Source organism: Exiguobacterium undae DSM 14481, assembly GCF_000620805.1.
Taxonomy (GTDB): Bacteria; Bacillota; Bacilli; order Exiguobacteriales; family Exiguobacteriaceae; genus Exiguobacterium_A; species Exiguobacterium_A undae.
In genome coordinates, this window is sequence record NZ_KK211187.1 from 168,236 (window position 1) to 225,906 (window position 57,671).

General features: G+C 46.7%; 59 protein-coding genes and 1 riboswitch (1 of these 60 cut by a window edge). Of the genes, 32 read left to right on the forward strand and 27 right to left on the reverse strand.

The window, feature by feature from the left end; translation table 11 throughout:
- Positions 1-13 precede the first annotated feature (13 nt).
- The 4 genes from P397_RS0101545 to P397_RS0101560 form a co-directional block, all read right to left on the reverse strand.
- Positions 14-649: a nitroreductase family protein gene (locus P397_RS0101545; protein ID WP_028105400.1), complete on the reverse strand. Its 636-nt coding sequence runs from the start codon at positions 647-649 to the stop codon at positions 14-16.
- 54 nt (positions 650-703) lie between these two features.
- A complete protein-coding gene (locus P397_RS0101550; protein WP_026831660.1) occupies positions 704-1,339 on the reverse strand; it encodes a nitroreductase family protein in 636 nt (211 codons plus the stop codon).
- A 15-nt stretch (positions 1,340-1,354) separates the two neighbouring features.
- Entirely contained in the window at positions 1,355-1,804 is a 450-nt protein-coding gene (locus tag P397_RS0101555) for a MarR family winged helix-turn-helix transcriptional regulator (RefSeq protein WP_028105401.1), read from the reverse strand.
- Between the two features lie 154 nt (positions 1,805-1,958).
- On the reverse strand, positions 1,959-2,627 hold the full coding sequence (locus P397_RS0101560; RefSeq protein ID WP_028105402.1) for a YczE/YyaS/YitT family protein: 669 nt from the start codon (positions 2,625-2,627) through the stop codon (positions 1,959-1,961).
- A 150-nt stretch (positions 2,628-2,777) separates the two neighbouring features.
- On the opposite strand from P397_RS0101560, the gene P397_RS17015 reads away from it, so the two are divergent.
- From P397_RS17015 to P397_RS0101590, 6 genes are all read left to right on the forward strand, one after another.
- Entirely contained in the window at positions 2,778-3,557 is a 780-nt protein-coding gene (locus P397_RS17015) for a DUF817 domain-containing protein (protein ID WP_035413997.1), read from the forward strand.
- Between the two features lie 90 nt (positions 3,558-3,647).
- Positions 3,648-4,919, forward strand: a complete 1,272-nt coding sequence (locus P397_RS0101570) for a DUF2325 domain-containing protein (protein ID WP_028105403.1) — start codon at positions 3,648-3,650, stop codon at positions 4,917-4,919.
- A 67-nt stretch (positions 4,920-4,986) separates the two neighbouring features.
- Positions 4,987-5,625: a DUF975 family protein gene (locus P397_RS0101575; RefSeq protein ID WP_028105404.1), complete on the forward strand. Its 639-nt coding sequence runs from the start codon at positions 4,987-4,989 to the stop codon at positions 5,623-5,625.
- 118 nt (positions 5,626-5,743) lie between these two features.
- Positions 5,744-5,851: riboswitch (SAM riboswitch) on the forward strand.
- A 72-nt stretch (positions 5,852-5,923) separates the two neighbouring features.
- Complete coding sequence (locus P397_RS0101580) at positions 5,924-6,982, forward strand: LLM class flavin-dependent oxidoreductase (RefSeq protein WP_028105405.1); 1,059 nt, start codon at positions 5,924-5,926, stop codon at positions 6,980-6,982.
- Positions 6,979-7,926 carry an ATP-grasp domain-containing protein gene (locus tag P397_RS0101585; protein ID WP_028105406.1) on the forward strand — a complete coding sequence of 316 codons (948 nt, stop codon included), beginning with the start codon at positions 6,979-6,981 and terminating at the stop codon, positions 7,924-7,926. Before P397_RS0101580 ends, P397_RS0101585 begins: the two co-directional genes overlap by 4 nt.
- Before the next feature lie 102 nt (positions 7,927-8,028).
- Positions 8,029-8,487, forward strand: coding sequence for an SRPBCC family protein (locus P397_RS0101590; RefSeq protein WP_028105407.1), 459 nt, complete (start codon positions 8,029-8,031; stop codon positions 8,485-8,487).
- A 66-nt stretch (positions 8,488-8,553) separates the two neighbouring features.
- Here the strand turns inward: P397_RS0101590 and P397_RS17530 are convergent, their stop codons facing one another.
- On the reverse strand, positions 8,554-8,934 hold the full coding sequence (locus tag P397_RS17530; protein WP_051523856.1) for an NUDIX domain-containing protein: 381 nt from the start codon (positions 8,932-8,934) through the stop codon (positions 8,554-8,556).
- 85 nt (positions 8,935-9,019) lie between these two features.
- Positions 9,020-10,645, reverse strand: a complete 1,626-nt coding sequence (locus P397_RS0101600; RefSeq protein WP_026831669.1) for an ABC-F family ATP-binding cassette domain-containing protein — start codon at positions 10,643-10,645, stop codon at positions 9,020-9,022.
- Between the two features lie 301 nt (positions 10,646-10,946).
- Between P397_RS0101600 and P397_RS0101610 the strand changes: the two genes are divergently transcribed.
- The 4 genes from P397_RS0101610 to P397_RS0101625 all read left to right on the forward strand — a co-directional run bounded on the left by P397_RS0101610 (position 10,947) and on the right by P397_RS0101625 (position 15,331).
- Positions 10,947-11,819 (forward strand): prohibitin family protein, encoded by an 873-nt coding sequence (locus P397_RS0101610; RefSeq protein WP_035414000.1) that lies wholly within the window; start codon positions 10,947-10,949, stop codon positions 11,817-11,819.
- Positions 11,820-12,068: 249 nt separating this feature from the next.
- Positions 12,069-13,574, forward strand: coding sequence for a hypothetical protein (locus tag P397_RS0101615; RefSeq protein ID WP_028105409.1), 1,506 nt, complete (start codon positions 12,069-12,071; stop codon positions 13,572-13,574).
- Between the two features lie 18 nt (positions 13,575-13,592).
- Positions 13,593-14,294, forward strand: a complete 702-nt coding sequence (locus P397_RS17535; RefSeq protein ID WP_051523858.1) for a WxL domain-containing protein — start codon at positions 13,593-13,595, stop codon at positions 14,292-14,294.
- A gap of 23 nt (positions 14,295-14,317) precedes the next feature.
- Positions 14,318-15,331, forward strand: coding sequence for a DUF916 and DUF3324 domain-containing protein (locus P397_RS0101625; protein WP_028105410.1), 1,014 nt, complete (start codon positions 14,318-14,320; stop codon positions 15,329-15,331).
- Between the two features lie 46 nt (positions 15,332-15,377).
- On the opposite strand, the gene pepT is transcribed toward P397_RS0101625, so the two are convergent.
- The 3 genes from pepT to tnpA form a co-directional block, all read right to left on the reverse strand.
- Positions 15,378-16,613: a peptidase T gene (gene pepT / locus P397_RS0101630; RefSeq protein WP_028105411.1), complete on the reverse strand. Its 1,236-nt coding sequence runs from the start codon at positions 16,611-16,613 to the stop codon at positions 15,378-15,380.
- A 197-nt stretch (positions 16,614-16,810) separates the two neighbouring features.
- A complete protein-coding gene (gene tnpB / locus P397_RS0101635) occupies positions 16,811-17,902 on the reverse strand; it encodes an IS200/IS605 family element RNA-guided endonuclease TnpB (RefSeq protein ID WP_028105412.1) in 1,092 nt (363 codons plus the stop codon).
- A 5-nt stretch (positions 17,903-17,907) separates the two neighbouring features.
- A complete protein-coding gene (gene tnpA, locus P397_RS0101640; RefSeq protein ID WP_028105413.1) occupies positions 17,908-18,306 on the reverse strand; it encodes an IS200/IS605 family transposase in 399 nt (132 codons plus the stop codon).
- Between the two features lie 172 nt (positions 18,307-18,478).
- Here tnpA and P397_RS0101645 point away from each other — a divergent pair, with 172 nt between their 5' ends.
- Entirely contained in the window at positions 18,479-19,465 is a 987-nt protein-coding gene (locus tag P397_RS0101645; RefSeq protein WP_028105414.1) for a zinc-binding dehydrogenase, read from the forward strand.
- Between the two features lie 110 nt (positions 19,466-19,575).
- On the opposite strand, the gene P397_RS0101650 is transcribed toward P397_RS0101645, so the two are convergent.
- Positions 19,576-20,763, reverse strand: a complete 1,188-nt coding sequence (locus P397_RS0101650) for a class I SAM-dependent rRNA methyltransferase (RefSeq protein ID WP_028105415.1) — start codon at positions 20,761-20,763, stop codon at positions 19,576-19,578.
- 252 nt (positions 20,764-21,015) lie between these two features.
- On the opposite strand from P397_RS0101650, the gene P397_RS17030 reads away from it, so the two are divergent.
- Entirely contained in the window at positions 21,016-22,272 is a 1,257-nt protein-coding gene (locus tag P397_RS17030; RefSeq protein ID WP_035414001.1) for a DNA cytosine methyltransferase, read from the forward strand.
- Positions 22,273-22,318: 46 nt separating this feature from the next.
- Here P397_RS17030 and P397_RS0101660 read toward each other — a convergent pair whose 3' ends face one another.
- Entirely contained in the window at positions 22,319-24,049 is a 1,731-nt protein-coding gene (locus tag P397_RS0101660; RefSeq protein ID WP_028105416.1) for a hypothetical protein, read from the reverse strand.
- Between the two features lie 44 nt (positions 24,050-24,093).
- On the opposite strand from P397_RS0101660, the gene P397_RS17540 reads away from it, so the two are divergent.
- Positions 24,094-24,918, forward strand: a complete 825-nt coding sequence (locus tag P397_RS17540) for an HNH endonuclease (protein WP_051523859.1) — start codon at positions 24,094-24,096, stop codon at positions 24,916-24,918.
- Between the two features lie 70 nt (positions 24,919-24,988).
- Here the strand turns inward: P397_RS17540 and P397_RS0101670 are convergent, their stop codons facing one another.
- The 4 genes from P397_RS0101670 to P397_RS0101685 form a co-directional block, all read right to left on the reverse strand.
- A complete protein-coding gene (locus P397_RS0101670) occupies positions 24,989-25,435 on the reverse strand; it encodes an OsmC family protein (protein ID WP_028105417.1) in 447 nt (148 codons plus the stop codon).
- A gap of 106 nt (positions 25,436-25,541) precedes the next feature.
- Positions 25,542-26,474, reverse strand: coding sequence for an aldo/keto reductase (locus P397_RS0101675; protein WP_028105418.1), 933 nt, complete (start codon positions 26,472-26,474; stop codon positions 25,542-25,544).
- Positions 26,475-26,487: 13 nt separating this feature from the next.
- Positions 26,488-27,378: an aldo/keto reductase gene (locus P397_RS0101680; RefSeq protein ID WP_028105419.1), complete on the reverse strand. Its 891-nt coding sequence runs from the start codon at positions 27,376-27,378 to the stop codon at positions 26,488-26,490.
- Positions 27,379-27,473: 95 nt separating this feature from the next.
- Entirely contained in the window at positions 27,474-27,959 is a 486-nt protein-coding gene (locus tag P397_RS0101685; protein WP_026831679.1) for a cupin domain-containing protein, read from the reverse strand.
- Positions 27,960-28,104: 145 nt separating this feature from the next.
- Between P397_RS0101685 and P397_RS0101690 the strand changes: the two genes are divergently transcribed.
- From P397_RS0101690 to P397_RS0101700, 3 genes are all read left to right on the forward strand, one after another.
- Complete coding sequence (locus P397_RS0101690; RefSeq protein ID WP_026830437.1) at positions 28,105-28,386, forward strand: putative quinol monooxygenase; 282 nt, start codon at positions 28,105-28,107, stop codon at positions 28,384-28,386.
- Between the two features lie 180 nt (positions 28,387-28,566).
- Positions 28,567-29,973: a YfcC family protein gene (locus P397_RS0101695; protein ID WP_028105420.1), complete on the forward strand. Its 1,407-nt coding sequence runs from the start codon at positions 28,567-28,569 to the stop codon at positions 29,971-29,973.
- Between the two features lie 104 nt (positions 29,974-30,077).
- Complete coding sequence (locus tag P397_RS0101700; protein WP_026831681.1) at positions 30,078-30,899, forward strand: DUF1028 domain-containing protein; 822 nt, start codon at positions 30,078-30,080, stop codon at positions 30,897-30,899.
- A gap of 69 nt (positions 30,900-30,968) precedes the next feature.
- Here P397_RS0101700 and P397_RS0101705 read toward each other — a convergent pair whose 3' ends face one another.
- Complete coding sequence (locus tag P397_RS0101705; RefSeq protein WP_028105421.1) at positions 30,969-32,600, reverse strand: glycosyl hydrolase family 28-related protein; 1,632 nt, start codon at positions 32,598-32,600, stop codon at positions 30,969-30,971.
- Positions 32,601-32,745: 145 nt separating this feature from the next.
- On the opposite strand from P397_RS0101705, the gene P397_RS0101710 reads away from it, so the two are divergent.
- The 4 genes from P397_RS0101710 (at position 32,746) to P397_RS0101725 (ending at position 36,298) form a co-directional block, all read left to right on the forward strand.
- On the forward strand, positions 32,746-33,507 hold the full coding sequence (locus tag P397_RS0101710; protein WP_028105422.1) for a hypothetical protein: 762 nt from the start codon (positions 32,746-32,748) through the stop codon (positions 33,505-33,507).
- 64 nt (positions 33,508-33,571) lie between these two features.
- Positions 33,572-34,078 (forward strand): hypothetical protein, encoded by a 507-nt coding sequence (locus P397_RS0101715; RefSeq protein ID WP_026831683.1) that lies wholly within the window; start codon positions 33,572-33,574, stop codon positions 34,076-34,078.
- A gap of 287 nt (positions 34,079-34,365) precedes the next feature.
- Complete coding sequence (locus P397_RS0101720) at positions 34,366-35,349, forward strand: YhdH/YhfP family quinone oxidoreductase (RefSeq protein ID WP_028105423.1); 984 nt, start codon at positions 34,366-34,368, stop codon at positions 35,347-35,349.
- Between the two features lie 70 nt (positions 35,350-35,419).
- A complete protein-coding gene (locus P397_RS0101725; protein WP_028105424.1) occupies positions 35,420-36,298 on the forward strand; it encodes a hypothetical protein in 879 nt (292 codons plus the stop codon).
- 97 nt (positions 36,299-36,395) lie between these two features.
- Here P397_RS0101725 and P397_RS0101730 read toward each other — a convergent pair whose 3' ends face one another.
- The 3 genes from P397_RS0101730 to P397_RS0101740 all read right to left on the reverse strand — a co-directional run bounded on the left by P397_RS0101730 (position 36,396) and on the right by P397_RS0101740 (position 40,017).
- Complete coding sequence (locus P397_RS0101730; RefSeq protein ID WP_026831686.1) at positions 36,396-37,892, reverse strand: M4 family metallopeptidase; 1,497 nt, start codon at positions 37,890-37,892, stop codon at positions 36,396-36,398.
- Between the two features lie 178 nt (positions 37,893-38,070).
- Positions 38,071-38,502, reverse strand: a complete 432-nt coding sequence (locus P397_RS0101735; RefSeq protein WP_026831687.1) for a GyrI-like domain-containing protein — start codon at positions 38,500-38,502, stop codon at positions 38,071-38,073.
- A 21-nt stretch (positions 38,503-38,523) separates the two neighbouring features.
- Entirely contained in the window at positions 38,524-40,017 is a 1,494-nt protein-coding gene (locus P397_RS0101740; RefSeq protein WP_028105425.1) for an HD-GYP domain-containing protein, read from the reverse strand.
- A gap of 266 nt (positions 40,018-40,283) precedes the next feature.
- Between P397_RS0101740 and P397_RS0101745 the strand changes: the two genes are divergently transcribed.
- From P397_RS0101745 to P397_RS0101765, 5 genes are all read left to right on the forward strand, one after another.
- Positions 40,284-42,674: an immune inhibitor A domain-containing protein gene (locus P397_RS0101745; protein WP_028105426.1), complete on the forward strand. Its 2,391-nt coding sequence runs from the start codon at positions 40,284-40,286 to the stop codon at positions 42,672-42,674.
- A gap of 264 nt (positions 42,675-42,938) precedes the next feature.
- Positions 42,939-43,139, forward strand: a complete 201-nt coding sequence (locus P397_RS0101750) for a cold-shock protein (protein ID WP_028105427.1) — start codon at positions 42,939-42,941, stop codon at positions 43,137-43,139.
- Between the two features lie 126 nt (positions 43,140-43,265).
- A complete protein-coding gene (locus P397_RS0101755) occupies positions 43,266-44,231 on the forward strand; it encodes a ring-cleaving dioxygenase (protein ID WP_028105428.1) in 966 nt (321 codons plus the stop codon).
- Positions 44,232-44,308: 77 nt separating this feature from the next.
- Positions 44,309-44,608 (forward strand): DUF3817 domain-containing protein, encoded by a 300-nt coding sequence (locus P397_RS0101760; protein WP_026831691.1) that lies wholly within the window; start codon positions 44,309-44,311, stop codon positions 44,606-44,608.
- A 102-nt stretch (positions 44,609-44,710) separates the two neighbouring features.
- Positions 44,711-45,943 (forward strand): DEAD/DEAH box helicase, encoded by a 1,233-nt coding sequence (locus tag P397_RS0101765; RefSeq protein ID WP_028105429.1) that lies wholly within the window; start codon positions 44,711-44,713, stop codon positions 45,941-45,943.
- Positions 45,944-46,000: 57 nt separating this feature from the next.
- Here P397_RS0101765 and P397_RS0101770 read toward each other — a convergent pair whose 3' ends face one another.
- The 3 genes from P397_RS0101770 to P397_RS0101780 form a co-directional block, all read right to left on the reverse strand.
- On the reverse strand, positions 46,001-46,414 hold the full coding sequence (locus P397_RS0101770; protein ID WP_028105430.1) for a DUF2231 domain-containing protein: 414 nt from the start codon (positions 46,412-46,414) through the stop codon (positions 46,001-46,003).
- A 76-nt stretch (positions 46,415-46,490) separates the two neighbouring features.
- Positions 46,491-47,660, reverse strand: a complete 1,170-nt coding sequence (locus P397_RS0101775) for a sensor histidine kinase (RefSeq protein WP_028105431.1) — start codon at positions 47,658-47,660, stop codon at positions 46,491-46,493.
- The gene (locus tag P397_RS0101780) at positions 47,653-48,330 is read right to left on the reverse strand and encodes a response regulator transcription factor (protein ID WP_028105432.1); all 678 of its coding nucleotides are present in this window, start codon (positions 48,328-48,330) and stop codon (positions 47,653-47,655) included. Before P397_RS0101780 ends, P397_RS0101775 begins: the two co-directional genes overlap by 8 nt.
- Before the next feature lie 111 nt (positions 48,331-48,441).
- Between P397_RS0101780 and P397_RS0101785 the strand changes: the two genes are divergently transcribed.
- Genes P397_RS0101785 through P397_RS0101795 form a run of 3 tightly spaced genes read left to right on the forward strand, consistent with a single transcriptional unit; the run spans position 48,442 to position 50,220 of the window.
- Complete coding sequence (locus P397_RS0101785; RefSeq protein ID WP_028105433.1) at positions 48,442-48,750, forward strand: hypothetical protein; 309 nt, start codon at positions 48,442-48,444, stop codon at positions 48,748-48,750.
- 13 nt (positions 48,751-48,763) lie between these two features.
- The gene (locus tag P397_RS0101790) at positions 48,764-49,657 is read left to right on the forward strand and encodes an FAD:protein FMN transferase (protein ID WP_028105434.1); all 894 of its coding nucleotides are present in this window, start codon (positions 48,764-48,766) and stop codon (positions 49,655-49,657) included.
- The gene (locus tag P397_RS0101795) at positions 49,645-50,220 is read left to right on the forward strand and encodes a ferric reductase-like transmembrane domain-containing protein (protein WP_028105435.1); all 576 of its coding nucleotides are present in this window, start codon (positions 49,645-49,647) and stop codon (positions 50,218-50,220) included. The genes P397_RS0101790 and P397_RS0101795 overlap by 13 nt, the downstream gene beginning before the upstream one ends.
- A 13-nt stretch (positions 50,221-50,233) precedes the next feature.
- Here the strand turns inward: P397_RS0101795 and P397_RS0101800 are convergent, their stop codons facing one another.
- The 4 genes from P397_RS0101800 to P397_RS0101815 all read right to left on the reverse strand — a co-directional run bounded on the left by P397_RS0101800 (position 50,234) and on the right by P397_RS0101815 (position 53,474).
- The gene (locus P397_RS0101800) at positions 50,234-51,019 is read right to left on the reverse strand and encodes an alpha/beta hydrolase (RefSeq protein WP_028105436.1); all 786 of its coding nucleotides are present in this window, start codon (positions 51,017-51,019) and stop codon (positions 50,234-50,236) included.
- A gap of 164 nt (positions 51,020-51,183) precedes the next feature.
- Positions 51,184-52,740 (reverse strand): ABC-F family ATP-binding cassette domain-containing protein, encoded by a 1,557-nt coding sequence (locus P397_RS0101805; RefSeq protein WP_026831699.1) that lies wholly within the window; start codon positions 52,738-52,740, stop codon positions 51,184-51,186.
- 27 nt (positions 52,741-52,767) lie between these two features.
- On the reverse strand, positions 52,768-52,941 hold the full coding sequence (locus P397_RS17940; RefSeq protein WP_012371785.1) for a hypothetical protein: 174 nt from the start codon (positions 52,939-52,941) through the stop codon (positions 52,768-52,770).
- Positions 52,942-53,027: 86 nt separating this feature from the next.
- Entirely contained in the window at positions 53,028-53,474 is a 447-nt protein-coding gene (locus P397_RS0101815) for a hypothetical protein (RefSeq protein ID WP_028105437.1), read from the reverse strand.
- 142 nt (positions 53,475-53,616) lie between these two features.
- Between P397_RS0101815 and P397_RS0101820 the strand changes: the two genes are divergently transcribed.
- The 4 genes from P397_RS0101820 (at position 53,617) to P397_RS0101835 (ending at position 57,530) form a co-directional block, all read left to right on the forward strand.
- On the forward strand, positions 53,617-53,946 hold the full coding sequence (locus P397_RS0101820) for a hypothetical protein (protein WP_028105438.1): 330 nt from the start codon (positions 53,617-53,619) through the stop codon (positions 53,944-53,946).
- A gap of 26 nt (positions 53,947-53,972) precedes the next feature.
- Positions 53,973-55,166 (forward strand): glutathionylspermidine synthase family protein, encoded by a 1,194-nt coding sequence (locus P397_RS0101825; protein ID WP_235183942.1) that lies wholly within the window; start codon positions 53,973-53,975, stop codon positions 55,164-55,166.
- Positions 55,166-55,801 (forward strand): Rossmann-fold NAD(P)-binding domain-containing protein, encoded by a 636-nt coding sequence (locus P397_RS0101830; RefSeq protein ID WP_035414005.1) that lies wholly within the window; start codon positions 55,166-55,168, stop codon positions 55,799-55,801. The genes P397_RS0101825 and P397_RS0101830 overlap by 1 nt, the downstream gene beginning before the upstream one ends.
- Positions 55,802-56,036: 235 nt before the next feature.
- Positions 56,037-57,530 (forward strand): peptide MFS transporter, encoded by a 1,494-nt coding sequence (locus P397_RS0101835; protein WP_028105441.1) that lies wholly within the window; start codon positions 56,037-56,039, stop codon positions 57,528-57,530.
- Positions 57,531-57,582: 52 nt separating this feature from the next.
- Here P397_RS0101835 and P397_RS0101840 read toward each other — a convergent pair whose 3' ends face one another.
- Positions 57,583-57,671, reverse strand: partial view of a purine/pyrimidine permease gene (locus P397_RS0101840; protein WP_026831705.1) — the final stretch only. 1,183 nt of this gene lie beyond the right edge of the window; the window shows 89 of its 1,272 coding nt (coding positions 1,184-1,272); its start codon lies off the right edge, out of view; it ends in the stop codon at positions 57,583-57,585.

Here is a 57,671-nt window from a genome sequence, read left to right on the forward strand (position 1 = left end):
CGGTTGTTTGTGATTATTTCCAGTCTGTGATGTCGTTGATCGGCAGACGAACGGATGGGTAACCAGCGTCAACTGCTTTTCCGATCGAAAGGAGCATGACAGGAAGGTAACGGTCTTTATCCATACCGAAGGCTTCAGCGATTTGATCTTTTTCGTAGCCGCCGATTGGGTTTGTATCATAACCGTGCGCACGTGCCACAAGCATCAATTGCATTGAGACGAGACCTGAATCGATCAAGATGCTGTCGCGAAGTGTCTCTGTATCTTCCGGGCTGTAGAAGCCTTTGATGGCAGGGACTTGGCGGTCACGGACTTCTTGCGGCATCAAGCCTTTTTCAACAGCCATATCATAGATTGTATCGATGCTGTCGACTGCATTCATATCACCGAAGACAGCGATGACAGCAGATGATGTCTCGACTTGCACTTGGTTGAATTTAGCGAGTGGTGCAAGTGTCGCTTTCCCTTCAGCGCTGTCGATGACGAGGAAACGCCACGGCTGCATGTTGACTGAAGAAGGAGCAAGTGTTGCTTCTTCAAGAATTTGTGTCATTTCTTCTTTAGAAATTTTGACGTTCGTGTCGTAGTTGCGGATTGAGCGGCGTCCTTTAACGATTTCCATAAAATCTGTAGTTGTTTGAGTTGTCATAGTAATAATCTCCCTTTTTGTTTGTTCTCTGTTTTTGGTTAGTACGGGTACTGCTTATTTCCAGTCTGTGATGTCGTTGATCGGCAGACGAACGGATGGGTATCCAGCGTCGACGGCTTTTCCGATTGATAGAAGCATGACCGGAACGTAACGGTCTTTCTCCATACCGAAGGCTTCGGCGATTTGATCTTTTTCATAGCCGCCGATTGGGTTAGTGTCATAGCCGTGCGCACGGGCAACGAGCATCAATTGCATCGAGACGAGACCTGAATCAATCAAGATGCTGTCTTTGAGAGCACTCGCCGGAACGCTTTCGTACATGCCTTGAATCGCAGGTACTTGACGATCGCGGACTTCTTGCGGCATGAGCCCTTGTGCAACTGCTGTATCATAAATGTTTTCGAGTTGATCGATCGCGTTCATGTCACCAAAGACAGCGATGACAGCGGATGATGTCTCAACTTGGACTTGGTTAAATTTAGCGAGCGGTGCAAGTGTCGCTTTTCCTTCAGCACTGTCGATGACGAGGAAACGCCATGGTTGCATGTTGACTGAAGAGGGAGCAAGTGTTGCTTCTTCAAGAATTTGTGTCATTTCTTCTTTAGAAATCTTGACGTTTGTGTCGTAGTTCCGGATCGAGCGGCGTCCTTTGACGATTTCCATGAAATCAGTTGTAGTTTGTGTAGTCATCTGACATTCTCCTTTTTAATTAACCGTTGTTTTAGGTAAAGTGAGGGCATTCGTTTCAATTCGTTGCATCATTTGAGCCAGCTGATGTTGTTCGTCTGCCGTGAATCCTTCAAGCAATTGCTCGAGGAATTCATCTTTTTGCTCACGTAGTCGTGCAATGCGGGTGGCACCTTCTTGCGTCAATGAAACGAGAATGACGCGGTTATCCGTTGCTGAACGGACACGTTCAATCATCCCGTTCGTTTCGAGATGCTTCAAGTGGCGTGTCACGGCAGCATTATCGACGTTGACGCGTTGTTGCAATTCTTTTTGGCTGATCGTCGTATCCACCTCGAGTTGAGCGAGCAGATCCATCCGGGTTTGGCTGAAACCGTCCGTACAAAGATCAAATTTTTGAGCGATTGTCTTATTGACGGAGACGAGCGCATAAATCAATCGTCCTTTTTCAGTACAAGAAATACTCAAGTCATCACATCCTTCCCTTCGTTCGAAAAATCCTTGACGTATCAAAGATTGATATGTAAACGAATATAACGTGTCTGTTTTCATGCTGCAACTAATATGCTTCATCCACAAAAAAAGATACCATTTCGGATGAAAAGGTATCGAGTCAAACGACTTAACTAATTTTCTGTTGTTTCCGGGGAATCGTTCCGGCATCGATGGCAGCAATCATCCGGCGGAAATGACCCAACCAAAACTGCAGGAACGGACCGATCAAGAAAATCGATAAAATCGTTCCGAAGAACACCGGTCCGCCGAGCAGCCAACCGATTCCGCAGGCGGTGATTTCCATGAATGTCCGCATCATCCGGATCGACGTTCCGAATCGTTCCGCCAGTGTCAGCGTTAGTCCATCACGTGGTCCGGCACCGTAACCGACGGCGACATAAAGGCCGGCGCCCATTCCGATGATAAAGATTCCTGCAATCAGCCACAGCGTGTTTTGCCAAACGGAAGAAAACGACGGCAGGAGACCTGAACCGAGGACGAGGTTCATGAACACCCCGACAAAAATCGCGTTGACGAGCGTACCGATCTGCGGTGTGATCCGGTCGAGCAAATACTTGACGAACACAAGCAATAATCCGACGAGGAGAATAATCGTCCCGACGGAAAAAGGCGTTTTGTTTTGGAGACCCAAATGAAGGACGTCCCATGTCGAGACGCCAAGCTGTGCCGTGATCATCATCGATGAACCGACAGCGAGTAAAAACAGACCAAATAAGAACAATGTCCATTTCAGGACGGAGCGTAACAGCCAGGACGTTTGAATTGTCTGTCTCATTTACGGAAGACACCTCGTTTCGGAGTAAAATTGATTCATTAACTGTACCATGTTTGATGGAGAAAATTGAAGTGAATCCGATATTTTCCATCTTGAGGTGGAGGGAATCACTTCTCCGGATGCGTATACTAATGAAAAGGAGGTCACCTCATGCAAAAAATCCGCCATTTCATCCGTTTTACATATCTCGAAGCCATCTGTTGTGTCTTTCCGGTTGCGATTTTTTTGGCGCTTGCGGTATCCCGGTACCTTCCATCTGAACCGATTGCGCGCTATGACTTGCTTTTAGTGTGGTGTCTTTTTGTTCAGATCGTGCTGCTTGTAACACGGTACGAAACAAAAGAAGAGTTCAAATTGATTTTAATCTTTCATGCGATTGGCTTGGGACTCGAGTTGTTTAAAGTCCAGGTTGGTTCCTGGAGTTATCCGGAAGACGCCTGGAGCAAGGTGTTTGGTGTGCCGCTTTATGCCGGTTTCATGTATGCGAGTGTCGCGAGCTACATCTGCCAGGCCTTTCGCCGGTTTGATCTCCGGATCACCGAATTTCCCCGTCCGCTTCTCGCCTCCTTGATCGGACTGTTAGTCTACTTAAACTTTTTTACCCATCACTGGTTATTTGATTTCCGCTGGCTGTTGATGGGACTTGTTGCCGTTGTTTTCTTAAGATCCTGGGTCTATTACCGGTTGGATGAGACCGTCTACCGGATGCCGCTGGTCCTGTCATTTGGTCTGATCGCCTGGTTCATCTGGCTCGCTGAAAATATCGTGACGTTTTTTAAAGGATGGGTCTATCCGAATCAAGAGGAGGGCTGGGAACTGGTCGACTTCGGAAAACTGTCGTCTTGGTTTTTGCTTGTGATCATCACGATTTTAATTGTGGCCGTCGAAAAATACCGGTTGGGCGACCCGTCAATCGAAATTAAAACCTAACCATAAACAAAAAAATACCTGGTTATTTTTAGACCAACCTACACGAAACCCCCTTGCTATAGTTGAAAAAAAGCAAAGGGGTTGTTTGAGATGATGCAACAAATCATGGAACGGGCGAAAGAATTGGTCGCCGGTAAATTACAGATTGTTGAAACGGCGGAAGATTGGGAATTGCTGCTTGAGGAAATCCGGGGAATCGATGAATGGGTCCAATTGTCGCGTTACTATACACCACGCGTACATCCGCAAGAGGTGCTTCAACCGACGAAAGAAGAGCAGCCGGCGTCACCCGGTCCGTTGACAGAACTGCCGAAATCGGACGAACCGATCGTTGAACAACGCTATGCGTATACGTTTGTCCGGGAATTAAAAGGCGGATCGTTGCGGGAATGGCCGAACAGCCATATCTCGGAAAAGGAAATCCGCCAATGGAATCTTGAGCACGGCATGGAAGTCCGCGTTCAGATTATTCATCAAGACCACCGGCGGACGTCACTGGAAGTGCTCGCCGTCGTCGCAACCGATCAAATGAAGACGCTGGAGCAACGAATCGTCTTTGAAAAATGTATCGTCAAAAATCACGGCATCATCGAGTCGACGGTCAACGGTCCGTTGAAGGATGAGACGGGAAAACCGTTTTACTACGCAACTCCGGTCGAAGATATGCGATTCTTTCAATTGAAGGAAGGACAACTTGTCGACTTGGTCATGTGGAAAGGTCATCCGGAAACACTGACGATTGCCTGGAAGTATCCCTTCCAATATGAAGAACCAATCGTTCAACCGTTTGATCCGTCAACAGAATCGAAACCGACAGACGTGACGGCAGAAATGGCCGTGACATCCGTATCAAAAAAATCGACCGGGCGATATGCCAAGCAGATGAAGCGAAAACCGACCGTGAAAAAGGTTCGGCAACCACGCCGGATTCGCGAAAAGAAACAACAACCGATGACGCCGCTCGTCACGACGTCGCTGCCGGGACAACCCATCGATTACGTCGACAAGGAACCGCTTGAGTTTGCAGCGTTTAAAGGAATGCGGCTCGTCATCGTCGGAAACGAACAGCAGGCACCCGTCTACCGGACATTTTTTGCTGAGACCGGAATCGAGCTCATTCATTTAGCGGGGGATGCCCAGTCGGCGAAGAAAATTGCCTGCCTCGCGCAAAAGACGGATGCCATCGTCGTCATCACGAGTCGTGTTTCGCATGCGGCGTCAGCCCATGTCATCGCACAAGCCAAAAAACATGCCATCCCATTTGCGATGGAACGCCTCGATGGTCGACGTTCGCTCTATACGGCCTGCCAACGTCAGCTCGAAAAAGCACGCCTGCACAAGCTAAAAACAGGAAAATCCTGAAAATAACTGAAACTCCTTACTGCTTAAGCCGTAAATAGGAGTAGAACTTATTTTAAGGAGGATCTTTATGATTAAAGAATTAAAACTATCGGCACGTGAGTCACTTAACGGTCGCTGGGTCTTCATGGCACTCATGTTTTTACTGTTTCTCATCATTCAAGGGATTCCCACTACGTTTTCTTCTGCTCCGAACGAAGACTTTCAGTTCATCGATTTGATTGGATTTGTGTTGAACATCCTGTTCCTGCCGCTTGCGATCGGTTGGGCATGGCTTGCGCTGTCTGTCGCCCGTAAAGAAGAAGCAAAAATCGTCGATTTATTCGAACCGTATAAGTTTTTCTTGAAAGCAGTTGGTCTGTCGCTTGTTCAAGGTATTCTTCTTGGATTATGGTTCTTGCTGTTGATCGTTCCGGGAATCATCAAGTCATTTTCGTATATGCTGACTTATTACATTTTACGTGATGAACCGTCGATCGGTATTTTGGATGCGATTACGCGTTCACGCCAAATGATGGATGGTCACAAGATGGAAGCCTTTATGCTTGTTCTCTCCTTCATTGGTTGGTTCCTGCTCGGTTTGATTACGATCGGAATTGCCTTCCTCTGGGTTGGACCTTACTTCAGCGTCACCCTCGCCAAGTTTTATGACCGCATCCGCGGTGAAGAAGCACCTGTCGAAGAGTCGGCATTTGTTGCCCCATATTAAGACAAGGAGGATGAGAGCCCAGCTCTCGTCCTTTTTTGATACTGTTTTTAATTCCGATTGGAAAACAAGGTTTAATGGTTGCTTTACTCTGCTAAAAAGTGTACGATAATTCCAATAATTCTTATCAAGAGAAGTCGAGGGAATGGCCCGAAGACACTTCAGCAACCCCGCATCATGCGCGGAAGGTGCTACTTCCTAAAGGGATCAATCCCTTTACAGATAAGAGCAGACACGATTAATCCGTCGCTCTTTTCGATTTTCGAGAAGAGCGATTTTTTTAATAAGGGGGATATAACGGATGGAGTATGGATTTTGGTTACCGATTTTTGGAGGGTGGTTACGAAACGTCGAGGACGAACAGATGCCGGCGACGTTCGATTATGCCAAACAGGTGGCGCAAACAGCAGAACAAATCGGATTTTCGACGACGCTGATTGCGGAATTGAACTTAAATGACATCAAAGGGCTGGAAGCACCAAGTCTTGAAGCCTGGACGACAGCAGCGGCGATTGCTGCGACGACAGAACGACTGGAAATCATGACAGCTGTCCGTCCGGGGTTCCATAATCCGGCGACGACCGCGAAGATGGCAGCAAACATCGATCAACTCAGCAACGGACGCTTTACACTGAACGTCGTCTCTGCCTGGTGGGAAGAAGAAGCGCGGCAATACAACGGGATCTTCACGGCGCATGACGAACGGTATGCGCGGACGGAAGAGTTTGTCACGATCATGAAAGGATTATGGGCAGACGCTTCACCGTACAGCTTCGACGGGAACTACTATACGCTCGAGAAGACACAGCTGCATCCGAAGCCCGTTCAACGACCGGGCATCAAGTTGTACGCAGGCGGGGAAAGTGAAGCCGGCAAACAAACCATCGTCAATCATTGTGATGCCTATGTCATGCACGGCGGAACGGTGGAAGAAGTATCCGTCAAGATTGAGGATATGAAGGCGCGTCGACAAGCGACCGGGCAACCGCCACTTGAAAGTTTTGGACTGGCTGCGTATATCATCTGCCGTGATACGGAAGAAGAGGCTGTTCAAGAGTGGCAGCGGATCACGGACGTCAAGGAAGACGGTGCCGGTTACGTCGGGTACGACGATTTCGTCAGCAAATCACAACTCGAACAGCAGGTAAAACGGAACGATTATTCGGTCTCCAACCGTGGACTCCGTCCTGATTTGATTGGAACACCGGAACAGATTGCCGAACGGATTCTTGCGTTTGAGCAGGTGGGTGTCTCCTTATTATTACTTCAATTTTCACCACAACTTGAAGAAATGGAACGCTTCGCGCGCGACGTCATGCCGCTTGTCGAAGAAAAACGAAAGGTAGGTCAAACCAAATGACAAAAATTCATATCTTACACGAAAACCAGGAATGGACGGACCATTTGATTAAACGACTCGAAGAACTGGAGTTGCCGTATGAACAGTGGCATCTCGATGAAGGACAGGTCCCGCTTGATGAAATCCCGCCAGAAGGCGTCTTCTACAGCCGGATGAGTGCGTCTTCGCATACGCGCGGGCACCGCTACGCGCCGGAACTGACGGAAGGGGTGCTCGCGTGGCTCGAGGAGCACGACCGGGCGGTCTTCAACGGAACACGTGCGTTGCGACTGGAAGTCAGTAAAATCAATCAATATACGGCTCTTCGAAAAGCCGGTATCCGTGTCCCGAAAACGACGGCTGCCGTCGGACGTGATCAGATTGTCGAAGCGGCGAAAAACATCGGGGTGTCGTCGTTCATCACGAAACACAACCGTGCCGGAAAAGGACTGGGGGTCCAGTTGTTCCATTCGATCGAAGCACTTGAAACGTATCTCGATGGCCCGACCTTTGATGAGCCGGTCGACGGCATCACCCTGATTCAAGAGTATATCCAAGCGCCTGAACCGTATATCACGCGTTGTGAATTCGTCGGCGGAAAATTCGTTTACGCCGTACAAGTTGATACGTCAGAAGGCTTTGAACTGTGCCCGGCGGACGCGTGTGTGATCGATGACTTGTTCTGCCCGGTCGGGGAAGAAGCACCACAAACTCCGATGAAGTTTAAAGTCGTTGATGGATTCGATGATCCGATTATCCAGCAATACGAAGCTTTCCTGCAAGCGAATCAGATTGCTGTCGCCGGGATTGAATTCATCAAGGATGCGGACGGGACGATCTATACGTATGATGTCAACACGAATACGAACTACAACTCGGATGCGGAAGCGGCTGCTGGTAAGTTCGGAATGCTGGAGCTCGCGAAGTTCCTTGGGAATGCCTTGGAGCGTCAAACTGTAAAATAAATCATGATTGCCGATTAAAATAAGCCAAATACCCTGTCTGTGTGTAGTCTGAAGTTAGAACTGCACACATCAGGGTATTTTTTAGTAAAGGGAGGTGTTCGGATGGTGACATGGCACGAAGAAAGAGTCCTCGACGTTCCAATCGAGCAGGCTTGGCATTTATTTGACCACGATCGGTTGCAACGGTTAATTCCGGGTGTCGTCCAGCACGAAGTGATTGAACGCAAACCGGGTGTCGTCGGTTCGACGTATCGGCAAACATACATGCAGGGGAACCGGTTAGAGACGTACATCGTGACGGACCTTGCGTATACAAGCGAACCGGACTTTAAGCAAAACACGATTGGCTTTACCCTTGCGAAAATCTTTCAGCTCGAGATGACGTTTACACTGAAACGGCTCGACGAAACGAGCTGTCAGCTGATTTATACCGGCAAAAATGAAGGCGCCAACTTTGTCGGCCGGAGCCTGTTGTCACTCGGAGGTGAACGGGAGACAGAAAAAATCGTGCAAGGGTTACTCCGTCGTGTGGAAGAAGAGGCGAGTCAACTGCGGACATGATCAACAAAGGCATCTACTCGACTGGAGCAGATGCCTTTCGTTTGGTTTTACAAAAAAAAGTATGTCTTATCCTAAAGCCGTTACAATTTTTGCGACTTGTCGATCGGCGGTCATCTCCGAAAGTGGCATCCATCTCACTCCGGTCAGAACTTGGTTTCCCTCCGGACGCTCTGGATCATATCCCAAAATCGGTTCGCGTGAATCGATCTGTCTGACTAAAAAGCAGATCTCTTGTCCGTTTGCGTGAGTTTCTGAGTAAAGCGGTTTGATGATGCGGATGGCGAGATTCACTTCCTCTTGCATCTCCCGGATGACCGCTTGTTCGAAGGTTTCATGTTCCTCGAGACCCCCTCCGGGTAATGTCCAGAAACTTCGATCGTTTGTTTCAAGACGAACCATCAAAATCCTACCGTTCTCAATTAAGGCTGCACAGGCACGATGGCGCAACGTTTTTCCTCCTCTGATGGGCATGATATCTTCAGTCTACAAAAAAGAGACCTCATCCGCTAGGACAGGTCTCTCGTTTCATTACTTAGTTCGTCGCATACAACGTTGATAATTGTTGTTGGACAGAGTCATTGTTGAGGTATTCATCATACGTCGTTTCTTTGTCGACGATACCGTTTGGCGTCAATTCGATGATCCGGTTTGCGATTGTTTCAACAAACTGATGGTCATGCGAGCTGAAGAGCATTGCGCCTTTATAAGCGATCAAGCCATCGTTGAGGGCTGTGATCGATTCAAGATCCAAGTGATTCGTCGGATCGTCGAGAACAAGCACGTTTGAGCCGCTGAGCATCGCTTTTGATAACATACAACGGACTTTCTCTCCCCCAGATAAAACAGACGCTTTTTTCATGACTTCTTCGCCTGAGAAGAGCATCCGACCGAGGAAACCACGGAGGAACGTGTCGCTCTCATCGGCTGGCGAATACTGACGTAACCAGTCGAGGATTGTTTTGTCCGATCCTTCGAAGAAGGCCGAGTTATCTTTTGGCAAGTACGATTGTGACGTCGTAACGCCCCATTTGAAAGTCCCGCTGTCTGCTTCGATTTCACCCATGAGGATTTTAAAGAGTGTCGTGATGGCAATGTCATTTTGGCTGATAAAGACGACTTTATCCGTTTTGTTTAATGAGAAACGAACATTATCCAGTACTTTGACGCCATCGATTGTCTTCGAAATGCCATCAACAATCAACAGATCGTTTCCGATTTCACGTTCCGGTGTGAAGCCGACGAACGGATAACGGCGTGAAGACGGACGGATGTCGTCGAGTGTGATCTTATCAAGCAATTTCTTCCGTGATGTCGCTTGTTTCGCTTTTGAGGCGTTCGAACTGAAACGGGCGATAAAGGCTTGAAGTTCTTTGATTTTCTCTTCTTTTTTCTTGTTTTGGTCGCCTGCCATACGTGAAGCGAGCTGACTTGACTCATACCAGAAATCATAGTTTCCGATGTAGAGTTGGATTTTTCCGTAGTCGAGATCGGCCATGTGCGTACAGACGTTGTTGAGGAAGTGACGGTCGTGGGAAATGACGATGACCGTGTTCTCAAATCCGATCAAGAATTCTTCGAGCCATTTAACGGCTTTCAAGTCAAGACCATTGGTCGGCTCATCGAGTAACAGGATATCCGGCTTACCGAACAAAGCTTGTGCAAGCAAGACTTTGACCTTTTCGCCACCCGTCAATTCAGCCATTGTTTTCGTATGCAGGTTTTCTTTGATTCCGAGACCTTGTAAAAGCATCGCCGCTTCCGACTCTGCTTCCCACCCGTTCATTTCCGCGAACTCACCTTCGAGTTCAGCGGCACGCATGCCGTCTTCATCCGAGAAGTTTTCTTTCATATAAATGGCATCTTTTTCTTTCATGACTTCATAAAGACGTTTATGTCCCATCATGACCGTTTCGATGACTTGGAACTCTTCGTATTCGTAATGGTTCTGACGCAGGACACCAAGACGTTCGCCCGGAGTGATGATGACGTCTCCTTGCTGCGCTTCGATATCGCCGGCAAGAATTTTAAGGAACGTTGATTTACCGGCACCGTTTGCACCGATGAGACCGTAGCAGTTACCTGGTGTGAACTTGATGTTGACGTCTTCGAATAATTTGCGGTCCGCAAAGCGGAGACCGACGTTTTGTACTGTAATCATATAGAGATGAACCCTCGTTTCTAGTGTGTGATGTGCTGTTACGAGTGTACCACAAAATGATACGCTTCGTTTCAAGGACAAAGTTCTTTACATCTTAGACCGGATTGCGAAAATTAGCAACCATGCTTTTAATCAAAATGAAACATTTTCCAGTCTGAAGCGTAAGATGAAGTAAGGAGTTGACAAAGGAGGAGGACGGCATGGCAGCACTTTTCACATTATTATTTTTTGCACTCATCGTCTTGCTAGCCATTGAACTGTACAAGTACATCCAAGACAAAATTGATAAAGGGGATTCTAAATGAGAGAAATCAAACCAAAAAAACGCATCCGCCCATCGATGATCATCGCAGGGGTGATCGTTGTTGCCCTTCTTGCGATGACACCATTCATCGTCGAACAAATCGAACCGGGTCAAGTCGGTGTCGTCTATAAGCCATCGAGTGGTGTGCAAGATGAGACGTTGTCACAAGGCTGGCATATCGTTTCACCGATTACGCGCGTAACCGAGTATCCGATCCGGACACAGACAAAATCACTCGACAACATGACACTGGCGACAAAAGACGGGAAAAATATCGTCGTCGACTTTACGTACAGCTTTTCGGTATCACCTGATCAAGTGACGGAAGTCTTTAATAAATTTGGTCCGATTGAAATCGATGAGATTGCTGCGGGTTATTTAAAGCAACGTCTCTATGATGCCTCGCGTGAGCAAATTTCAAAAGTCACGGTCCTTGAGCTGTTCGGAGAACAGTCCGGAAATGTCTCGACAAGCATTCAGACACAGTTCGCCCAGGATGTGAAAAAGATTGGATTCATCATCGAAGACGTCGCACTCGGAGCACCGAAACCAGATGCGAAGACGCAGGAAGCCATCGATGCACGGGTCAAGGCCTCACAAGAATTAGATAAAAAGAAAACAGACCTGGCAATCGCGAAAGCGGAAGCAGAACGGTTGCGGGTAGAAGCAAAAGGTGCGGCAGATGCCCGGTTGATTGAAGCACAAGGACTCGCCAAAGCCCAAAAAGAATTACAGAAGACGTTGACGGAAGAGATGATTCAGTACGAAGCCGTCAAGAAGTGGGACGGAAAATCACCGCTTGTCAGCGGATCAGGCAGCATGGTGCAATTGCCGCTTCCAGACCAACAAACAACAACAGAAGAAAAGTAAGGGAAGTATACGTCTTTCGATGGAAAGGCGTATTTTTCTTGCTGAAATTTTAATTCAAACTGTAATTCTGGAAAAGTAAAATAAAGTAAAAAAATGAGCAATCGATACGTAAAATCATATTTCAAGAAAAAAATCTCTAAAGTACATTTTTGGAATACCCATTAATTGGTTTAATTACCTGTTTTAAAGGAAATTATCGATAATATGAGTAGGTCTAATGAAATAGGTCAATGGGAGGGAAAGAGAGGCATGTATAAAAACCGTTCTCCGAATCTCATCATAATCATAATTTTTCTCTATTCTCTCGTGATGCCGGTCGACACAAGCCGGGCAATCACAAATCAGACTGAATCAGAAGAACCGTTAACGATTGAAGTCTGTAAAAAATTATTAGAAGAAATCGAGGTCGAGACGAACTCGCTCGATGATCCGGTTCTTTTGGAAAAAAAGAAAGCGTGCGAAATCTTGATCGAACAAACGGAACCGGAGATAACAAACGAAGAAGAGGAAGCGTCAACGCCCGATACGGAATCTCCGGAAGAACCAAATGAAAATGAAGTAATCTTACCACCTGATTCAAAAAAAGATGAACCGGTGGTCCCTTCCACACCTGAGAGCGACATCCCGATGACCCCAGAATCACCCACACCTGAGAGCGATATTCCAGCATCCAAGGAAGATATTCCAAAGCATTCTAATGAGTCTGATTTACCTGAACCTCCTGCTTCTGAAAATGAAGAATCTCCGATTGCTGAACCTTCGTCGTCAGAAGATCAATTGAACGAAGAGCAGAATCAACTTCCCTCAGAAGACACGGAATCGTCGCTGGAAGAACTACCAGTCGCGGAAGCACCTAAAAAAGAGACACCATCCCAGCGACCAGTTGTTTCGCCTCGTCTTGCAGGTGTCGCGTTATTAGGAAACTCGAGTTTAAGCGCTACGTACAATGCGACAACACAGACAATTGAACTCGTTAACACGGTGTCGAGTCTTTTAAATGTCAATCTAACCAGTGGCTATATGATCTTTCGATTGCCACCAGAAGTGATGCAAAGTATTGAGACGGACTCGATTCAACTCCAGTATCGATACAGCGGATTATTAGGAATCGGCACACGAACGGTCGATGTTGTACCGGTGATTGATCGGACAAACAATCAAATCTACGCTGACGTGAGCTCCTTACTAAAGCTGTCTGTATTAAGCAGCGATCGCTTCACATTATCGTTTAAAGTCGGCAAACTACCGGTTGGTCTGGATAAAATCTATACCTTCAACAGTGCATTGACCGATGGTTTGATTGATTTAAATGTATTAAGTGGTAACACAGCGACGGCAACACTCGGAATCGGACCAACGTTTCGCCTGACCGTACCGCCGACGCTTGATTTTGGCAGTCATGAGTTGACGGGGCGGGAAACCATCATCGCCCGCCTCGCACCAATGACCATTTCAATTGCACACGAAAATGCGACTGGGTACAACTGGCGATTGCAAGCGAGTCTGACGCGTCCGATGACCAGTACGGAAGGCGATATATTGGAGGATGTCTTGTATTTCAAGATATCCACTCAAAAACAGCTGTTGCAAGCAACAGAGATTGAAGTCGCAACCGGACAAATGACAGCGAACCAAAATCAATCACCACTCGTCTATGCCAAAGAGGAAGGAATTATTCTCGATCTGACAGGAAAACAGGCTACACCTTCAACGTACAGTGCAGATATTCAATGGAATTTGATCAATGCGCCTTAAAAAGAGGGGGAAACTGAGATGAGAAAAAAATTTGTTGTGACATCGGTATTGATGAGTGCTGCTTTACTGCTTGGGACAACTTCCGCGTTTGCGGCTACGACATCGACCGGAAACTCGCAGGCGACGATTACTTTCACGACCGATAAAGCTCCTGTCATCGTTGATCCGGAAACACCAGATCCGGCAGATCCATATGATCCAACTGGCGACGGAGGAAACGAGCCGACAGGTAATACGGGTCCTCTTACGCTTGACTATGCACCGGATTTCAATTTTGGTTCGCATGAAGCGCTTGCGACCAATTCAGCAGTGTATCAAGCACTGGATGAAAAACCATTTTTGCAAGTGACCGATCGACGCGCGATTCGTTCACAGTGGGATGTGAACGTAAAGCTTGGGGCATTTCAAAACTCCGAAACCTCTGAGGAATCATTGGCGGGGACGAAGCTGTCCATCAAAAACGGGATTGTTAAATCAGTCATTGGATTGACGGGTGTTCCGGCTCCGACAACCCAAGACATTGAATTAACCGCAGGTGCAACAGATGGAACCACGATTTTATCCTCAGCTGCCGGTACGTTCTCGACCTGGCTGGTGTACTGGCCAAAAGCATTGGAACAACAAGAACCTCGCATCTCATTAAACGTTCCGATTAATACACAAGTTAAAGGAACACACACGGCTACCCTTGAGTGGGTACTCTCTGACGTCGTGAATTGATGTGAGATGAAGGGGGGATAGAGATGAAGCAATGGGGAATCAGCGGTCTTGCCGTCATATTGTATCTGTTGTTCAGTGCAGGTAGTTCGTCTTTTGTCAAAGCAGATGCACCTGTTAATTTTTCGATTGAAGCGGTACCGAACGATTTTCAAGTCGACTCGGGTGTCACGTACTTTGATTTACGAATGGCGGGCAATCAAAAAACGGATGTCCGGGTTCGGATTTACAATCATGGTTCGGACGATCAAACATTTTTGACATCCGTTCGCAACGCGACGACGAATGGGAACGGATTAATCGTCTATGAGCAAAAAAAACCGCTTCCGCTTGCTCCTGTTTCCTTAACGGAAATGATTCGACCGGCTACGAAATCGACCTTCATCAAAGGTGGCGAATCGAAGATTGTTTCCTTACCCCTGCAAATTCCAAATGAATTGACGGGAACCGTTCTGGCAGGGATCCGAGTCGAAAAAAAATTCGACGAAAACGAAACAAAAGAAGATACAATTGGGATTCAAAACCGACATGCCTATATTATCGGATTGAAGGTCCGTTCCGAGATTAAAGACGTCTCTCCTGAATTGACGTATGAAGGGATTCAAACCAAATCCTACCTGACACGCCCCAACGTTTTGGTGAAGCTTGCGAACCAAGCCGCGACGATTACGAAACCGATGAAATTTGAAGCGGTCATTTCGAAAAATAAAAAGGTCGTCGTTCGAAAAGAAATGGACGTTCGCTTTGCACCGTCGACCTATATGACAGTGCCGATTGAGACAATGGGGATTTTAAAAGCCGGCACGTACCAAGTGGCGATTCGCGTCGAGGGAAAAGAACGGACATGGACATGGAACGATGAATTTAAGGTGACGGAAAAACAAGTTAAACAAATGGAAGAGAAGATGCCAAAAATCGAAAAGAATCCGAACTCCTTGATCGGAGAATGGTCAAAGGAATTAATGATTGCCTCGACCTTGATTATTTTTCTGCTACTCGGATACATTTATCGTTTAAAGAAGCAACAGCATTCTTCATGAAAAAAAGCAGGTTCTCATGTCGAGAATCTGCTTTTCTTGAGTGATCTTATTTCGAAGACTGAGCGAATCGTTCCGCAATCGCAACCACAACTTCGGTTGCCTTCACCATATTGTCGACGGAAATGAATTCAAACTTTCCGTGGTAGTTTTCACCGCCCGTGAAGATGTTCGGTGTCGGAAGTCCCATGTAAGAGAGCTGAGAGCCGTCTGTCCCGCCACGAATCGGTTTGATGATTGGTGTGACACCACGTGATTCCATCGCCGCATGGGCGATATCAACGATTTCCATGTGTGGTTCGATTTTTTCACGCATGTTGTAGTATTGATCATTTAGTTTGATTTCGACACTGCCTGTCCCGTATTTCTTGTTCCATTCTTCAACCAAAGCCGTCAGGAAGTGTTTCCGGGCTTCGAATTTAGAACGGTCAAAATCACGGACGATGTAATGGACCGTCGTTTTTTCGACCGATCCTTCAAACGAAATCAAATGGTAGAATCCTTCGAAACCATCCGTAAATTCAGGAGCTTCGTCACCCGGTAACCGGTTTTGGAAAGCCATCGCGTGTTTTTGCGAATTGATCATCTTGTCTTTCGCCGTCCCTGGGTGGACGTTCGTGCCATGGAAAACGATTTCTGCCGCAGCGGCGTTAAAGCTTTCATATTCGAGTTCGCCGAGTGGACCACCGTCAACTGTATACGCAAACTTTGCATCAAAGGCCGCGACATCAAAATGGTGCGGACCACGACCGATTTCTTCATCCGGTGTAAAAGCGACACGGATCCGACCGTGTTTGATTTCCGGATGGGTGATAAGGTGATGCATCGCGGTCATGATTTCGGCGATGCCGGCTTTATTATCTGCACCAAGCAAAGTTGTCCCGTCTGTCGTCATCAGTGTATGTCCGACATAGTTTTTCAGGGCCGGGAAATCCTTTGGTGACAGGATGACAGGGAGCGTCGCGTTGAGGACCAAGTCTTCGCCATCATAATCTTCGACGATTTGCGGATTGACGTTTGTTCCCGTAAAGTCAGTTGCCGTATCGAGATGGGCTAAAAATCCAATCGTTGGAACGTCGGCGTCCGTGTTTGAAGGGAGCGTCGCCATGACATATCCGTTGGCATCGACGGTCACATCACTCATCCCAATTTCCTTCAGCTCGTCAACGAGGAGTCGAGCAAGCGTCCATTGTCCTTCGGTGGTCGGGACGGTTGTGCTGGCGTAGTTCGACTGGGTATCGATTTTTGCATATGTAGTCAAACGACGAATCAAATCATGTTTCAAGAAAAAAACGTCCTTTCTGAGTTAAGGTAACTTCATCATATCATGAAGCGAGAATGTTAGAGTATTCTGAATCATGGTGAACTACTCACCACGTATTTGCTTCGCAAATTGAAGTGGGAGCTTCTTGGGAAGATCGTACTTTTACTAGCTACGGTTATTTACCAAGCTCATCGGGTGGTTCCCACCCTGAAGGGTTTTCAGTCTGCTAACAGCAACAAGTTGATACTCGCATTAATATCTCTGTCATGATGAGCGCCACAAGTACACGTCCATTCGCGTACATCGATCGTTTTCTTCTCACCTTTTACTCCACAAGAAGAACAGATTTGAGTAGAGGCGTACCATTGGTCCACTTTGATTAGTGTTCGTCCGTAGAATGTGCATTTGTATTCCAGCTGTCGGACGAACGCATACCAACTGACGTCTCCAATCGATTTGGCGATCTTATGGTTCTTCATCATGTTCTTCGACTTCAGTGTCTCGACGACGATGACTTGGTTATCGTCAACGATCCGTTTCGACAGCTTATGAAGAAAATCTTGACGTTGATGTGCAATCTTTTCATGCTTCTTGGCTAGGATCATCCTCGCCTTGGCTCGGTTCTTACTTCCGATTTTCTTGCGTGACAAGGCGCGTTGCGCCTTCTTGATTTTCTCTTCGGACTTTCGAAGAAAACGAGGATTGTCAACTTTCTCAGAAACACGCTCATCATTTGTCATGATGGCGAAGTGCTCCAGACCAAGGTCGATTCCTACTTTATTCTTGGCCGGAACCCATTGCTCTTCGGATTGATCGACAAGGATCGAGATGAAGAATTTCTTTGTCTTCGTCATCGAGACCGTCGCGGACTTGATGACACCATCAAACGGACGATGTTGTTTCAACTTCACAAAACCGATTTTAGGCAGTTTCACCTTCCGATCTTGGATGCGGATGCTTCCCTTCAGATTGTTGGTCGTGTAAGAGGCTCGGTCGTTATGCTTTGATTTGAATTTCGGAAATCCGACAGACTGATCCCGAAAAAAGTTTTGGTACGCCCTGTTCAAGTCCATCTGAGCGTTCGCAAGGGAAAGACTGTCGACTTCTTTGAGGAAAGGGAATTCAGGCTTGTACTTCGCTGGGGTTGGGAGCTTTTGCTTTGCGCCAGGGTTGAGCTTCGAGTCTTCATACAGTCGAATCCGCTCTTCGAGCATCTTATTGTAGACGAAACGGACACAACCGAACGTCTTCATAAAATATTCTCGTTGTGGTTTCGTCGGATAAAGTCGAAACTTATACGCCTTCAGCAAAGTGATCACTCCTTCCCTTGTTTTTCGATATAGTGTCTGATGACGTCGCTTGTCGCACCTCCGGTCGTCACTAGACAATAATTTCGAGACCAAAACATTTCTTTCCATAGTTGTTTCTTGACATGCGGAAAGTCTCGTTTGATCAGTCGGCTGCTTGCACTCTTGTAAGCGTTCAGAAACTTTGACATCTCCGTATTCGGGTGTGCTTTGAACAGCACATGGATATGATCGCCGTCATGAGTCCACTCGTTCAGCGTGATATGATACGACGCGCCGATTCGTTCGAATGTCTGTCTCGCGAACTCCGAGATGGCGTCATCGATCACTTTTCGTCTGTATTTCACGACGAGGACAAGATGATAATTCAGAAGGAAGACTGAATGTTTATTTGTATCCATTTTCATTAATATATCAGTCCTTTTGATGAGTTATACTGATTTTATCAAATAATTGCATTCTTACCAAGACGAGCGATTCATCTCCCACCTACGCTTGGCTTCGCCCCGGTATGCTTAGAGGTGGGAGAATTCTCGCTAAATTTAGTTAAACTGATGATGAAAAAAAGGGGGATTTAAAATGAAAGCATTTGTCGTCGAACAATACGGGAAAAACGCTGCGCTGACAGAAAAAGACGTCACACTCGATCAAACGGGGAACTACGATTTAAAGATCAAAGTTGAGGGGACGAGCCTGAATCCACTGGACACAAAAATGTTTTTTGGTCATGTGGCGGCAGCTCCGTCAACTGGAATTCTCCAGGGCGATGTTACGGGGATAGTCATTGAAACTGGAAAGAGTGTGACGTCTTTTTCCATCGGCGATCACGTCATTGCCTTTGGTGGTGGACTCGGAAACCGGTCCGGGGCATTGGCAGAGGAAATGCTGGTTCCAGAACAGATGGCGGTCCACAGACCGGAACATCTTGACGTTGCGACTGCAGGGTGTTTGCCGGTCATCAGTCTGACAGCGATGGAAGTATTGAAGGAACGGGCAGCCGTTTACCCGGGGATGCGATTGTATGTAGCTGGTGGAACAGGTGGTGTCGGACATCTTGTCGGACAACTCGCCAAACACTATGGGTGTGACGTGACGGCAAGTGCGGCAAATGATGAAAAAGCAACGTGGCTGGACGAGCATGGGATTCGTCCACACCGTTACCGGGAAGAATCGGCCGAACAACTTTTAAAACGTCTTGGTCATGACGGATTTGATGTCATCATCGATACGGTCGGAGGAGATCATTTGCAAGAGTCCTTCATCCTCGCAAAAGAACGCGGCAAAATCATCTCTATCGCGACGCGGACGACACAAGATTTGACGCCGATGCACAGTAAGGCACTAACGCTCGAAGCCGTCTTTGTTGCTCTTCCATTGCTGAAAGGGAAAGAGGAAGAGATGTTACAGCAAAAAAAGCACTTGGCAGAAGTCGCGCAACTCGTAGCGGATGGAGTCATTGATCTTGTGATCGAAGAGCACGTGCCTTGGCAGATCGATGCATTGAACGCTGCCTATCAAACTTTTGATTTACGGTCGCATTTTGGAAAAGTAAGTATCACTAAATGAGTAGTTATTTTTCCTAAAAGTAATGATTCGCTATTCAGTATGCTTTTCCTTTTAATCCCAAAAAAATTCTGCTGATGAAAAAACCATCAGCAGAATCGTTGGATTATTGATTATTTACGGCGGACTAAAACCGATTTTAACGTGACTTCTTTTAAAGAAGGGTGTTCCGGAAAATCAGGTAACGACGTACTTTCCCAAACGATGTCGTACGTTTGGCGAAGCTTTTTGAAGGCTTGGTCGACCATCTTCATAAACCGAACTTGATCAAACAGCGGACAATCCGTCGTCACGAGCAACAACCCGCCACGATGCGTCATATGAATCGTCTGTTGAATCAATGCCGTCAAATCAACTTCGGCCCGGAAATGACGTGCCTGTGTTTTGACGAGCGCCGGTGGATGAACGATGACAAAGTCAAAGCGTGTTTTTTTGTCCGCTTGATCGATGTAATCAAACGCATCTTGCACAAGAATCGTTTGTGTCGCCGGATCCAGTTGATGCAGCTCGAGTTGTTCGATTGTCTTATTGCGGCTCCGGGTCGAGAAATCGACACTCGTTGTTTCAGTCGCACCACCGAGCAACGCCGAGGCGGTCAACGTACCGGTATCCGAAAAGAGATTCAGGACACGTCGGTCTGCGGCATGTTCTTTGACGATCGAACGGAGCTCGCGTTGCTGGATATCGAGTCCGGTGCGCATACCGGCGTCCAAATGGTACAACAACGGTCGACCGTTTTCTTGCAGGACTTCCGGGAAGTCACCACGTTCACCGGCTAAGAAGTCATCCCCTTTGACAGGTTGACCGTCAATCTGGAAAGCCCGTTTTTCGTAGATACTTTTAAAATGAATGAGTGACTCAAGAGCCGAGACGATATCCTGCTTAAAGGAATAGATGCCTTCGTTCTCAAACGTGATTAAGTAATGATGATCAAAACAATCGATCGTCAGTCCACCGATGCCGTCGCCGGAACCGTTGAAGACCCGGAACGTATCAATCAAATCATTTTCAAAAAAATCATTTCGACGATCGAGGGCAACCTCGATTTTTTCTTTGAAGAAAGCTTCATCGATGTCTTGCAGTTCATCGGTTGAAAGTAACCAGCCAAGACCTTTTTCCTGCTTGCCAAAGTAACCGGTCGCAAGGTATTCTTTATCTTCTGTTGTCAGCCGGAGCAAGGCACCGGCTTCTTTTAGATGATTGCTCTTTTGAAACAGTTCTTTGTACAGAAGCGGTTGTCCGTTTGTAATTTGTTCGATGGCCGTCGTTTTAACGACGACCGGATAAATTTCACGTGGCACATAAGTTCCTCATTTCTAGTTGTGGATAAGTTCAGTTATTATACCATAGGCGAAGTTATCCACATGTGGATAATTTGTTTTTCAGTTAGCTTACGCTTTAAATGCTTTAACTGTTGATAACTTTATTTTAAATAGTTCATGAGTAAAAAAAGTTGAAATTATTTAAGCTACCTCTATCTAAAAACAGTGCTGGCCTTTTTTACAAAAGTCCTTTATAGTAAAGACAGGTACTCTAACCATGAGGTGAAAACAATGAAAATTAACAAGCGTGGAAGAGGAAAGTTCAAGCCTCTTAGTAATTACGAAAATAGTGATATAAAAAATATCTTATTCGAAAAAATTTATGAAGAAACAAATTTAATCATTGAAAATAATGAAGAAGAAAGTTTCTTTAATACAATTAAGCGTTCAACTGATTCACATAGTGTAATCAGTCTCTTTTCGGGAGCTGGCGGTCTCGACTTAGGTCTTGAATTAGCTAGTTTAGTAAGCCTTCACGGAGAAGAGGCAGTTACGAAATCATTTAATTCTAAGGAAGAATTTAAAAAACTTATTGATAAAGGAACAGTAACAGAAACGATTTATTCTAACGATATCTTTAGAGAGTCTGCTATTACCTATAAAACAAATTTCCCTAATCAAGTGATCCAAGATTCACGTGATATTAGAAATATTAAGTACTTTCCAGACTGTGATTTAATACTCGGAGGGTTTCCTTGCCCAGGTTTTAGTTCTGCCGGTCCACGTTTAATTGATGATGAACGAAACTTTTTATATATTCATTTCATTCGAGCAATTATTCAAGCAAGTCCTAAGGTATTTGTCGCAGAAAACGTGAAAGGATTATTAACGCTTGGAAAAGGTGAAGTTGCAAAACAAATTATGGAAGATTTTGCTTCCGCAGGTTATAAGATTAAGTATCAGTTAGTAAATGCACGAGACTACGGTGTACCGCAATTACGCGAGCGTGTTTTTATTGTAGGAGTTCGGCAAGATGTAGATTTTGACTACAAATTTCCTGAACCGACACACGGTCCTTCTAGAGAAAATGAATATGTTACATTAGAAAATGCTATTTCAGATTTACCTGTAAATCCTTTAGATGTGTATAGTGGAGGATTTTCTTCCATGTACTTGTCAAGAAATCGAAAAAAAGATTGGACCGATCAAGCTTTTACGATTCAAGCATCAGGTAGACAGGCTCAACTTTGGCCGGGCGGAGAAAAAATGCTGAAAGTCGGTATTGATGAATGGAAGTTGATTGGGGAGAATCGGAGATTAAGTGTTAGGGAATCTGCACGAATTCAGACATTCCCAGATTGGTGGGAATTTCACGATGGTGAAAATATGAACACACAATTGAACAATCGTTTAGATAAGCAGTATAAACAGATCGGAAATGCAGTTCCTGTATTACTCGCACTTCGTATCCTTCAACCAATCACTGACTGGTTAAAGACTGAAGAAGTTATTAAAAATAATACAGAAAAACAACTTGAGCTATTTTAAAAGACAGGTGATTACTTCAGTATACCAATGAAGTATCACCTGTTTTTTACTTTATCAATCGTTCGCAAGATAATTTTAAGGAAGACCAACCATGGGAAGCACCAGAACTAAACTTAACACGAAGGCGAATTTCTTCTTGACCGGACATCCAAGATAGACGTGTTGTAGTCGAACTGGTTTGTTGTACTTCAACGGGTCCTTTTACCTGCAAATAGGAATGAATGCTACACATATTTTGTTGATAAAAAGAAATGACAGAAGTGTTCGTTCCAATCATGTTTCTTAGACCTGATTCTAATGAAGTTTGACTGGCTTTTTTTAAATGCTCAGTAATTTTATGAGATACGATTGAGAGTACTTCTTTCCTAGTCAACAGATCCGACTGATATTTTTCTTTGATTCGAGCAATATATAGTTGCATGTCATCATAAATATCAAAGTAATGATAGGATAAAATACTACCAACTCCAGGATTTTTGAGTGTCATCATCGAATTCCTCTTTTTCAAAGCTTTTAATGATAAAGGGATTTCAATATACGTATTTTTATGATTGATTGTAAAAATAACATCTGCGGTTTCGAGTTTATTTGATACATAACTATCCGCTACAAGTTGGACTTGCTGAATCGTGTAAAACTCTCCAAAACGCTCTTTTAGAAACACTGAAAGTGAATGATAAGTAGTTTCCGAACAAGTAATCAATTGTTCAAGCATTTCACTATTTAAATTTCCATAATGTTTTTCAAATGTACTGTGTATAATTTCAGCATCAACTATATTTATTGATGGATTTTTCTTGATGAACCGATAGATTAAGAGTGCTTCGTTACATCTACCAATTGCATTACTATTATTTGATGCAGGAACGTATGTATGACTATCTAATATATCTTCAAATGTATTTAAAAACTGATTGTTTATGCTCTCAAATTGTTGAGGGAGCTGCTCTGTTAAATGGATAGAAGAGGATAGTTTAGTTGCTAACTTGATTGACGAAGATAAAGAAGATTCAAATTTAAAACGTAATTCTAATTCAAAATCATCAATATAAATATAGATTGAAGAAGTGTTTTTCTTTAATAGATAAATGTTGTGAAATGATTTAAGTGTTTGTTGCTGCATTTCAACATGAATTGATTTATTAATATCTTGAATCGAGAGCACTTTGTACTCTTCAATGAGTGAGAGCTCCTTAAAACCATTAAAAATGAGAGTGTGGTTCGTGTTCAATAACTTAAGCAAAATGGAATAGCACTGATCACGAATACTTTCTAAAATCATTTTGCGATACTGTTTAGATTCTAGTTGATTTAGTTGTAGGAGACTCACTTGTTTTTTTAGATCCCGCTCCGATAAATAAAGATGCGGTAGGTTTTTTTGATCAAGAATGTATCGGTATAAACGTTCACGTTCTTGATCAATAATGGAGTTTAACTGAATTTGTGCTTCAGGAAGGTTAAAGTATTTGTCTAGAAATGACTTTGCACCTGGATTTTTTGGTTGAATACTTCCTGTTTTTTTTAGTGAAAACAGATGAATGGGTATGATTCGATCGTTTTGATAAAGATAAAGATCAGCACGATGATCGAAGTTAGAAAACTCGAATTTGGATTGAACATCGGTTAAACCAGGAAATTGTGTAAATAAAAAATGTGCGGTCATCCAGCTTGGATCGTTTGTAGATGGATTACTCGAACTATTTTGGATTAAATGTTTTAAGTAAAGTGACACTTGCTTAGTATGTGTATCACCAGATGTTTTTTGTGTTTGGCCCACGAATAGTTTTCCTCCAATGTACTAAGAAAGTAGGTGAACGCTGTATGACACAGCAAAAAAATGTTCAATTAATAAAAAAACTAGTGAAAGAATGGTTGGAAGTCTTTGCTATTACAAATAACATACCATTATTAAAAGAAGGTGACCGTTTAATTTTAAATGAGAAAAAAATTGGTATTAGAGGATCTAAAGGTGGAGTCTCAACTAACCGTTTCGGAATACGTGAAACGAAAGAAAGTGATTATGACTATTTAATTTTTAGTGTGTCTGAACTAGAATTTCCCCAAACGATCAATGAATTGCAATTTGTATTATTGGAGCGTTCAAAACTAGTAGATTTAAAAAAGATTCTTGGAACATCTGATAAATCTTTTAAAATGGATAATCACTATAAATTTATAAACTTTGAAGAATTTAAAAGTGACTTTCAAAATAATATTCAAGAAAATATGGAATACTTCGTTGATGAAGTAGAACAACTAAATTCTTTTATCGAAGAACAGATGGCTACTTACGCTAGCGAATCATACGATGAAGGTACAAAGAAAATGATGAATCATTATATGTTAGAAAGAAACTCAACAGTAGTAAGAAAAGCGAAGGAAAAATTTGAAGAAATAAACGGTCGTTTGTTTTGTGAAATTTGTCATTTTGACTATTTTAGAGTTTACGGATCTCTGGGGAGCAGATATATCGAAGCGCATCATAAAAATCCTTTAGGTTTGAATGGTCAAACAACAACTAAAATAGAGGATCTAGCACTTTTATGTGCTAATTGCCACCGGATGATACATAGAATAATGAAAATCCAACCGGATGGTACGTATGAAACCTGGAAGGTAGTGTTACAAAAAGAAATCAATAATTAACAAAAACAGTAAGCTGAATTTTAAGAGTTCAGCTTACTGTTTTATTAAACGAGGAAGTATAAAGTAATCTTTAACCTGCCAACTCCACAACCGCTTCTAACGAAACGTTCACGTTACCCGCCAGTGCCCGGGTAATCATACACGAGCCTTCCGCTTTTTCGGCAAGACGGCGTGCTTTTGTCAGGTTCGCTTCTGTTGTGTCCGCCGGAAGAATCAATGTCGGTCGATGAATGATGGCGTCATAGGTGAAGACCCCATTCGTGACGTCGACGATTCCTTCCGATTCCATCGTCAGGGACACTTTCGGAATGTTGTTGCGTTCGAGCATCGCGGCCAGCGTAATGATGTAACATGTCGCTGCCGCCCCCAGCAACATTTCGTCCGGATTGGTTCCGACACCGGGACCGTCCATCGCGTCCGGAATCGAAATTTTCGTTTTCAGTTCACCTGTCTCGATCTGTCCGATATCATTCCGATTGCCGGGCCAGTCGGCTGTGAGATGAAAATGGTGTTTCATGAATAATCGCCTCCTTCTTTATTTATCATACGAGTCATTCGTCCGATTTTCGCTTAATTTGCTCAAACAAAACCACGCCAAGTCAAAATGGCGTGGTTTTGTTGGGTCAGCTAAAGATGTGATCGATTTGGCGGATTTCCTCTTCCGTCAATTCCACATCAAGTGTCCGGATTGTATCCGTGACTTGCTCAGCCCGTTTCGCACCTGGAATGATGGCATCAATACCGTCTTGTGCCAAATACCACGCGAGGACGATATGGGCTACTTCGGCATCTTTCGCTTCCGCGATCGGACGTAATAAGTCGACTTTCGCCAAGTTGTCTTTAAATACATCCTCTTGGAACAACGGATCATTTTTCCGAAGATCATCAAATTTCGTTTCGGCATCGTATTTTCCGGCAAGCAGACCGGCTGCGAGCGGGAAGTACGGGACAAACGAAATGCCGTGTTCCCGGATGTACGGAAGAATCTCTTTTTCGGCATCGCGCTTAAAGAGGTTGTACTCTCCTTGATAGACATCGATATGACCGTCTTTGTTCGCTTCTTTTAATTGTTCGAGTGAGAAGTTCGAAACCCCGATTGCCCGGATTTTTCCTTCGGCTTTCAACTCGGCAAGTGCGGCGACCGCTTCGTCTTTTGGCGTCTGTTCGTCCGGGAAATGAATATAATAGAGGTCGATATAGTCTGTTCGCAGACGTTTTAAGCTGTCCTCGACCGATTGTTTTAAAAATTCAGGTGAGTTGTTCATGACAACATCTCCGTCGACCAGTTGGTGCGCCCCTTTTGTCGCAAGAATGACCTCTTCACGCTCCACCGTTTCACTCCAGACTTCTCCGACCAGTTCTTCTGAACGTTCCGGTCCGTAAATGTAGGCGGTATCCAAAAAGTTGATTCCGTTCATCAAGGCGACGCGGACAAGATCCCGACCTGCCTGTTCATCGAGGTTCGGGTAGAGGTTATGTCCTCCAACCGCGTTGGTCCCAAGACCGATTGGATTGACCGTTAAATTAGATTTTCCGAGTTTGACTGATTTTTTCATCATTGACTCCTCCTTAAACGATATCGAGTGGTTCTTTTTTCGTAGGTGCCGGGAACGCTTCGTCGAGTGCAGCCAATTCTTCTTCACTTAAATCGACCAAAGCGGCTTTTCCGTTTTCCTCCACATGCTGCGCTTGTCCGGCTTTTGGAATCGCGATGACGTCACCGCTTCGGATGGCCCAGGCAAGCAGGATTTGTGCCGGTTTGACGCCGTGTTCTTCGGCGAGGCGTTCGACAGTCGGATGGTCCAGCAACTGATCCCGTAAACTGCCGCCTTCAGCAAGCGGACAATACGCCATCACCGGTATCCCGTGTTGTTTGAGAAGCGGCATCAGCTCGTACTCAATTCCGCGTGAACCGAGATGGTACAGCACTTGATTGACGGCGCATTGATCGCCTTGATCGAGCGAAAGAAGTTCTTTCATATCTTTGACATCAAAGTTTGAGACGCCCCAACGGCGAATTTTCCCTTCGGCTTTTAACTGTTCCAGTCCATCGATTGTTTCCTGTAGCGGAATACTGCCACGCCAGTGCAATAAATAAAGATCGAGATAGTCGGTGCCGAGGTTTTCGAGTGTCCGCTCGCAGGCGGTGCGTAACTTTTCCCCCCCGGCATTATGCGGGTAGACTTTCGAGACGAGAAACACTTCGTCGCGTCGCTCTTTGAGCACCTCGCGAATCAACTGTTCGGATGCACCTTCCCCGTACATTTCCGCGGTATCAATCAGTTCCATCCCGCTGTCGAGCCCGACATGCAACGCTTCGATTTCAGCCTGACGCTTCGTTTGATCTTCACCCATGCGCCATGTTCCTTGACCGAGTGCGCGTACGTGAGTCTGATCCGGAAGCGTGACGGTTTGTTGCTTCAGTGCTGCAAGTATGACGGTCCGTTCTGTCTCATTCATCTTTTTTCCTCCTTTTAAAAAACACAATAGTAGGGTTTACCACTGATGTGGCAGAAAAAAACGTCTGCTTTCCAGTGGACGGAAAGCAGACGTGGCTACCAGTGTTCAAATAACGGTCCTTGTTTTCCATAAACGGGATCTGTTTGCGGTCGTTCGACCTGAGCAATCCGTTCCAGGTTCGCCGGGCGTTCGCACGGATCGCCCGTCAAAGTATCGTAATCCTGACCGTTTGGATACGCCCCGATGACTTTAAATTGTCGGCTGGTGTGCAGCGCCTTATGTCCCGTACCGGCAGGAAGAACGACGACATCACCGGCCGTCAGAGTAAAGGTTTTTCCGAGTGGTCCACCGAGTTGGATGCTGGCATGTCCTTCAAGAATACCGATGACTTCATGAGCGACGCTGTGATAATGATGGAAATCAAAAATGCCGTCGACCCAGCTATTCTGCCAATTGTGCGAATGAAAGGTGTCTTCGATGGAAGACGGATCGTCAAAGACATGACGATAAATCAGAACAGGTAGATCTGGGTTGTTTGGAATCTCGCCATCATCATCGAAATAAAAAATCTCGACCGTCATTTGAATGGACTCCTCTCTGATGTCAAAATGATACATTTTTTTACCCGAAATATAACTTCTTTAATCGTACAAGCATCTTAATGGAGAATCGAAAGGGAAGATGCTACTATACTTAAGTTAATGAAATTTTAGAGGAGGCTTTCCAATGATCGCCATTGAAGCAAAATTAGAAGTACAACCTGCAAAACGCCAAGAATTTTTAGAAGCGACGAAAACACTGATCGAAGGATCACGTATGGAAGCAGGCAATATCAGTTATGATCTCTTTCAAAGCATCGAAGACGAAAATGTCTTCATGATGATTGAGAAATGGGAAGACCAAGCAGCAATCGAATCACACAACACAAGTGCGCATTTCGGTCAGTTCGTAGCATTTGCTCAAACAGCGCTTGCGAAACCGTTAGATGTTCAATCTTTCAACGCCTAAGCAGAGAACGTCGTAAAACCTGACAATTGTCAGGTTTTTTTGTGGTTTCTGATGAGGAAAAACCAGTGAATAATATATTACAAAAAAATTAAATGACGAAATACTCTGTTATTTTTTCCATAAATAGGGCATTATCTCTTAAGAGAGTAAAATTTTAAAAGTAGGTCAGGAGGCAAACGAATGAACGAACAGAAACCACAGACAGACGCTTCTGCCCGGTCTTTCTTCAAGATGCCTCACACATATGCTATCATCATGGGAATTTTATTGATTGCAGTCATCTTGACGTATACATTACCGGCAGGACAGTTCGATCGGGAAAAACAGGACGGACAAACCGTTGTCATTGACGGGACGTATCGTGCGGTCGAGTCGGCTCCAGTCAACTTGTTTGGTTTGTTTGAAGCCATCCCGAAAGGAATGGAAGCAGGCGCTGCCATCATTTTCTACATCTTCTTGGTCGGTGGCGTCTTCGGAATCATCCGACAGACCGGGGCAATCGAGTCCGGCATCAATCAATTGATCAACCGATTTGGTCAGAAGGGACACATCATGATTCCGATGACGATGTTCGTCTTTTCGGTCGCCGGCGCAACGATCGGAATGGCGGAAGAAACGATCATCTTTGTTCCGATCGGCATTATGTTAGCACGTGCACTTGGATATGATGCGATGACGGGTGCCGCCATCGTCAGTCTCGGAGCAGCAGTCGGCTTTGCCGGCGGGATGTTGAATCCCTTTACGGTCGGTGTCGCGCAATCCATTGCCGAAGTGCCTCTGTTTAGTGGACTCGGTTATCGGACGGCAGTCTATCTTGTCTTTTTAGTCGTCACGATTCTGTATGTGATGAATTATGCGCAAAAAGTTAAAAAAGATCCGACGAAAAGTCTGGTTCATGATCTGGAACAACACCGCAAAGAAGAGACGACGACAACCTTTTCACGGTTCTCGAAAAAACATCTGTTTGTGCTGGTCGTATTGGTTGGCGGCATTACACTGAATGTCATCGGGATCTTCGAATGGGGCTGGTATTTGACGGAACTGACGGCATCATTCCTGATCATCGGTCTCCTTGCCGGAATTGTGACGATGGGAGTCAACCGGACGTTTGAGAGTTTGATTGACGGAGCGAAAGCGGTTACGTTTGGTGCTTTGATTGTCGGGTTCGCCCGGGCGATCGTCGTCATCTTAGAGGACGGTCGTGTCATCGATACCGTGATCTACGGTTTATCGAACGCCGTCGGACAGTTACCGACATCACTTGCTGTCATCGGTATGTATATCGTCCAACTGATTACGAACTTCTTTATTCCCTCAGGAAGTGGACAAGCGGCAACGACGATGCCGATCATGGCACCACTCGCTGATCTGCTCGGGATCGAGCGTCAGGTTGCCGTACTAGCCTTCCAGTACGGAGATGGATTGACGAATATGATTTTTCCGACAAGTGCCCACTTGATGGCGTTTCTAGCGATTGCCGGCATTCCTTATGAAAAGTGGTTACGGTTTGTCTGGAAATTGTTTGCGATTTGGATTTCGCTCGCCTGTGGTGCTCTTCTGCTCGCTGTTGTATTAGGGATTCAATGAAGCTTCACCTTCCGTTCGAAAGGGACGGAAGGTTTTTTGTGTGCAGGAAACGGGAATCCCTACGACGAACGGATAGTTATGACAATCAAGGGGGATTTTAGAACATGACATATTCAATCGTTGGGTATTGTGAAAAGGAACAAGCTTGGGGTGTAGCGGTTCAATCTAAATTTTTAGCGGTCGGCAGTGCGGTTCCGTTTGCGAAGGCCGGTGTAGGTGCGATTGCGACACAATCCTTTGCGAATACAGCCTACGGACCAGACGGGCTGCGGATGATTACGGAAGGCAAGTCGGCGGATGAAGTCTTGAAACGTCTGACGGAAGCGGACGAAGGGCGAGCGGATCGCCAGGTCGGAATCGTGGATGCCTCCGGTAAAAGTGCGACGTTCACAGGTGAAGGGTGCAACGACTGGGCGGGCGGAATCGCCGGGAAACACTTCGCGGCGCAAGGCAACATTTTAGTTGACGGCAACACAGTCAAGGAGATGGCTCGTGTGTTCGAGACGACGGAAGGACCGCTCGCGGAACGACTATTACGCGCACTGGCAGCCGGTCAAGCAGCGGGAGGGGATTCGCGGGGGATGCAGTCAGCCGCTTTGTTGGTCGTCAAAGAAGGTGGCGGATATGGTGGATTCAACGACCGGTACATCGATCTGCGGGTCGACGATCACACGAGTCCGATTCAGGAACTGGAACGGATTTATCAATTGCATACGCTCTATCTACAGCCAAGTAAACCGGAAGAAATCAAACCGATTGACGATGCGCTGGAGTCAGAAGTGATGGATAAGTTGCTCGAACTCGGCTACCGCGGTTCGTTCGACGAAGCATTCCGGACGTATTTGCATACCGAAAACTTCGAGATGCGGGAACAAAAAGACCGGTCGATTGATACCCGGGTCTTAGCATACCTTCGGGCCCAATAATATAAATAAGGCTGACTCGACACGCGTCGAATCAGCCTTATTTTGTGTTCGGAATCATCCGGAAACCAGTTATGTCGAATGCGTGCGGACCGGTACTTTATAGCCGGTCGCGATAAACCGTTCGAGTTCAGGTTCGGACTTGGCATTCAGACCGACCGTCCCATCGCCTTTGATGGCGACATTTGCCAACCGGATGTGCTCGATGCTTGGACCAATCGTAATGCCGTGTTTGGCAGAGTCCTCGATTCGGACGTCGATCAATCGGACATCTTCTGCCCGGTTGTCGCCCCCGAATATTTGAATATCCGTTTTGGCGCGTCGGAAACCACTCATCTTGACTTGGCTCAACGTCACGTTACGTGCTTTGTATTGAATCCCGATCACCGGTTGTTCCTGGTAATCATAATAGGGATCACCGAGCACTGTGAAGTCATGAATGACGACGTTCCGATAGGCGGAGACGATCAAGGCACGCGGCTTCGAATTTTGGTACAGCGGCGTATACTGTGGTGTCTGGGCAATCAGACGTGTCGCGACGATATTGTAGGCGGTCTGCGATGTCGGATCGGTTGCTTGATGATGTCCGATATGCCGGAAGTTAAACGAACGATGGTCATCAACGGATAAGTGACCGACGATTTTAACGGTCGATGCGGCGGAAGACGTTGCGTGCGCTTTGATTTCAAGTCCGCCGAAACAACGTGTCGTCGCATTGTTGAACAACCAGACATCACGGGAACCGTCATCGATTTCAATCCCGTTTGAATTCGAAAAACCTGAAGCATGCGCGCGTCCGCTCGGATCACGCATAAAACAGTGTGAGATGAACAGATGGTCACTGTGATGGGTCGTGATGCCGTCGTCCCCAAAACCGGATCCCGTCAGTCCGTCGAACCAGATGAACGAACTGCTGAGGTTGGCGCGTGCACCGTCCCCGTTGTAATTGTAATAGGGGGTTGAGATATCAAAGCAGTGCAGACCCGGATTGACGGCATCGACGTCAAACACCCAACCGTACGTCACATGGGCATAGGTCAAACAACTGGAATGATTGCCCCACGTACTGCTCTTTTTCGCATCCCCGATCCGTTCGATGTTCCAATCCAGTGTCATCCGTTCGACGAGCAGATGATGGTTACCGAGTAAGTAGTTTTGATTCGTGATCAACCGGCGTCCTTTGGGAGCCGCATCGTGGAGCTTAATGATCGTCTGTCCTTTGCCGTCTCCAGTCAAAATCGTATAATTCGGCAGACGGATGCCGCGGACGAGATACGTGCCGGCCGGGACATGGACTTGGCGGTGTCCGTCAGCGAGTGCTTCCTTAAAGGCGAGTGTATCGTCCGTCACACCGTCCCCGACCGCTCCGTAAGCCCGGACATCAACCTTTTCAACCTGGCTGATCAATTGTTCAAATTCATACGTCAGCCGACCGAACCAACTTGGTCGGATTTCGTCCTGTTCACTGACAAAAGCCTTCGTCAACGGCAGAATATGTTTATCCCGATCCGTCAAAAAGAGCGGCGAAATCAAAGACCGGAGATAACGGCTCGGATGAGGTGTTCGACGCGGTGCAACGAACGGACTGTCTTTCATCAGTTGCTCCGCCCGAAGAACGGCCTCCCCGTTCGACTTCGTTTCGGTATATTCCGCAATCAATTGACCATTTTGATACGGATCATGTGTTTCATCTAATCTCAGCATCTGGAAACCCCTCTCTAAAAATCACTCTTTTCCTTTTCCCGTCCCCTTTCGGATTCAAGCCCCTTTCTGACAAAAACAAAAAATTCCGATAATTAGGACGGAACTCGTATATAATGGATAAAAATGACATTAAAGAGGTGGGGACATGCGCTTTCGAAGTCGGTTGTTCATTTTGATGGGTGTGGTCATTCTAGGGCTGGGTATCATGAAACCATTAGTTCAGGCAGGATACAAGACATTACAAACCGTTGAAGTATTTCCGGGGGGCGGTGCACAACAACAGTGTGTAAGAGAGTGTAAATCCAAACCTTTGACGTTTTGGTGGTCGTACCTGTTCAAGAAAAAAGAATTACCGCCTGGACAAGTTAAATATGGATATGAGACGAATGAACCGGTAGAAGGCGGAGGAAAACCACAAAAAGAAAAATTTATTTCCCTTGGATTTCATCCGTTTTCAAAAGGAGAAGGCGAAGAGGGCGAGAACGGCTTTCCGTATCTGCTGGTCGCAACCGGTCTCGCCGGTTTAGTATTACTGTTTCTGATCGGACGCCGTTTCCGAAAACGAAAGAAATGGGACAGTACTGAAGACGAGTTAGTACCACGTTCGGTTCGAATAAAAAAACGCCTGGGAGAAACGAATCCAGAAGACGAACTGCCGCCTTTACCGGTCGAGCAGGTCCGGCAACAAGTCGTCTTGTTTAACCGTCAGCTCCCCCCAAAATTGAAACGCTGGGAGACCGAGTCGTTCCGGGAATGGTTCGAACGGATCGGTTTTCAACCGTCCCTTGAGTTACAACGGTTATATGAAATGGTGCGCTATGATCCGAACCAATCAACCGATGTGACGGTAACGGTATTGGTGGACATTGAAAATGATTTTTCCAATTATCTCGGGCAACTCAAATGAAACCTTTCATAATCTCAGGACGTAATAAACACTAGAGCAGGATCAGGAAACGGGGGACTGAACAATGTACTTAGCAGATGCCGTGAAATTAAAAAGTATCTTACGGAAACAACTCGAACAATTAGTCGAAGAAGTGGACCGGATTGCGTTCATTGATCTTGAAAAAGGGGAGGCTTTGCCGACCGGTCAAGAGCGGACGCTACTGGATGTCGAATCGGCGATGGATGAAGTTCGCCGGGATATGCGGACACTGGACCGGTTAGTTTATGCGGCGAACTTGTCGACGACGATCGAGACGACAGAAGGTGAAGTACCTCTCGTCGAAGCGATTGAACTGGCGACCCAACTCCGGGCAAAAGCCACACAGTTCCAAGAACTCGCCGCCCGTCCGAAACGCGAATTCCAATATGGATTTGAAGGGACGACCGTCATCCGGCATGCGTTGTATGATCCGGACGCCTACCGGGTTAAAGCGCAGGAGATGGAGCGGGCAGCACATCGGATTTCAAATGCGATCAATGCCGCCAATTACCGGACAGAAATTGATTTTGACGGTACACGTTACATGTAAGACTCTGGTCAGGTGAGACTCCTGATCAGGGACGGCGCTTCTGACACAAACCTCTTCCAATAGGGAATTTCAACGGGCACGGCACACCCATGACCACTGACCGATGACGTTCTGACCTGTCACCAGTGACTACCTGCGGAAAAACGTTTCTTTTCGTCAGACGCCAAAAACCGTGAGTGCTTCGGCATTCACGGTTTTTTTGTATGAACAAAACGTATATAAAAGGTATGCCGATGACTGTGTTCGGGTATAGCTTACTGGAGTCATTCATGGAAGGGGACCTGAAGATGAAAGATACATTCAAAGCATTTGTTGTCCGGGAACAGGAGGGGGAGTTGACAGGAGCACTCGAACAGAAGCAGATCGCCGACTTGCCAGCAGGAGACGTGTTGATTCGTGTCGACTACTCGTGCGTCAACTACAAGGATGCGTTGTCCGTCACGGGGAACCGGGGGGTGACGAAACAGTATCCGCATACGCCGGGTGTCGATGCAGCAGGTCATGTCGTCAGCTCAACCGATGCACGGTTCCAGGAGGGAACAGCAGTCGTCGTCAATGGATTTGATTTTGGGATGAACACGTCAGGCGGCTTTCAGGAATACATACGTGTCCCCGGAGACTGGATCACACCGTTACCGGACGGACTCACGACGTTTGAAGCGATGGCGTACGGTACGGCCGGTTTGACCGCCGCGCAGTCAGTGGAGGAACTGTTGCACCGGGTGAAACCGGATGATGGTCCGGTGCTCGTCACAGGCGCGACGGGTGGTGTCGGCAGTGTTGCTGTCGCACTTCTTCTGAAGCTCGGATTCACTGTTCATGCCGTCACGGGAAAAGAAGCGGAAGCAGATCGTTTGAAACAAGCAGGCGTGACGGAAGTATTGTCCCGGCAATCGTTTTTGGACGAAACGACGCGTCCCTTGAAGAAGGGAAGTTATGCCGGCATCATCGATACGGTTGGTGGACCGTTGCTTGCGTCCGTTATTCGATATGTCCAATACGGCGGATTAGTCACGACATGCGGCAACGTCGGCGGGGCTGAGATGACGCTGACTGTCTATCCGTTCATCCTGCGCGGCGTTCGCTTGATTGGAATCGATGCCGTCCAAGTACCGGTTTCGGAGCGTACCCGTCTCTGGGAGCACCTTGCGGATGACTGGCGATTACCGGTTCAGGAATGGGTCGAAACAAAAAGTTTACACGATCTTCCGGACGTCGTATCGTCTCTGCTCGACGGAACCCATCAAGGCAGAACTGTCATCGAAATTTAACCACTCTGGACAGGTTGTTCGATGGTATAGTGGTTAAAAAGTGTCTCGATCAATTCAGGAGGAACAATAGATGAGTCAAAATGAACAACAAACGGAACAAGAACGCTTATCACGAAAAGAGCGCCGGAAGCAGAAACGGAATCGGCGGAGTGTCGCGCTGGGCGGGATCTTAGCAACCATCCTGATTGTTGGTGGATGGGGTTACATGGTGTCGACGAATGATGCGAGTCAAGCGACATCGACCGTGGAATCACCTAAGTCCGTCGACGGCGAAAAAGAAAAAGAGACAAACACGGAAAAGTCAGCCTCGACCGATCAAAAGAAAACTGATCAAAAGAAAAAAGAGCCAAAAGCAAAGAAGAAGGCGGATAAACCGGAAATCAGCCAAGCCGCATGGGTCACACGTCCCTTTGCTGATGTCTATCAGGATGCAAACCGGAGCAGCGTCATCTATAAAGCGGATTTAGGTGACGTCTACGAAATTCTGGATGCTGAAAATGGAATGGTGCACTTGAAACTAAGTGATGCCGTCGAAGGATACATTCCGGAAACGGACGTCCGGATGGATGTCCCGTCCGATGTCAAAGACAAGACACTGCTTGCGACGTTACAACAGGTTGTCGCCAATCAACCGATCGAGAAACCGGAACAATATCTTGGTCAGCCGCTTGAGAAATTCGAAGCGAAGTACGGTGCACTTGGAAACACGCAAAAGGATGCCGTCAACACGTATCATTTCTCAAATGCAGGTTATCTGCTTGTCGTATCGGATGGGATCATCGAAGCCATTGACTGGACGAATGCTTCGGCTTCCGGGCTGTCTGCTTTAGGGGAGCCGGTCGTCGAAACGAGTTACGGCACGTGGTATCAGGGCGAAAAGCTGCAACTGAAAGCTTTCCCGGACAATGGGTCGACACGATTGCGTCTCGCACGTGATCCTGGAAAATAAGTAAAAGCGGTCTGTCTTTGACAGGTCGCTTTTTTCGCGTAAAAAACCTCCCGAGTCATGGACTCAGGAGGTCGAAAATCCTTGGGAGGAAGTTTTCTTAGTAGACGCCGACAGCATCAAATGATTTAGCAGCGGCTGTTGCTTCTGCACTTGTTGCACCGTAAAGATCTTTTGCCGACTGAATGACTGCCGCACGAAGTGAGCTGAAGTTCGAGTTCGGAGTCAAGTAGACATTAAGCGCACGGTAGTAGATCGCACCAAGTTTCGGTACACCGATTCCTGTAACGGATACATTGTAGAATGTGCCGCCGTTTGCAAGGAGGTACGCTGATTTGTTGATGATACCAGAGTTGATGTGGACACCACCGTTATCTTGTGTTCCTGTGTAGCGTTTTGAGTAGTGGTCCGGATCACCGTAAGCTGCCGGGTTCGACATTGAACGGAGTGCGTCACCGCTTACACCTGGCGTGTAGATGTCTTCACCGACGAGCCAGTCGAAGTTCGATCCGACAGAGTACTCAGCAACCGTACCCATGATATCGGAAACCGCTTCGTTGATGGCACCAGACTCATTTTGATAGACGAGACCAGCTGTGTATTCTGTGACAGCGTGCGTCAATTCGTGCGCAACGACGTCAAGTGCACCAGAGAGAGCGACGAAAGTTGTTCCGTCTCCATCACCGTAAACCATCTTCGTTCCGTCCCAGAATGCGTTGTTGTAGTTCGTCGAGTAATGGACCGTCGAGTTCAAGCGTGCGCCCGCATTGTCATAACTGTTGCGGCCGTACGTGTTTTTGTAGAAGTCATACGTTTTTGCTGCGTTGACGTGTGCACTGACGGCAGCGCGGTCGTAAGTAGCGTTGAAGACGTTATCCGCATCTGCCCAGAGTGTTCCCGGAAGTGATGTACGGTTTTTCGCGTCGTATGTGTAAACACCTTTTCCGCGCGTCGTATCTTGAAGATAGTATTTGCCGGCACTCAACGTCGTGTTGAACGTTGCGCTTGTTCCGAGTACTGTCGTACCTGTTGCGTGAGCCAGTTGGTCGAATTTGTTGATGACCTTACCTGAGTTCGCATCGATGAAGTATGTCCAGCGTGACGGCTCGCCGCCTGCTAAGACAGTCGATGTGATTTTGTAAGCATAGACCGCATCATTTTTAACTGGATAGATGACGAGTTCAGCTTTTGGAGCCACTTCGAATTCAGTTGCTTTGATTGCTTTTTTGTATAGTTTGAGTGCTTTCTTCTCAGAGATTGCTGCTTTTTTAGCGAGACCTGGTTTTCCTTTGACGTCAACGGCGTCGTTGACGACTGCTTTTAATGTACCGTCTTTCGCAACGTTACCGACGACGACACTACCGAAGACCGGGACGCCATCCACTTCTTGTTGGAGACGTACGATGTTAGAAGATCCATCTTTTTGGACATCTTGTACAGAGAAGTCACCTTTTTTATTGACGTACTCTTTGACGATCGATGCAGCAGGTTCTGATGAAGCTTTCGTCAGCTTACCAGATTGAAGACCTTCTGCTCCGACGACTGTAGGAACGACAAGTACACTTGCGACAAGCGATGTAGCGAGAAACTTTTTCAAAATAAATCGCCTCCTTGTTTGGGTTGAGTCTAACTATGCCAAAGAAAGGAGAAACCGAGAATAAGCCGTTCGCATTAATTAGAATTTTCAGATTATAGTACTTAATACCCGTACTGAATAGTTAAGTGACCGAAAAAAATAGAAGAAGACAATAAAAAAACCGCTTCAGACAGCGGTTTTAGAGAATGCGTTGATAGAGATGATGTGTCTTGTCACGTGTCTCATCAATTTTAAAATCAAGCGGGTCAAGGGTGATTCCCTGCTTCTGAGCGAACCGCTGAATCTTTTCAAACGATTTCCAAATCTCGATATCGGGACCTTCATGTTTCCAGAACACATAACGGGCAGATGGAATATGATGTCCTTTCATGCCTTTTGGGACATGATCGAGCGAAGCAACGGGAAGGCCGATACATTGTGTATGTTTCGTTCCGCGTTGTCCGAGTGATAAATCGAGCGGATAACTGCCCGGTTCTGCGGGAATCTCATGTGAGCGACGTGAGAACTCACGCCATAATTCCGGCATCAAGGTATGCAGTTCATTTTCTTCGCAAGTCAGACCAAGTCCGATGACATACAGTTCGTGACGATCCACAATTTTAGGATGCATGAGAAACTCCTTTCATGATGATCAAGAGGCAGTAATGACAGAACGTCTCTTCAAATCCAGGAACAGTTGCGTAAAGGAAGCATCCCACTGTGTCCCGCTACCGTCTTCCAAGATAGCGAGTGCTTTTTCGACGGGCATTCCTTTTCGGTAGGGACGATCGGATGTCATGGCGTCATAGGCATCGGCAATCGCCATGATGCGTCCGAAGACGGGAATCGCTTCACCGGCTAATCCTTCTGGGTATCCTTTTCCATCATAGCGTTCATGGTGGTACTTTACCCCGGGAAGAATCGGTTGTAACTTCATTGGAAGATGAACTTGCGATAGAATGTGCACCCCGATGACGGGATGTTGTTTGATTTTATCGAATTCCTCTTCCGTCAATCGTCCTTCCTTCAAGAGCACATCATCCCGGATGCCGATTTTTCCGATGTCATGCAAGAGGGCCGATTTACGTAACAACTCGACTTGATCGTCGGCTAATCCGGCGGCACGGGCGATCTCAACCGAGTATTCTGCGACACGTAACGAATGTCCGGCTGTATAAGGATCACGGGCATCAAGCGTCGCGGCAAACAAGGTAAATAAGCTGTCGAGCAACTGTTCATTTTCCTGATCCCGGCCTTGGATGCCTTCGACCATCAAGTTGAATCCGCCGATCAATTGAGAGAATTCATCGGAAAACGGATTAGCGATCGTATTCAATTGTCCGGATTTAATCTGAGCGACGCCGTCCTGCAGAGCCAAAATCGGCTTTTTGATATTTTCATATAGAAGTAAACTGCAGAATGTGGCAAGACACAGGATGACGATCAAAATCAACGTCGACCAACTCCAGTAGGAACGCAAACTTTCATTTTCCGTCAATTGGACGGCAGAGGCGAGAACGAATAACAGGATCGGAAAAACACCGATGATCAAGGTGCTGATCAACATCTTTTGGCGGAGGCTGATAAAATCCTTTTTGGTCAGCATCAGCTCACCGTAACCACGCATGCGAGCTTGTGTCGTCAGTTCTGCTAACATCGCTTCCGTCACACGGTACGTCAGGAAGAATTCAATCAAGGCGTGTAAAATCGCGACAAGTACAGCCCCGAAACAAGCGAGACCAATCAGATAATAGGGCATATCGAGCCATCCAAAACGAATCGCCAGAGCCGTCAATCCGGATGAAGGAATCGAGAGACCGAGGAAGTGTGGACCAAGAATCCGTCTGATCGTCAACAAAGGGAAGCGGTGGGTCGTCCGAAAAGCAGCAGTCAATTGCTCCTGGCTCGGAAAGGAGTTTTGGAAAACTTGATAAAGCGGACGCATATGTTTTTTGTAAACCGTGTATTCAAAACTGAACATCGTGATGACGGAAATCGTCATGATCGTCAATAAAACCACCCGTTCACGTACATCAAAGGTCAGTGTTTCAAAGATAAAGAGACAACCGACACCAAACACGGCGACGAATGAGCCGATCAAATAGTTTTTTAAAAGCTGCCGTTCGAATTTCTGTAGGGGTGACATGAAAGTCCTCCTTCAATAAAATATGAAATCAAGATTGGTTCTGTATGTATGAAGCTTGATGGCTGGGACAAAGAAAAAGACAGGCTGTTTATTACATCTATCGGCAGATTTTAAAAAACATGAACTAAATCCCAAAAATAGGTATGGTTACAAAGCACTAATTGTTAAAAAACTGATTGATTAACGGAATAAAACAATTTATGATTTGAATATTCAGAAAAGTTCACTTAGTTTACTTTTCACTACTACATAGGGGGTCAGTTCACGTGGGAAAAAAGAAACAGCTTAGTCTAGCCGTCTTGTCCGGCATCACCGCGGCTGCATTTGCCGTCGGTCCAGTTTTACCTGGTGGGAAGGTAAAATCGGTTGAGGCTGCTGAAAAAGTCGCAGCAGGAGCACCGATGGACTTGAACACGGTCGATCAGGAACGCTTATTGAAAGTGCTTGAAAAACGTGGGGTCGTCTCAAAAGCAGCATCAGCAGAAGCAAAACAAAAGGCTGTTCAAAAGTACTTGGACAAAAAAGCCAACGGAAAACCGACTGTTGATCATGAAGAGCATGATCACGAATCAGGTAAAGAAGAAGCATTTGATCAAAAAACAAAAGACTTTTTGACGAAACAAAAAGAACAGTTGGCAAAACAACTCAAGAAAAATCATAACAACTACAAAAAGGGTAAAAAGGATGGTTTTGTCAAAGTCGATAAAGCCAAACAAGCACCTTATAACGGCGCTGTCCGCTCAGACAAAGTCCTTGTTTTATTAACAGAGTACAGCGATTTCAAGCATAACAACGTCGTCCAAGAGGAAGGCTATATGTATGCGGACAACTTCAATAAAGAACATTACGAAAAATTGATGTTCGGTGACGAAGAGTTCAAATTGTTTAATGGAGAGAAAGTCAAAACGTTTAAACAATATTATGAAGAACAATCAGGTGGAAGCTATACGGTCGACGGGAAAGTATCCGATTGGTTGACAGTTCCGGGAACAGCAAAAGATTACGGTGCAGACAGTCCAAAAGGTGGAAACGATAACCTCGGACCAAAAGGACCACGTGATCTCGTCAAGGATACGTTGAATGCGGCTGTCAAAGCAGGCATCAACCTGGCCGATTACGATACGTTTGATCAATATGACATCGACGGCGACGGTAACTTCAATGAGCCGGATGGTCTGGTCGATCACTTGATGATCATTCATGCCGGAACCGGTCAAGAAGCAGGTGGCGGTAAGCTCGGTGATGATGCGATTTGGTCACACCGTTGGACACTTGGGAATGTCTATCCGGTCGAAAACACGACTTCGAACTCAACAAACTGGGGCGGAAAGATGGCGGCTTATGACTACACAGTGCAACCAGAAGACGGCGCAGTCGGCGTTTTTGCGCATGAATTTGGTCACGATTTAGGTCTTCCGGATGAGTACGATACACAGTACACAGGTCAAGGTGAGCCGGTAGCTTCATGGTCGATCATGAGCGGCGGTAGCTGGAACGGAAACGTAGCCGGGACAGAACCAACAAGTTTCTCACCACAAAACAAAGAGTACTTCCAAACATTGATGGGCGGAAACTGGGCGAACATTCAAACAGTCGACTTTGATTCGCTCTCAAAAGCGGGAACAGCTTCTTACCTGGATCAAAGTGTCACGAAATCAAAAAATCCAGGCATCATCAAAGTCAACTTACCGAAAAAACCGGTCAAAGGCATTGCGCCGGCATTCGGTAAAAAATACTACTACAGCACGAAAGGTAACGATCTCCACACGTCAATGACATCACCGGAATTCGATTTGACGGCAGCGACATCAGCGAAATTTGATTACAAAGCGTACTTCGACGTCGAATTCGACTATGACTTCTTGGAAGTCACGGCAACAGCTGACGGCGTATCAAAAGTCATCGATGTCATCGGAGATGAAGATACGGATGGCGATCAGCGTGCCGAATCTTCAAAAGGTGCATGGGTCGACAAATCGTATGACCTCAGTGAATTTGCCGGCAAAAAAGTCACGTTGACGTTTGACTATACAGGGGATGCGGGTCTTGCCCTGGACGGTTTCGCACTTGATAACGCGAAATTGACAGTCGACGGAAAAGTCGTCTTTGAAGATGATGCAGAAGGTACACCGAAATTTAAGTTAGACGGATTCATTGCTTCGGATGGTTTCAGTTATGCCGATAATGCATACTACCTCGAATGGCGGAACTATGCAGGCTCAGACAAAGCGCTTGAGCATGCACGCGGTGTCAAGTACAACACAGGTCTCGTCGTATGGTATGCCGACAGCAGCTTTACGGATAACTGGGTTGGTGTTCACCCGGGTGAAGGTTTCCTCGGTGTCGTCGATTCGCATCCTGAAGCGATCGTCGGAACGCTTAAAGGACAACCGGTCGTTGCAGGAAGCACGCGTTACCAAATCGCGGATGCTGCTTTCAGCTATGATAAAGCACCGGCTTGGGTCATCGATTCGCCGACACGTGGTCTGTACGATTACAAAGGACTTGCAGGTGTCACGAAGTTTGATGATTCAAAATCGTACATCAATCAGTTGATCCCGGATGCAGGAAAACTGCTTCCGAACAACGGTCTTAAAATTCAAGTCATCGGTGAAGCGAAAGATAACTCAGCAGGAGCTGTCTGGATCCATCGTTAAGAAACAGAAGCAGGTTCGGATCATTCCGAATCTGCTTTTTTGCTTAAAAAGTGGAATCAATTGGAAAAAACACTGGTCAGACAACTTGACTTTTAAAGCGCAATCATTCTATACTAACGGTAGCTTAATATTGTTATTGTCACTACTGATTCACATTGCGTCACGAACAATCTTTTCGTCGCTCCATGTATTTCGGGACAATAATGAATTTCTTTCATATGCCTTGCATATGTATTAAGTAATTTATTTTTGGAGGTTGTTCCCATGAACACAGGTAAAGTAAAATGGTTTAACGCAGAAAAAGGTTTTGGCTTCATCGAACGTGAAAGCGGCGACGACGTTTTCGTTCACTTCTCAGCTATCCAAACAGACGGTTTCAAATCACTTGACGAAGGTCAAGAAGTTGAATTTGAAATCACTGAAGGCGCACGTGGAGCACAAGCTGCTAACGTCGTAAAACTTTAATTTTAACTATTCAATCGTCCTTTTTCGAAAGGGCGATTTTTTTAATGAGTTAATATCTTGAATTCAAGATAAATGTGCGATATACTGACGGTACGAATTAAAAACAACCAAAAGGACGTGACAAACATGGAGTTACTCGGTATTCATCATGTGTCAATCTTAACCGGAATGGCAGAGCGGAATTATCAGTTTTATACACAAATTCTTGGGATGCGTCTCATCAAAAAAACCGTCAATCAGGACGACACGACATCGTATCACCTTTTTTACGGAGATGCTGAAGGCAATCCGGGGACGGATCTGACGTTTTTTGATATCCCGCATCTCGGGACGGGTGTACCGGGTGCTTCGAGTATTTCTTCGACATCACTCCGTGTCAAAACGACGGAATCACTCAAGTTTTGGACAGAGCGTTTTACAGCACAAGGAATCGATCATGATGCCATCGTGGAACGGGCAGGGCGGCAGACGCTCGCTTTTCGTGATCAAGAAGGCACTCGGTTGATTCTCGTTGCAGAAGATGGGGAACAAGGTGTCGCAGGTGGTGTACCTTGGAAACACGAGGAGATTCCGGCGGAGCATGCCATCGTCGGATTAGGCGCCGTAACATTGACCGTCAATGATCCGGCACCGACAGCACTCGTCTTGACAGAAGTGCTGGGCTTTAAAAAAGTCGGAAGTTATCCGTCGCTTGCCGGTGATTTTGCAGAGATTGAAGTCTACTCGACAGGACAAGGCGGAATCGGCGCTGAGGTACATCTCGAAGCCCGTCCGGACCTCGACCGGGAACGCTTGGGTCGTGGTGGTGTCCATCATGTCGCCTTCCGTGTTCCGAACAGTGCAGAGTATGATTTATGGGTGGAACGGCTCAACCAGTATCGTCTGCCGAATTCGGGGAAGGTCGACCGCCACTATTTCCAAGCGCTTTATTTCCGGGAACCGAACCACATCTTATTTGAGTTATCCACGGATACACCTGGATTTGCGACAGATGAATCGGTCGAAACGCTTGGCGAGACATTGGCACTTCCACCGTTCCTCGAGCCAAAGCGCCAAGAGATTGAGGCACGACTCCGTCCGCTCGAAATCTGACAATCCTGTGACACAGGTCACAGACCGGCTGACGTCCCGTATACTAAAAGAAGTAAACAGGAAAAAGGAGTGACGGGATGTTAGGAACTACGTTAGGTCAATTTCGATTGATTGCCGTGTTAGAGGGGATTTCATTTTTGGTCTTGTTGTTGATTGCGATGCCGTTAAAATATATGGCGGGCATACCGGAAGCCGTTTCAGTCGTCGGTGCCCTGCACGGTGTCTTGTTCGTCATGTATGCACTATGGTTAGCCGTCGTTAAATTTAAATACCGTTGGTCGTTTGTAAAAGCAGGGATCGCCTTTATCGCTTCGTTTATTCCATTTGGTACATTTGTACTTGATCGAAAGTTAAAACAGGAAGCAATGAACGCGTAAATTGTGTATACTAGTAAAAGCACGGCTGTGGATAACTGTTTTTGTCGATTCGAAGCAGGTTATCCACAGCTTTTTTCTGTGGATAATTTTTAGGAGGATACTATGTCAACATTTGAAGCATTACACATTCAAGAACAATGGGTGAAAAAATTACAAAAACAAGGCATTAAACAACCGACACCGATTCAGGAACAGGCGATTCCGCATTTACTGGCGGGTCGTGACTTAATAGGAAAAGCACAAACCGGGACAGGGAAGACGCTTGCGTTCTTATTGCCGATCCTTGAACAAATCGATTTAGAGAGCAAAACCGTCCAAGCGTTAATCGTCGCACCGACACGAGAACTCGCACGTCAGATTGCGGACGAAACACACAAGTTGATCCGGAACATGGAAGACATCCGTGCACTTGCTGTGTACGGTGGACAAGATGTGTTCAAACAAATCCAACGTCTCGGCCGGATGCCGCAAATCATCATCGGGACACCAGGTCGGATTTTAGATCACGTCGGACGGGGAACACTTGATTTGAGTGAACTCAAGACGTTGGTCTTGGATGAAGCCGATCAAATGCTGCAAATCGGATTTTTACCGGAAATCGAAGATATCATCGCGGCAGCACCTGTCGATCGTCAATTCGTCATGTTATCCGCGACGATGCCGCCGAAAGTCGAGCAACTCGCGAAAACGTATCTTCGCGATCCAATCGAAGTCCAAGTCGAAGCTGAAAAAGTAACGGTCGATGCGATTGAACAGTTTGTCGTCGAGACGACAGACCGTCGTAAACAGGCAACACTTCGGACGATGCTTGATGAGATGCGTCCCTATGCCGCCATCATCTTCTGCCGGACACAACGCCGTGTCAGCAAGCTGAACGAAGAATTACAGATGCAAGGATATCCGACGGATGAATTGCACGGTGGTTTGACACAAGGAAAACGTGAAAAGGCAATGGCGAAGTTCTACCAAGGCAAAACACCGTTTTTGATTGCGACGGATGTGGCGTCACGTGGTCTTGATGTCACGGGTGTCACACACGTCTTCAACTATGATTTACCGGATGATGCCGAAAGCTACGTCCACCGGATTGGTCGGACGGGACGTGCCGGGAACGACGGCGTGGCGATTTCAATCGTCACACCAAGAGACGGTCGGAGTTTCCGCGACATGGAACGCGAGCTTGGGGTCGAAGTCACACCAATCCTCGTCGAATTATCGGACGAGATGATTCGTGCGCAACATGATCAAAGCAAAGGGACAAAGGCTCCTGCAGAAGGCCGTGGCAATACACGCCGCTCGAGCAACCGCCGTCCAGGACGTGCCCACCGCAAATAAGTGAATTTAAAAAGCCCTCTTATCCACGGATAGGAGGGCTTTTTTTGTCATATCTGATTATTTGGCATACACCATCTGTCCGCCAAGATGACCGGTATACGCGAGCAGACCACTGCCGACGACGGCAACCAGTAAACTCAGCATCAGCATCGTTTTTTTGCTTGACCGGTAGCCCAGCAGCAAGAAGACAAACGCGATCCCAAAGGCGACAAGACTGAATAACGCAAAGTGTTCATGATTCTCGACAGCAGCATGCGTTACATTGCTGAGATTGGCTTCTGCATATTCTTCTGCGCCGTCACCGGACAAATAAGCGGCAGCCCCGGTCAAGAGACCTGCGAATAAGGTGATCAAGACAAATAATTTTAACTGGACCCATTTCAAGCTGAATACCAACAGAACGGTCGCAAACAGTAACAGTGCGATTGGAGCGTGGACGAGTAAGGGATGGAGCGGTACACCAGCTAACATATGAAAACCCTCCTTGATAGTAATAAGAACATACTCTTACTGTAACGAGGTTATCTGACAGTTAGCTGACGGTCCATCAAGGAATTGGAAAAACAATCGTGAAGCGTGTTCCTTCATCTGGTGTTGAATCCAGTAAGATGACGGCTTCATGTGCATCCGCAATGGACCGGGCAATCGCTAGACCAAGGCCGGTGCCGGTCCCGTGGCGCGCGTGATCGCCCCGGAAAAAGCGTTCAAATACCTTATCATGATTTTCTTTCGGAATTCCGATGCCGTGATCGGCGATGCTCAACCGGATATCAGAGGAAGTGTGTTGCAATTGGACTTCGATATCTGCATCGCTGTAAGCGGCGGCATTTTCTAAAAAAATCGTCACCAGTCGAATCAACTGATTCCGGTCGCCTTTGATAAAGAGATCAGCAGCCACGTCAAGATGAAGCGTACGATCGGCTAAGGTGTGGCGGAAGCGGTCGGCGGTTTGCGTGACGAGTGTACTCATGTCGAGCAACGACATCGGACCGGGATGACCTTCCCGGGCAAGTAACAGTAAATCGGAGACCAAGTATTGCATTGATGCAGTCTCTGACTTCAAATCATGTAAAATCGTTTTTCCTTCCGCGCTGAGTGGTTCGGTCTCCAATAGTTCAATGCCACTGTATAAAATCGTTAAGGGGGTACGCAGTTCGTGGGACGCATCAGACGTAAAACGCCGTTGCCGATCAAAGGCTTGTTGGACCGGTAAGACGGATCGACCAGCCAAGACATAGCTGACGCCCATTAAGACGAGTGTCGAAAGAACGGTAATTCCCGCCAACATGGCAATCAACCGTTCCAACGTATCTTCTGTCGCTGAAATATCCTTCAAGAGAAGGGTGGATCCTTCCGGACTGGTCCGTTGATAAAGCAAAAAATGCTGACCGTCGGAAAAAATCTTTTCAGTCACTTTGTTTGAATCCAGGAATTTTCGGACGGGTTCTTTTGGCAGGTCGTCGGGCAGTCGTGTATAGCGTTCCGTCCCATCAGGATTAAAGAGTTGAAAATAAATCGGATCCCGGATCACACGATCTTCCCCGTGTTCGATGCGTTCGAACAGATCACGATTCGAGACCGACTTTAATTGGTTCAACTCCGTTTGATCCAGCAACCGGGCAGTCGTAAAATAGACCCCGATTAAAATCAAAATTAACAATAATAAAAACGTGCCGCTAAACAATAACGTCAAGCGTTTCCGGATCGTCTCAAGCATGTGGATCACCGAGCCGGTAGCCGAAACCGCGGACGGTTTTGATCAAGGAAGGTGCACCTGCTGCATCCAGTTTTTTGCGGACAAGCCGAACAAGTGCATCGAGCGCATTGTCGGTAATATCGGCCCCGATGCCCCAGACGACTTCAATGATCAATTCCCGCCCCATCACCTGTTCCGGACGACGCAGTAACAACGATAAAAACTCGAACTCACGGCGCGTCAAATCAAGGGGATGGTGGGCATAGGAAATCGTCTGCGTCGTAATATCGAGTTCCAGTTCCTGATAAGAAACGATCGAGATGAATGCTTTTTTCTGACGGCGGCTCAGAGCACGGAGTCTCGCTAACAGCTCGTTTGCCTGAAACGGTTTGACGAGATAATCGTCGGCCCCGCTGTCGAGTCCATGGACCAAATCAATTTCCGTATCGCGTGCCGTCAACATCAGGATACCGCCCTCGAAGCGTTCCCCCCGCAACTCGGTTGCAACTTCAATGCCACTTTTATGCGGCATCATCCAATCGAGGACAAGCAAATCATAACGAAACGTCTGACACCGTTCGATGGCGGTTACCCCGTCATGTGCGACATCCACCTGGTAACCGGCGCGTTCAAGATGAAGGCGTAACATTTTAGCCAGACGTTCATCATCTTCTGCAATCAAGACCCGCATCCTCATTCCCCCTGTCCCGTCGTTTTTCTTATTATCCCACAGTTGTCATCAGCTAGTTGTCAGTTTTTATCGATACAGTAAAGATAACAGGAAACGAGAGGAGCAGGGACAATGAAACCAAAACCATTTGCAAAGTGGATTGTTGGTCTGAGCAGCAGTGTTTTTTTAGGTCTTGCAATCGGTCAATTGAGTGTCGTTTCGAATGATCAGCCGGCAAATCCCGTTAATACAGGTGATTCCTATTCCGATGAAACGACGATTCCAAGTCAGCCGTCGCAAGGTGATGACGATGAGTGGGGTGAGTCAGATGAGGATAGTTATGAGGAGGACGATGATGATGAAGGGTGGCAGAGCAACGAAACATCCGGCTTTGAACAGCCGAGCGGTGGAAGTGACGGACAGTCCAGTCATTCGAAATAGGAGGTGAATCGGAATGAATCGTCAGTTGTATGCGATGCATAACACCATTCGGTTCGTCACCGATCAACCGATCACAGAGGACGAATGGCAAACCATCGAACAATTTTTTCAATATGTCGACCGGCAATGGTCACGATTTGATCCGGCGAGTGAGGTCAGCCGACTAAATGGCCTGATGGTCGGAGAATCGCTCAGTGTCTCGTTACCGCTTGCACGCTTATTGCAACGTGCGATTCGTTACTTTGAACAGACGGAGCAGTATTTTTCGCCCTTTTTACTGGAACAGCAACAGGCAAATGGATACGACCGCTCGTTTCCATTCCAACGCGGCGTCGAATCGCTCAGGTTCGAATCTCCACCCGAGAGCAGTCCGTTTGTAGTGGAAGGATGCGACGTGACGCGAGTGAGTCACGGCACGATTGATTTAGGCGGCATTGGAAAAGGCGCAGCGGCAATGCTTGCGGCACAACGGTTACGGAAAAAACAACCGCGTGGTTTGATTGAGGCGGGAGGAGATGTCATCGTCTGGTCGGATACACAGCCGTGGAAGGTTGCGATCACCGATCCGCAGACGGAACAGGCGATTGCCGAAGTTCAGTTACGCCAAGGGGCGATTGCGACATCGAATCGGGTATACCGTTCGTGGAAGGTCGGGCAACGTACGAACCATCATTTGTTGAGCGGCAAAACAGGTCGGCCGATTGAAACGGACGTTGTTCAAGTCACGGCTTCGGCGCCACAACTGTATGAAGCCGAAGTGATGACGAAGCTGGCGTTTCAGATGACGGAGGCGGAGCGACAGGACAAACTGTTTAAATGGTTTCCGAAGGGACGACTTTTGTTGATGGATGAGTCAGGAAAAATGGTGGTGGAAGAGAAAGGGGGACAATCGATATGGACTGGATGAAATGGTTGTTTTCGACATGGACGATGATTCGTTTAAGCGGACTGACAGGTCACTTCTTTTTGACACTGTCTGTCTTGGCAGGATTACTCGGATCTTTTCCAGCCTTAAAAAAACAAAAAGCCCGTTTGCACAACATTCATCTGTACAGCGGATGGGCTGGGTTGCTTGCGATTATCCTGCACGCGACATTGATTGTCGTCGATACGTATGCACCGTTAACGATTCTTGAAATCATCATCCCGGGAAATGCTTCGTATGAGCCTCTTTGGAACGCTTTCGGGACAATCAGTCTCTACCTGTTTGGTTTCGTATTGGTTACATCCGACTTCCTCAAGGAGACGCTCGGGAAAACATTATGGAAATTGACCCACTGGCTCGTCTTACCGGCATGGCTCCTGATGACCCTTCACGGTATCTTCATCGGAACCGATACGGGAACACTCTTTACGACGATCTGGTATGGCTGTTCGACACTGACCTTATTCACGCTCGTGTTGTACCGGATGCAGTTACGACCAAACGTCAAAACACAAACAAAACAGGAATCCTCCGTATCAGGGTGAGGATTCCTGTTTTTTAGCGTTGTTGCAACCACGTTGTCCAAGACTGAAAGGCGTCTTCCCGGTTGTCGATGTAATTGTGATCGCTGTCGACGATGATTTCTTCAAACGTACTGGCATCTTGTAAGAGATCATGGTGTAGGGATTTAATGGATGTCTCGTCGCGTTCGGATGTGACAAGCAGCGCGGAACGGGTGCGCAGTTGCTCTTTTAGTGTCAGTAGATTCCACTCGGCATGGTTCTTGGTCAACTCTTTCAGCAATGTCTCCCCGTCGGTATGCGACAGGAAGGTCGCGCCGCGGCTGAGAACACCGCGCAAGGCTTCCTCATGTTCCGGATACTCGAGTACCAACTGTCCGATCAAACCAAAATTAAAAGGCGAGATGCCGATATAATGGGCAATCGTCGGGACATTTGCAAAGGCATGAAGTCCGGCAAAACCGCCCATGCTGTGACCAACGATTGTAATCTGATCAGCTGCAACATCGTGTTGTTCTGTAAAGGTAGGAGAAACAACGTGTTTCATGATCGCCGTTGCATCTTCGAGCGTATGGCGAAAACGGAAGGCACCGGGGCTGCCGATCGTGCCGCGATAGGAAGTGACGAGGACATGAAAACCAAGTTCCTGCAGTCGAACGGCCCAGTCCATGTTCAATTGTTTTCCGGGGAATCCGTGAAATAAGACGATCAAAGGAGCGGGACGCGTTAAGGCGGGGGAATACAGACGACAAAACAAGGACTCGTCTCCGCCGCTTTGAAGTTCAATCAGTGATAAACTCGCTTTCTTGGTGATGGTTTCCATGACATCCACTCCTTCTGAAAAGTTTCTTCTGTCATTTAGTGTGATACAAATCTACGAACAAGGCAATCGTTAAGTCTATGAATTAAAAAAAGAATGAAAAAACGACGGTTGTCTGATTCAGTGGGACACTGAAATCAACCCCCGTCGTATGTTTCCAGCGAAACTTAGAAGACCTTCGTCGTCCACGATTCACAATTCCATAAGTCCGTCGCGACGGCTTCATAAAATTCCGGTTCGTGTGAAATCAACAGAACCGTTCCTTTATAGGCTTGCAACGCACGTTTTAATTCTTCTTTTGCTTCGACATCCAAGTGGTTTGTCGGCTCATCGAGAACCAGAATATTCGATTCCGTGTTCATCAATTTACAAAGGCGGACCTTCGCTTTTTCGCCACCACTGAGGACTTCGATTTTCGATTCGATGTGTTTTGTCATCAGTCCACATTTCGCGAGCATTGCCCGGACCTGTTGCTGCGTCAAGGACGGGAAGGTGCCCCAAATTTCCTCGATACACGTATTCGAATTCTTTTCCTTGATCTCCTGTTCGAAATAGCCGATATGGAGATTTTCGCCGCGTTCGACCGTACCGGAAACGGATGGAATCTCGCCAAGCAAACTCTTCAAAAGAGTGGACTTCCCGATTCCGTTTGCTCCGTGTAAGGCGATTTTTTGACCACGTTCGATCATCAAATCAAGCGGGCGCGAGAGGGGTTCGTCATATCCGATGACAAGTCCCTTCGCCTCAAACATCAACTTGCTTGGAGTCCGAGCCGTCTGGAAATGAAACTCCGGTTTCGGACGTTCTTGCGCGAGTTCGATGACATCCATCTTATCGAGTTTTTTCTGACGGGACATCGCCATGTTTCGTGTCGAGACACGTGCTTTGTTCCGGGCAACGAAGTCCTTCAGCTCAGAGATTTCCTGCTGTTGGCGTTTGAACGCCGACTCATGCTGCTTTTTCTTTGCCTCATGGACCGTCAAGAAATTGTCGTAATCGCCGACATAACGGTTGAGCCCTTGATTCTCCATATGATAAATCAAGTTGATCACACTATTTAAGAATGGAATGTCGTGTGAAATCAGAATGAAAGCATTCTCGTAGTCATTGAGGTATCGTTTCAACCACTCGATGTGCTGGACATCAAGGTAGTTGGTCGGCTCATCCAGCAACAGGATATCTGGTTTTTCAAGCAACAGTTTTGCGAGCAGGATCTTTGTCCGTTGTCCGCCACTGAGCTCTTGCACGTCACGATCGAGTCCAATTTCATCGAGACCTAACCCACGCGCGATTTCTTCGACTTTCGCATCAATCGTATAAAAGTCATTGTTCGTTAAGATGTCTTGTAAGACACCTACTTCTTCTAACATTTTTTCGAGTTCGTCTGGTTCGACTTCGCCCATTTTCGTATAGAGATCATTGATTTCCTGCTCGATGTCGAACAAGTATTGGAATGCTCCTTTTAAGGCATCACGGATCGTGAGCCCTTTCGAAAGAACGGCGTGCTGATCCAGATAGCCGACGCGGACATGTTTCGCCCATTCGACTTTTCCTTCATCCGGTTCAAGCTGTGAAGTGATGATATTCATGAACGTCGATTTTCCCTCGCCGTTGGCTCCGACGAGACCGATGTGTTCCCCTTTTAACAAGCGGAACGAGACATCTTCGAAAATCGCACGATCGCCAAAACCGTGGCTTAAGTTTGATACCGTTAAAATACTCATAACTACTCCCTTATTTCACGAATTCAATTAGACGCCTGTCCGTTTTTTCTGGTTGTTCGTTTTTTTCGTTTTTTGGCTTGTCATCTGTTTTGTTTCTGTTCCGCGCAAACCGGTCGGACGTTTTGTTTGTGATTGTTTTTTTGCTTTTAACTGCTCGATCATTGCTTCTTGAAGCGATAATTTTTTTGGTTGTTCGCTCATGTGTGTTCACCTCGATTAATTCGTTCTTATCATCTAGTATGCCAAAAAAAACGTCTCTTGAAAACGAACTATGCTTATTTCTTTCATTAAATGATTTCTTCACCAAGGTAAATGACGTAACAATTCCGGTCGAGATCAATCTCACAGCTGTCTCGTTCGAACACCCCGTGATCGGGAACGCTCAGTTTGTCCTTGATCAGAAAGCGCATCGCTTGAATATGATTCGGGACGGTCACTGTCTTGAGAACCGGGTGGGGACTGTGATCTTGGAAGCGTCTGAACTCCAAGTGAATCTGGTGCGGAGGATAGACACGGTCACTCGGATCGCGGGGCGAAGCTTCGACATGATCCACGATCAACTGATCGTATTCGCCGTCCATTTCATTGGACCGTAATTCGTACAAGTGACCTTCGATGATATGGAATTCACACAATTGATGGGCGATGATCTCATCCGGCTCGATGGCAAACCGGCTGTATTGATAAATCGATTTGAATTCATTTTGATCTTCGACATAATAGGCAAGTGACATTTGATTTCCTCCTCGAATCTTCTTAGTTGTTCTACTGCGTGGAACAAAAAAAGTTCCGGTGCGACAGAGAAACTTTTTTGCTGGAAAAAGCGTATACTTAGAATAACAAATGGTCATGAAAGGGGTATGAGATGTGAGTTGGATGAAACAAGCGACACTTGCAGCCACGTTATTGATCGGGACGACACTCAGTGGGTGCGGAGCGGATGATGCGAGGGCGGAGCGTCCGGATGATCCGGATTGTGACGACTATGAATATGATAACGATGAAGGCGTCTGGTATTGCGATGATGCAAGCTCGACCCATTCCGGTTTCTTTTATTGGGGAGGAAGTTATTTTGCCTCACGTGCCCTGATGCATAGTGCCATGCGAACGAAAGGCTACACGCCGAAATCGAAAGAAGTTAAAAGTTATAACGCCAAGACGAAAGGGTTCGGAACGGGATCTTCGTCCGGTTTCTTCGGCGGATGAACGAGCGTCAGAAACTGTATGGGGACATGGAATCGTTTTGGGATGTACTCGACGGAGAGGTCTATGCGTTGACTGAAGCCATGCCGGTCCCGAAGGAAACGATTGACAACTTACGGACGGCGGCACGGGATGCCTACTCGATTTTTGAGAAGGTCATCCCGATTCTTTGGACGATGGATGATGAAGGGTTGATTGAACTGGGGTTTCCGAAAGTCGCATTGCCCTTTCTCCGCTTACAGACGATGCGGCCTCTGTCGATCATCAGCCGGTTTGATTTCATCGTCAGCGGGGAAAAAATTTCTGTGATGGAATGGAATGCGGATACACCGACGTTCATCAAAGAATCGTTTGAAGTCAACGATCGAATTGCCGAAAAAGTAGGGTTGGACTCAATCAACGACGGACAATCAAAACAGTTGGCCGAGAGTGTACGTCGTGCCGTCGAGGCGGCAGAACACCGGATGAATCAGGTACCGCATGTCGTTTTCACATCACACGGCGACAACATCGAGGACCGGTGGACGACTGAGTATTTACAACGATTTGTAGCCGGTGCTACATACTGTCCGCTCAATGAATTGGAAATACGGGCAGAAGATGGCTTGTATGATCAACAGGGACGACGCATCGATATTCTGTACCGCCAAACGTTTCCGATCGAAATGGCGTTGCTCGACCGTGATGAAAACGGAAGAGAACTGGGGGTTTTGTTGCTTCAACTCGTCGAGATGGGATTACTCGAAATCATTAATCCGCCGTCCGCTTTCCTGATGCAGGCAAAGTCGGTCTTGGCCTTGATTTGGCTGTTACATGAAACGAGCCATGAGTATCTGACAGCAGCGGAACATGACATCATTGAGCGGTATTTTTTGCCGACCTATTTAGAACCGACCGCCTTTTTAGAACGACATCAAGCGTTCGTTGAAAAACCGATTTTTGGGCGAGAAGGGGACACGGTGACGATCCATCAAGGGAATGGAGCAGTCATGTACAGCAATGAACAACGGTCCTTTGCCGATCAATCGGCTGTTTACCAACAATACCAACCGTTGCCGACTTGGCAGCTGCAAGACGGAGCGGAAGTCGCTTACATGTTTGGCGTGTTTGTGCTGGGTGGACGCCCAAGTGCCGTCGGTGTCCGGGCAGGTGAACGAATTACCGGCAATCGGTCTTACTTTTTACCAATCGGGCAGCACAAAAATCAAGAGGAGGATGGATGATGAAAGCAGCTATTTTAGGGGCGAGCGGATTAGTAGGTCAAGAGCTCGTCGATCAACTACTGGCGCATGAAGACTATCAGGAAGTACACGTGCTTGTCCGTCGTCCGATGAACCGGTTTCATCCGAAACTGGAAGAATGGGTGATTGATTTTGACCGGGTGACGGAAATTGAACTGCCGGAAGTGGATCATGTCTACTGTGCACTCGGAACGACGATTAAACAAGCCGGATCACAAGAAGCTTTCCGGCAGGTGGACTATACGTATCCGATCGAAGTTGGTCGTGAACTCATGGATTTGGGAGCGACGCGATTTGCCTTGATTTCTGCCCTCGGTGCCCATCCGAATGCCAAGACGTTTTACAACCGTGTCAAAGGCGATACGGAAAACGGTTTGCGTGTACTCGGGTACGATGCCTTACTTATTTTCCGACCATCACTGTTGCTCGGGGAACGGGATGAGTTCCGGTTCGGAGAACAGGCGGCAGCGCGTGTCTCGACCGTACTCCGTCCGTTACTGAAACGCAGTACGTTTGCTCCGATTGAAGCGGAGAAGGTCGCCCAGGCCATGATCCACCATACATTACATGCACCGCCCGGGGTGACGGTAATCGAATCAAAAGAAATGCAGACTTGAGCGAGCGACTTTTCGTATCGCTCTTTTTTGTGTAACGGAATTAATATTTGACTCGTCAAATGATTTACGGTTGAATGGTATAGTGCTGTCTCATAAACAAAAAAAGAAGTGAGACAATTCAGGCAAAACAGTGTATTTACGTTCAATCGGTTGGTTCACGCTTATCGTTTGGGGAAAGCGGGAAAAAGATTGAACAATGTGCACATATTGAAGGTAGACGAAAGGAGCCGATCATATGGCAGAGTTTGATCGCGATCAGGTCTATAAGACTGTTCCGCAAAAAGGATTCTTCGGGAATCCGAAAGGGTTGTTCACCCTGTTCTTCACCGAGTTTTGGGAACGTTTTTCCTACTATGGAATGCGTGCCATCCTCATCTTCTATATGTATGATTCAGTCGCAAATGGTGGTCTTGGCATCGATAAAACGACGGCAGCGTCCATCATGGCAGTTTACGGATCACTTGTTTATATGTCAGGGATCATCGGAGGATGGGTCGCTGACCGTCTGTTAGGCACCTCACGAACCGTCTTTTATGGTGGGATTCTCATCATGCTGGGGCATATCGTGTTGGCATTGCCGGCAGGGATTACAGCGTTGTTCATCTCGATGGGACTGATCGTCATCGGAACAGGGTTCTTGAAACCAAACGTTTCGAACATCGTCGGTGATCTGTACAGTAAGACCGATAACCGCCGTGATGCGGGTTTCAGTATCTTTTATATGGGAATCAACGCCGGAGCGTTCCTTGCACCGCTCGTCGTTGGTAAAGTATCGGATACTTCCGGCTACCATGCTGGTTTTGCACTAGCGGCAATCGGTATGTTCGTGGGTCTTGTCGTCTTCGTTTTGACGAAGAAAAAGAATCTGGGACAAGCCGGAACATACGTCTTGAATCCACTGGTCGGCAGTGAACGGAAACGTTTCTTCACGATTGCGACCGTCGTCGTCGTCTTGATTGCGATTTTAGGAACGATTGCAGCAACAACCGGCTTGCTGACAATCAGTCGATTTACATTAATGGTTACGATTTTAGGGATTTTGATTCCAATCGTGTACTTCACCGTCATGTTACGGAGCCCGAAAATCACGGGGGATGAACGTTCACGTTTGATCGCATATATCCCGTTGTTCATCGCAGCGGCGATCTTTTGGGCCATTCAGGAACAAGGTTCATACGTACTCTCGATTTTTGCAGACGAACGGACCAACCTGTCGTTCCTTGGATTTAAACTGGAACCGGCCTTTTTCCAATCGCTGAACCCACTCTTTATCATCGTGTTGGCACCTGTCTTTGCCAGCTTCTGGGTGAAGCTTGGTGATCGTCAACCGACAACGATGCAAAAGTTCTCGTTTGGTCTGACATTTGCCGGATTATCGTTCATCGTCATGACGTTACCGGGCCTCTTGTTCGGAACAGAGACGACGGTAAGTCCGCTTTGGCTCGCCTTGAGCTTCTTCCTCGTCGTGATCGGGGAGCTGTTCTTGTCACCGGTCGGATTATCGGCAACAACTAAACTGGCGCCTGCTGCCTTCTCGGCACAGACGATGAGTTTATGGTTCTTGACGAATGCGACAGGTCAAGCAGTCAACGCACAAATCGTTAAATACTATACAGCCGATACTGAGATTTTGTACTTCGGAATCACAGGATTCGTCGCCATCGTCTTTGGTGTCATTTTATTCATCTTTGCACCACGACTTCAAAAATACATGCGCGGTGTCCGTTAAGTACCGGAGCGCATAACAAACGCCCTGAGGAAATTTTCCTCAGGGCGTTTTTTTAATCATTTGTCCGAATGTGACGCAACGATTCAGCGAGTAGTGCGACAAGTGTTCCGAGCACAAGACCGTTTGAGATCAGCGTCGTGA

Coding starts and splice junctions, on each gene's coding strand:
- P397_RS0101545 (WP_028105400.1), bottom strand. CDS start 649: ATGACAACTCAAACAACTACAGATTTTATGGAAATCGTTAAAGGACGC.
- P397_RS0101550 (WP_026831660.1), bottom strand. CDS start 1,339: ATGACTACACAAACTACAACTGATTTCATGGAAATCGTCAAAGGACGC.
- P397_RS0101560 (WP_028105402.1), bottom strand. CDS start 2,627: ATGAGACAGACAATTCAAACGTCCTGGCTGTTACGCTCCGTCCTGAAA.
- P397_RS17015 (WP_035413997.1), top strand. CDS start 2,778: ATGCAAAAAATCCGCCATTTCATCCGTTTTACATATCTCGAAGCCATC.
- P397_RS0101570 (WP_028105403.1), top strand. CDS start 3,648: ATGATGCAACAAATCATGGAACGGGCGAAAGAATTGGTCGCCGGTAAA.
- P397_RS0101575 (WP_028105404.1), top strand. CDS start 4,987: ATGATTAAAGAATTAAAACTATCGGCACGTGAGTCACTTAACGGTCGC.
- P397_RS0101580 (WP_028105405.1), top strand. CDS start 5,924: ATGGAGTATGGATTTTGGTTACCGATTTTTGGAGGGTGGTTACGAAAC.
- P397_RS0101585 (WP_028105406.1), top strand. CDS start 6,979: ATGACAAAAATTCATATCTTACACGAAAACCAGGAATGGACGGACCAT.
- P397_RS0101590 (WP_028105407.1), top strand. CDS start 8,029: ATGGTGACATGGCACGAAGAAAGAGTCCTCGACGTTCCAATCGAGCAG.
- P397_RS0101600 (WP_026831669.1), bottom strand. CDS start 10,645: ATGATTACAGTACAAAACGTCGGTCTCCGCTTTGCGGACCGCAAATTA.
- P397_RS0101610 (WP_035414000.1), top strand. CDS start 10,947: ATGAGAGAAATCAAACCAAAAAAACGCATCCGCCCATCGATGATCATC.
- P397_RS0101615 (WP_028105409.1), top strand. CDS start 12,069: ATGTATAAAAACCGTTCTCCGAATCTCATCATAATCATAATTTTTCTC.
- P397_RS17535 (WP_051523858.1), top strand. CDS start 13,593: ATGAGAAAAAAATTTGTTGTGACATCGGTATTGATGAGTGCTGCTTTA.
- P397_RS0101625 (WP_028105410.1), top strand. CDS start 14,318: ATGAAGCAATGGGGAATCAGCGGTCTTGCCGTCATATTGTATCTGTTG.
- tnpA (WP_028105413.1), bottom strand. CDS start 18,306: ATGAAAATGGATACAAATAAACATTCAGTCTTCCTTCTGAATTATCAT.
- P397_RS0101645 (WP_028105414.1), top strand. CDS start 18,479: ATGAAAGCATTTGTCGTCGAACAATACGGGAAAAACGCTGCGCTGACA.
- P397_RS17030 (WP_035414001.1), top strand. CDS start 21,016: ATGAAAATTAACAAGCGTGGAAGAGGAAAGTTCAAGCCTCTTAGTAAT.
- P397_RS17540 (WP_051523859.1), top strand. CDS start 24,094: ATGACACAGCAAAAAAATGTTCAATTAATAAAAAAACTAGTGAAAGAA.
- P397_RS0101670 (WP_028105417.1), bottom strand. CDS start 25,435: ATGAAACACCATTTTCATCTCACAGCCGACTGGCCCGGCAATCGGAAT.
- P397_RS0101675 (WP_028105418.1), bottom strand. CDS start 26,474: ATGAAAAAATCAGTCAAACTCGGAAAATCTAATTTAACGGTCAATCCA.
- P397_RS0101680 (WP_028105419.1), bottom strand. CDS start 27,378: ATGAATGAGACAGAACGGACCGTCATACTTGCAGCACTGAAGCAACAA.
- P397_RS0101685 (WP_026831679.1), bottom strand. CDS start 27,959: ATGACGGTCGAGATTTTTTATTTCGATGATGATGGCGAGATTCCAAAC.
- P397_RS0101690 (WP_026830437.1), top strand. CDS start 28,105: ATGATCGCCATTGAAGCAAAATTAGAAGTACAACCTGCAAAACGCCAA.
- P397_RS0101695 (WP_028105420.1), top strand. CDS start 28,567: ATGAACGAACAGAAACCACAGACAGACGCTTCTGCCCGGTCTTTCTTC.
- P397_RS0101700 (WP_026831681.1), top strand. CDS start 30,078: ATGACATATTCAATCGTTGGGTATTGTGAAAAGGAACAAGCTTGGGGT.
- P397_RS0101705 (WP_028105421.1), bottom strand. CDS start 32,600: ATGCTGAGATTAGATGAAACACATGATCCGTATCAAAATGGTCAATTG.
- P397_RS0101710 (WP_028105422.1), top strand. CDS start 32,746: ATGCGCTTTCGAAGTCGGTTGTTCATTTTGATGGGTGTGGTCATTCTA.
- P397_RS0101715 (WP_026831683.1), top strand. CDS start 33,572: ATGTACTTAGCAGATGCCGTGAAATTAAAAAGTATCTTACGGAAACAA.
- P397_RS0101720 (WP_028105423.1), top strand. CDS start 34,366: ATGAAAGATACATTCAAAGCATTTGTTGTCCGGGAACAGGAGGGGGAG.
- P397_RS0101725 (WP_028105424.1), top strand. CDS start 35,420: ATGAGTCAAAATGAACAACAAACGGAACAAGAACGCTTATCACGAAAA.
- P397_RS0101735 (WP_026831687.1), bottom strand. CDS start 38,502: ATGCATCCTAAAATTGTGGATCGTCACGAACTGTATGTCATCGGACTT.
- P397_RS0101740 (WP_028105425.1), bottom strand. CDS start 40,017: ATGTCACCCCTACAGAAATTCGAACGGCAGCTTTTAAAAAACTATTTG.
- P397_RS0101750 (WP_028105427.1), top strand. CDS start 42,939: ATGAACACAGGTAAAGTAAAATGGTTTAACGCAGAAAAAGGTTTTGGC.
- P397_RS0101755 (WP_028105428.1), top strand. CDS start 43,266: ATGGAGTTACTCGGTATTCATCATGTGTCAATCTTAACCGGAATGGCA.
- P397_RS0101760 (WP_026831691.1), top strand. CDS start 44,309: ATGTTAGGAACTACGTTAGGTCAATTTCGATTGATTGCCGTGTTAGAG.
- P397_RS0101765 (WP_028105429.1), top strand. CDS start 44,711: ATGTCAACATTTGAAGCATTACACATTCAAGAACAATGGGTGAAAAAA.
- P397_RS0101770 (WP_028105430.1), bottom strand. CDS start 46,414: ATGTTAGCTGGTGTACCGCTCCATCCCTTACTCGTCCACGCTCCAATC.
- P397_RS0101775 (WP_028105431.1), bottom strand. CDS start 47,660: ATGCTTGAGACGATCCGGAAACGCTTGACGTTATTGTTTAGCGGCACG.
- P397_RS0101780 (WP_028105432.1), bottom strand. CDS start 48,330: ATGCGGGTCTTGATTGCAGAAGATGATGAACGTCTGGCTAAAATGTTA.
- P397_RS0101785 (WP_028105433.1), top strand. CDS start 48,442: ATGAAACCAAAACCATTTGCAAAGTGGATTGTTGGTCTGAGCAGCAGT.
- P397_RS0101790 (WP_028105434.1), top strand. CDS start 48,764: ATGAATCGTCAGTTGTATGCGATGCATAACACCATTCGGTTCGTCACC.
- P397_RS0101795 (WP_028105435.1), top strand. CDS start 49,645: ATGGACTGGATGAAATGGTTGTTTTCGACATGGACGATGATTCGTTTA.
- P397_RS0101800 (WP_028105436.1), bottom strand. CDS start 51,019: ATGGAAACCATCACCAAGAAAGCGAGTTTATCACTGATTGAACTTCAA.
- P397_RS0101805 (WP_026831699.1), bottom strand. CDS start 52,740: ATGAGTATTTTAACGGTATCAAACTTAAGCCACGGTTTTGGCGATCGT.
- P397_RS17940 (WP_012371785.1), bottom strand. CDS start 52,941: ATGAGCGAACAACCAAAAAAATTATCGCTTCAAGAAGCAATGATCGAG.
- P397_RS0101815 (WP_028105437.1), bottom strand. CDS start 53,474: ATGTCACTTGCCTATTATGTCGAAGATCAAAATGAATTCAAATCGATT.
- P397_RS0101820 (WP_028105438.1), top strand. CDS start 53,617: ATGAAACAAGCGACACTTGCAGCCACGTTATTGATCGGGACGACACTC.
- P397_RS0101825 (WP_235183942.1), top strand. CDS start 53,973: ATGGAATCGTTTTGGGATGTACTCGACGGAGAGGTCTATGCGTTGACT.
- P397_RS0101830 (WP_035414005.1), top strand. CDS start 55,166: ATGAAAGCAGCTATTTTAGGGGCGAGCGGATTAGTAGGTCAAGAGCTC.
- P397_RS0101835 (WP_028105441.1), top strand. CDS start 56,037: ATGGCAGAGTTTGATCGCGATCAGGTCTATAAGACTGTTCCGCAAAAA.